This is a genomic window from Psychrobacter glacincola (assembly GCF_904846075.1).
GTDB classification, from domain to species: domain Bacteria; phylum Pseudomonadota; class Gammaproteobacteria; order Pseudomonadales; family Moraxellaceae; genus Psychrobacter; species Psychrobacter glacincola_C.
Map to the genome: position 1 here is coordinate 1 of NZ_CAJGZH010000003.1, position 57,671 is coordinate 57,671.

Genomic DNA, 57,671 nt, shown 5'->3' on the forward strand with positions numbered 1-57,671 from the left:
TCTTAAGTGGTAGATATTAGAGTATAGATATAGTGTTATAAACTGCTTATTTTTGAACAAAAGACACAGACAGAATTATCAAGTGACATATAAAACCATGCCTGTGTCGTTATGTGTCGATTTATTGTGCTAATCGTAATTGTTAAACAATTTAACCAGCCTGCATCTGTTAACCCTGAGCAAACATGTTAATATAATGGCACATTTTAACCACTTCTAAACGCTTCTTTGGTCACTCATCATTCTATTATGCAACAAATATATTGGTTGATGAATGGCGATAGAAATAATAAAACAAGAGAGATAAATTATGTCAGACCTTATTTTACATACTACCGATGCCGACTTTGACAAAGACGTATTGCAATCAGATGTGCCAGTATTGGTAGACTTTTGGGCAGCATGGTGTGGTCCTTGTAAAGCAATCGCCCCTATTTTAGAAGATCTAGCCACTGAGTACCAAGGCAAAGTTAAAATCGTCAAAGTTGATGTGGATAGCAACCCACAAGCGGCCAGCCGTTTTGGTATCCGTAATATCCCAACACTATTTGTCTTTAAAGATGGCGAAAAAGTTGACTCAGTGATGGGTCTACAGCCAAAAGCTGAATTGGCAAAAGTGTTAGACAAGCATCTCTAAGTCGAGAATTGCTCGTTTTGCATAAGCATTCTAAAGAGACAGCAACACCGTCGAAAAAGTCATTATCTAACTTAGATAGTGGCTTTTTTGCTTGTTTTTTATGCAAAAAACTCAATTAGACGACTTTTTTGGCAAAATTTATTGACAATGCTATTGTGAAGACCGTATAGTCTGCTGACAACAGAAAACTAACGGTTTTCCTAACTGTCTTATCGCTATTCTCCTCGTGTTTATCAACAAAAACACAATCGTCGTTATAAACACCATTGCTGAACGAAATGACTAAACACAATTACTGATATTGAGTTTTTGACGCAGACTCTTATGTAGACTTCTTTATCCTTATTTCTTATTACCTTGCATAAACGATTGCAATTCGTATATAAGCTGACACGTAATATCCAAACTACATAAATCCAGCTCTGTGCACGCACCCTCTATCACTATACTATCGTTGTTTTAATCACTGTCGTGACTTGTGCTGCTAATGGCATCTCTCATCTGATCAATTGCTAATGACCTATCTATGAATCTTACTGAATTAAAGAAAAAATCAATCGCTGAGCTATTGGCTATCGCCAAAGAAATGGGTCTTGATAATATGGCGCGTAGCCGTAAGCAAGACATTATCTTTGCTATCCTAAAAACCCATGCGCGGAACGGTGAAGCCATTTATGGTGACGGCGTACTTGAGGTTCTTCCGGATGGTTTTGGCTTTTTGCGCTCATCAGAAGGCTCATACTTAGCCGGTCCTGATGACATTTACGTCAGCCCTAGCCAAATTCGCCGCTTTAGTCTGAAGACGGGTGATAGTATCGCTGGCACGATTCGTCCACCAAAAGATTCTGAACGTTATTTTGCGTTATTGAAAGTTGGCGAAATCAACTTTGATACCCCAGATCGCTCACGTCATAAGCTTATCTTTGAAAACCTGACACCCCTATTCCCAACTGAGCATTTAAAACTCGAGCTTGGTAACGGCACCACTGAGGATCTGACGGGTCGTATCATCGACCTAATCGCGCCGATTGGTAAAGGTCAACGCTCTATCATCGTCGCACCGCCAAAAGCGGGTAAAACGATGCTGCTACAGACCATTGCGCAGTCGATCACTCGTAACAATCCTGAATGCTACTTAATTGTCCTATTGATTGATGAGCGTCCAGAAGAAGTCACCGAAATGGTACGTACGGTACGCGGTGAAGTGGTTGCCTCTACCTTTGATGAGCCGCCACAGCGTCATGTACAAGTCGCTGAAATGGTTATCGAAAAAGCCAAACGTTTGGTCGAGCACAAACAAGACGTGGTTATTTTACTGGATTCAATTACTCGTTTGGCGCGTGCTTATAACACGGTTATTCCGTCGTCAGGTAAAGTGTTAACCGGTGGTCTAGACGCCAATGCGTTAGAGCGCCCAAAACGCTTTTTCGGTGCTGCGCGTAATGTCGAAGAAGGTGGTAGTTTGACCATTATTGCCAGTGCCCTTATTGATACTGGTAGTAAGATGGACAGCGTTATCTTTGAAGAATTCAAAGGTACAGGTAACCAAGAGATTACGCTTGAGCGCGATCTGGCTGAAAAACGTGTCTTCCCTGCGATTAATATCAAAAAATCTGGTACACGCCGTGAAGAGCGTCTGCTTGATGAAGATAAACTGCGCAAAGTTTGGATATTGCGTAAGCTATTACAGCCGATGGATGGCGTACAAGCCACTGAGTTCTTACTGGACCGCTTAAAAGAAGCGAAAACCAATGATGAATTCTTTGAGCAGATGAAACGTAAATCACAGAACTAATGATAGATCCGTGCTGCTTTGCCAGACTCAATAGATAAGTAACTTAAGTAGAAAAGACCGCACTCGTGCGGTCTTTTTGTTTTTGTATTCATTTTTTATATATTCAGGCATGTCCTGAATTTAAGAACGACAATGAAAATGAGAGCAGACCTTAATACCTCACTATTAAACGCCAAAAGTACTATTTTTAAAAACAGTTAGCTTACTATCAATATAAATACAATAACCCTAAGCAAAACCCCTACCAACGATACAGTGGAGAAACATCCTTTACAGGCTATTTGCAAAGCTTAGCGCTTTTACTACGCCTAGAAATTATTATATGGGTTAGTATAGGAGCCAGTATAGATATACTCTGCTATCACGTGTTGATAGCAGTATAATTTTCGAGATATTTAACATCCTTGATGTAATCCTTACTAATGCAGACCTTTGTATGTCTTGCGGTAGCACAATAGATTATTCTAAGATACTTGCCCAAATATTTTAATACAGCTTACTATCTGTATTAAAATCAGTGGTAATAAAAATATCGTATTTTGATTTTGATAAACTAACTTGATAACCTAACAGGTGATACTATGAAATTTGCTAAAACTATCGCAATGACTGCTCTTACTAGCTCTGCCCTTATCATGGGTGGCTGTGCAACTAATGGATACAATAGTGGCTTGAGCAATACCGCTAAAGGTGCTGCTGCCGGCGCTGCTGCTGGTGCACTTATTAGAAGCGGCGGCGATAGCAAAGACATCGCTCGTGGCGCACTTGGTGGTGCTGCAGTAGGCGGTGCTGGTGCTTACATTCTTAACAACAGCAGATAATCACTAAATGATTATTTGGTGCTATCAAGACCGTTTTTAAGCATTTCAACTGTGTGTATTTTAAATCTATTGAATATGTCTAAAACGCTCTAAAATACAAAAAGCCTGCAATCGATATTGCAGGCTTTTTTATTTCTAACTCATGAGTTGAAAGTAAATCCGCTTATCATGATATCCAGTACACTTATAGCGCGCCGCTAAACGTATCACAAGACTGCACGTTGCCACTTTCCAAACCACGAGTGAACCACTGAACACGCTGCTGACTGGTGCCATGAGTGAAATTATCAGGTACGACTGCTCCACCGCTAGCACGCGCTAAACGATCATCACCAATTTGACCAGCGGCATTGATGGCCTCATCGATATCACCTGCCTCCAAAAACTGTACACGCTCTTGGTTGCGTTGTGCCCAAACCCCAGCAAAACAATCAGCTTGCAGTTCTTGTAGTACTGATAGCTTATTGGCTTGTGCACGAGTGACTTGACGGCTGGCTTCATTAACTTGCTGGCTGATGCCTAACAAAGTCTGTACGTGGTGTCCAACTTCATGCGCAATAACATAAGCTTGTGCAAAATCACCCGCTTTCCCTTGATTATCTTGGTCGCCAGAGCCTTGCTTATCACCCGTGATACCGAGATTTTGGCGCATTTCTACAAAGAAAGATTTGTCTAGATAGACAGTCTGATCGCCTGGGCAATAAAACGGGCCCGTCGCGGAGCTAGCACTGCCGCAGGCTGAGCTAACTTGACCATTGAAGAGAATCAATGATGGCTCCTGATAGGTGCTGCCTGCTTCTTTGAATATCTGATGCCAAACTTCTTCAGTATCAGCCAATACTACTTTGACAAACTGCGTATCTCGATCGTTACTTGTCGCAGGTTCGGTAGAGGCACTGCTATTGCCACCGCCTGCGACTACTTGACCCGTCTGTAAAGCGGTCATTGGATTTACCCCAAATACCAGCCATAAAATGCCAGCAATAATAATACCACCGATACCACCGCCTATCATTTTGCCACCACCACTGCTGGTGCGCACATTGGAACTGCCGCGTCTACCTTGCCATTTCATTGTTTCATTCCTCAAATATACGATATATATTGCTACTCGTATTGATGATTTTTTATATAGGGTAATTTTGACTCAATTCTTTATTTTTTGATCAAATCCGATTTCTGATACGTAAGTAGTGACAAAGTATTTTTGATAAACGCTACTTTACTAGGCTCTTGATATTGCACTAATCAAGACATGTAATGACTATTAAACCCCTAATAGATACAATAGATGCTTAAAAAGCATAGTAGAAATCAAGACATCGAAAAAGTCATCAAAATAGGTTGATGTCATTGATTATACGTCTATTAATTTGGCTCGTTGTATTAAAAATTATAACGAATAAGTGATGTAAAACACTATTTACAATTTTATTGTTACTTAATTGTACAGCCTATTTCTATTTATATAGAAATCCTATAGAATGCGTGAAAGCTGAGTAGCTGTAACTAAGACTAGTTGAATTCTGAGAAATCTCAGCTTTCAACCTTTTTTGCTGCTACTGATCATTTCATTTTCCCGGAGAAAACCTTATGAACTTAAAATTACTTGCTCTAGCTGGTATCATGACTGCAACTATGGGCCTTACTGCCTGTGACAGCAACAAAGAAAACGCTGCTGAAGATTTATCTGACGCACAAGAAGAAGTGCAAGATGCATCAGAAGAGCTAAACGAAGCTGCTGCTGAAGGCGAAGTAACTGCTGATGCTGACGCTGCTGTTGCTGAAGCTGAAGCTGACATCGCTGATGCTCAAGTTGCTACTGCTACTGACGAAATCGATGCTGAAGTACCTGTAGACGGTACTACTACTAGCGTTGACGTAGCTAGCGAAACTCCAGCTGTAGACGCAGCTGACGAAGTTGTAGTTATTGAAGAACCAGCTCAGTAATTTTATCGTTTATATGATAGAAATACTGTAGTAAAAAAAAAGAGAGCCTAAGCTCTCTTTTTTTGTGCGTGTCATTTACCATCGTTCATGGTTATTCATAGCTAAACATGATATTTAATGTCTCTGATCAAATGTAGATCAACCATCTCACATTAATAATAAAGCGCAACTTTAACAACCATCATGAAGTCATGATATATTTATCTGTTCAGTTTTATGCGATTGACAGTTACTGCTACTCGTCAAATAGGCGCTCATCAACTTGTTGACGGAATTTTTGCCCTGTTTTGAAAGTCACCACACGGCGTGCTGATACGGCGACTGGCTCCCCTGTCTTAGGGTTGCGACCTGGACGGCTATTTTTATCTTTAAGCTCGAAGTTGCCAAAGCCTGAAAGCTTGACCTCTTTGCCATCAATTAAACTCTCTGACAATTCATCAAAGAAATTCTCTACCAAACAGCGGCCTTCTTGGCGTGTTAGGTCAAGATGACTCATCAAATGCTCAATCATGTCAGATTTGGTTAAGGTGCTCACAGTACGACTCCTATGCTATGTCGTGATGTCGAATATCATGGTTTAGCGGTATGAGGGTTAATGCTAGCTATTATAAAGGTTTTCTAACCTCTTTTTAACAAAGACTGCTTTAAAATCCTTTATTAATAACCACTTAACTATTTTTATGAAAAAAATTTTATAAAATCATAATTCTTATAAATAGCAATGCCCTATAGCCTCTTTAAGAGTGAGGCTACAGAGCATGTCTATGATAAGAGTTATATGTTAGCTGTCACGCAACTTTGCAGCATGTTGCTCAGTTAGTGCTTGTACCACTTTGTCAGTCGCGGTTTTGATGGCGTCATCAGATAGCGTTTGTGCATTGTCTTGCCATATTAGCGCAAAAGCTAATGAGCGCTGACCAGCTGGCACTTTGTCGCCTTGATACACATCAAACAGCCACAGATCAGCCAATAGCTCACCAGCTACGGCGCGTATCGTCGACTCTAATGTCTGTAAGCTGATATCACTGTCTACTAAAATGGCAATATCACGGCGTACTTGTGGAAATTTGCTTGGGGTGGTAATGGTATGCTGCTCACGGGCAAGGGTCAGTAATGGCGCAAGTGATAATTGAGCAACCCACGTAGCTGGCAAATCTAACTGCTTAGCCGTGTTAGGATGCAATTGACCCAACCAACCGACATATTCATCATCAATATAGAGCTTGGCACTTTGACCTGGATGCAAGAAAGCAAGCTCACTGCGCTCATAGCGAATACGGGCGCTATCCATTTGTGCAGGTAATAACTGCTCAATATCATGCTTAAGATCATAAAAGTCTAACGCACGGTTTTGATACGCTTGCTCGTCCCAGACATCGCCAACTGCTACTAACGCAATACTTGGTGTCTGCACCAACTCACTAATACTTTGACCAACAAAGCTAAGCCCTGTTTCAAAGAAACGAACGCGTGGCTGCTGACGATTGAGATTGTACTGCACGCAAGGCAATAAGCTAGATAGTAAGGTACGGCGCATCACGGCTAAGTCACTAGAGATAGGATTGGCCAGTGCCAACACTTCTCCTAGGGCTTTATCATCGAGCAATGCTTCTATTTTGGCATCGCTAAAGCTAAAGCTGATCGCTTCCATATAGCCATTATCGACCAATGCCAGCTTCATCTCATGGGTTAAATCTGCGGTATCGTCATAATCCATGCTCACTTGCAAATGCGGCAACACGCTTGGAATATTGTCATAACCATAGATACGCGCAATTTCTTCAATGAGGTCTTCTTTAATACTCATGTCAAAGCGATACGATGGCGGCGTGCAAATCAGGCTATTGGCTTGCTGCGCTACCTCAAAGCCCAATTGGGTTAAGATACGAACCATGACTGCTGGCTCAATCTCAATACCGATGACATCACGAACTTTAGCAATTGGTAAAGTAATCGGTGCGCGAGCTGGTAAATGCTCACTGCTTTCTGCTTTTACTATTTGTCCGGCTTGCCCACCAGTAACGCTACTAATCAAATCAACAGCGCGTGCCAATGCTAGCTCTGGTAACTCAAAGTCTACCCCACGCTCAAAGCGTTGTGAGGCATCAGTATGCAGACCAAAACGGCGTGCACGTGCAGCAATAGCAAGCTGGTTAAAGAAAGCACTTTCTAAGACGATATTGGTGGTGCTATCAGTAACGCTACTGCGTTGACCGCCCATGATACCCGCGAGCGCAAGTGCGCCTTTATCATCAGCAGACTAATTCATCACCCGTTAGAGTAATGGTTTGCTCATTCAACAAAGTGATCGTTTCTTCAGGCTGTGCCAAACGCACCACGATATCGCCCTCGATAGTATCGGCATCAAAAGCATGTAGCGGCTGACCCAATTCCATCAATACATAGTTGGTCACATCAACCAAAAAGTTGTGCGAGCGTAGTCCTGACTGAACCAGCGCATCTTGCATCCACTTTGGGGTGTCGATGCTACGATCAATATTGCTGATTGATTGTAGTAAATAGCGCGGGCACGCTTCAATTGCACTGACCGTTACCGCTGGCGTAGCAGTATCAGCACCGTTATCAGTAACTACCACATTGGTAGGAATCTCAGGCAGCTGCATTGGCAAATCATTAATAACTGATATTTCGCGTGCAATACCGCGTACGCTAAAGCAATCACCGCGATTTGGCGTGATAGAGATGTCTAAGATTTGATTGTCTAAACCTAAATACTCACGGATATCCATGCCAATCGGTGCGTCTGCTGGCAATTCAAGCAGACCATCGATGCTATCGGTTAAATCAATTTCAGAGGCACCGCAAAGCATACCGTTAGAGTCGACACCACGTAGGTTGCCATTTTTAATTTTAAAGCCTTCTGCGTCGTTAGATGGTAAAACGGCACCAACGGTAGCAACAGGTGCTTTCATACCAACGGTGACATTGGGTGCGCCGCAAACGATTTGTAATGACTCAGCTGCACCAATATTTACCTGTGTGACGCGCAGTTTATCGGCATCTGGATGTTGCTCAACACTGATGACTTCACCGACGACCACACCACTGAAGGCACGGGCAACCGCATAGCGATCATCAATCTCAAGTCCTGCCATCGTGAGTTGTTCGGCCAATTGCTCACTAGTATTGTTGGGGTTTACCCATTGACGTAGCCACTGTTCGCTAATTTTCATAAATATCTCAGATCAGAATTTTATAATAAAGGTTTTGGAGTAAAGGTAGAGGTATTATTAAATAATAAAATCTAGCCAAACTGCTTTAAAAAGCGTACGTCATTTTGGAAAAACAGGCGCAAATCATCGATGCCGTAATATAACATCGCGAAGCGCTCAATCCCCATTCCGAAAGCAAAGCCAGTATATTTTTCGGCATCAATACCGCAGTTGGTCAGCACTTGCGGGTGTACCATACCGCAGCCCATGACCTCAAGCCATTTACCATTGTCATCGAGAATATCCACTTCAGCTGACGGCTCGGTGAAGGGGAAAAATGACGGACGGAAACGTACAGTCAGCTCTTTGGCAAAAAATGCTTCCAAGAACTCACTAATCAAGCCTTTTAGCTCTGCAAAAGTGCTCGACTCAGTGACCATTAAACCTTCTAGCTGATGGAACATCGGCGAATGCGTTTGATCCGAGTCATTGCGATAAACGCGACCTGGGCAAATAATACGAATAGGCGGTTCATTCTTTTCCATCGTGCGAATCTGCACAGGACTGGTATGCGTACGCAGTAGATAATGCGCATCAAAATAGAAGGTATCGTGCATCGCGCGTGCTGGATGATGCGACGGAATATTAAGCGCCTCAAAGTTATAATAGTCGCTTTCGACTTCAGGACCAGTAGCAACGTTAAAACCTGCTTGTATAAAATATTGCTGCATACGCTGGGTAATCATGGTCACTGGATGCAAATGACCTTTTTGACCACCGCGAGCAGGCAAGGTGATATCAATACTTTCGCTTGCAAGCTTAGCATTTAATGCAGCCACTTCTAGCTGCTGCTGCTGCTCTGTCAACGCATCTTGAATACGGCTACGGACTTGGTGTAACCAGCCGCCGTAGGTTTTTTTATCATCGCTGCTGAGTTTACCCATCTGCTTTGACCAGCCAGTTAATGGGCTCTTTTTACCGGTCAATTGCACACGCAAATCTTGCAACGCACGCAAATCGGTTACTTGTAGAACCAAGGCTTCAGCGGCACTGGCCAACTCATTTAGCTGAGCTTCATTAAGCTCGCTTAGCTCTGTGGACAAGGTCGGTAGCGCCGACAAATCGGTGGTAGCAGCAGGGGTAGTCATAAGATGCATTCTTCCTGATTTAAACGGACTATTAATAATAGTGATTGGTAATTGTAGGGATTTGACCAAATATTGCAAACCATTTACCCAGTCATTCAAAAATAATACCAGTGATATGAATGGCTTGAATATTTAGACAATAATAAAAGCTATCTCAACAAAGCATATTTAGCGTTGGTGCTAAAACAAGGCTGTGACATGAAGTATTAAGATAATGTGATATAAAAAAAGCCACCGACCAGCGGTAGCTTTTATTAATATCATACTATTAATCAATATTATCCCTGTCCATATAGATAACTACTTGTAAATTCTGACTAAACAAGCAGCAACCCTAAAGGAAGGTTAATATTTATGCTAATGCCGCTTTTGCTTTTTCAACCAACGCTGTGAAAGTCGCTGCATCATGCATAGCGATGTCAGCAAGTACGCGACGATCGACAGTGATGTTAGCCAATTTCATGCCATTGATAAAGCGGCTGTAGCTTAAGCCGTTTAAGCGTGCACCAGCATTGATACGTGCAATCCAAAGACGACGGAAGGTACGTTTTTTGTTGCGACGGTCACGATAAGCATATTGACCAGCTTTGGTCACTGCTTGTACCGCTACGCGGTAAACACGTGAACGGGCACCGTAGTAGCCTTTTGCGCGTTTTAGGATTTTTTTGTGACGACGATTCGCCTGTACACCACGTTTTACACGGGCCATAAATTACTCCAAGATTTCTTTAATCATTATTAAACGAATCACGATGTCATCGAATAGTAGACATCGCTATCAGATTGCAAAGTCAGATATTTTTAATCCAGTCGCCATAAATTAAACAGCGCTTAATTAAAGCTAAATGACGATAGCCTACTAGATGTATGGGCACATGCGACGAACTGCTGCTTCGTCAGACTTGTCCACCATCTTTAGACCGCGCAACTGGCGAATACGCTTAGCTGATTTCTTGGTCAAGATATGGCTTTTGTTTGCTTGCTTACGCTTGAAGCCGTTCGCTGTTTTTTTGAAGCGTTTAGCTGCACCGCTTCTGGTTTTCATCTTAACTTTCATGATGATTTGCCTCTTTGTCTTTGATAGAACCTGGTCGTCAAATAGTTAATAACGAATAGTGGCTGTAAAAACACCCACTAAACCTCTATTTGCCTCGAGGTGGGAGGCGGTATTTTAGCAGATAATGCACTGTTTTGCCAAGGAAACTTTTACGCCTCGCCTAGGGCGTGTCCTCAATCTGAACGAAAGCAAATAAATGGACTGAAAACGGTTAGATTTTGCCAAGCTAAGTCAAATAGCTGATTCATATCTCGATATTATTTGCGCTATTTTCCTTGTTTGACGGCAATTTATCTCATTCTTATCATCATTTTTAAAATGAGGACACGCCCTAGTAGGCATGACAGTGGATAATGGGTATGAGCCCATTTATAAAGATTTTAGTCAAAACACTCATAAAACTGCGGATTTACCGCCAAATAGATTGAATGTCAGCTTAAGCTGTGCTTAAGTAGAGACTGAACCTTAGTATAAGCTGAGCGTTAATAATACAAAGTTATTTATCACACTTATCGAGCGCCTATCGTACGATGATGACGCTACCAACCTACACCATGATTAGCAGCACTCATAGCCTGCAATCAATCTAGGAGATAACGTGTCAAAACAAGAATTAGACTTTGATAACGACATATTTGTCTTTGAAACAGTGATGCGTGTGCGTCATATTGAGCTTGATATGGCTCAGTACCTGACGCTCGAATCATTGACGGCATTGCTATGTGAGGCGCGGCAGAGATTTTTTTACTCTAAAGGTATTAAAGAGATCGATGCAGATTATCACGGTTTAATTATCGATGAGTTACAGCTAAGTATTGTCAGTCGCATACGGGCGCGTGAAGAGCTATTATTTGAAGTAGGCGTTGAGCCGTTATACGATAAGGGTGGCACTATAGTGATAAAAATTACCCGTATGCATACTGGAGAAACAGTAGCCAAGGCACGGCAGCATTTTGTCAATTATGACTTTCGCCTCAATAAATCGATTGCGCTTGATAAAATTATGAAAGAAGCGCTGTACCCACATCTCTACAGGATTTGATATTGAGGACATGCTCTAATGCTAACCGCTTTTTTATTCAGACCATAAATAGAATCCGTTACGATTCACTTATTCCCCTTTGATTTCTATATAAACAAGAAGACAGATATATTATGACTTTACCTGCTTGGCTGGCTGCCATAAAATTTAATGATGATGGTTTGATTCCTGCAATTGCTCAAGATCATAAGTCTGGGCGTATTTTGATGATGGCTTGGATGAATGCCGAAGCACTACAGTTAACTGCGCAAACGCAGACAGCGGTTTATTTTTCGCGCTCACGTGCCAAATTGTGGCATAAGGGCGAGTCATCGGGTCATACTCAGACCGTACATGACATTCGCTTGGACTGTGATGCAGACGTGATTGTACTTAGTGTCACTCAGGCTGGCGGTATCGCTTGCCATACTGGTCGCGAATCTTGCTTCTATCAGCGTTTAGATTTGTCCGGCCAAACGCCTGAATGGCAAACCGTCGATAAGGTATTAAAAGACCCTGCTGATATTTATCATTCAAGCGATACAGCAAAAGCCATTCCTGAAACTAAAGAGACGCAGGCTCACGATGTAATCCCTTCAGATGCCAAGCACAGTCACCATAACAACGACACTACCAATCGCTCTATTTTGCAGCAGCTTGACGGTGTATTGGCAGAGCGTAAACAAGCAGATGCTGATAGCTCGTACGTGGCAAGCTTATACGCAAAGGGTTTAAATAAAATTCTAGAGAAAGTTGGCGAAGAAAGTACTGAAAGTATCATTGCCGCCAAAGATTTTGCCAATTGCGACGAAAATAGCAATAAAGCGCAATATGATGACGCTCGTCACGAGCTCATCTATGAGGTGGCCGATGTCTGGTTTCATACCTTGGTTGGACTGGCGTGGTTCGATATTGAGTCAGATGCGGTATTAAACGAGCTAGGTCGTCGATTTGGTCTATCAGGTATCGATGAAAAGGCGGCGCGATAGTTTCTATAAGCTTGGCCATTGCCCTGTTTGATTATTGTTGATTTCACCTTTTTGTCACAAGTGCAGGTTATAATATAGCTCTGTTTTACTTCGCATTGTATGTCGAGGCTGTTTATTGAATATAACGATATTCGATACACCCAAAGTAGGCATACAAAGACTGAAAACCAAGACACAAGGATACCTTTATGGGTAGTTTTTCTATTACGCATTGGCTGATTTTATTGGTGGTAGTGGTGGTCGTATTTGGCACCTCAAAGCTTAGAAATGCTGGCAAAGATTTGGGCGGCGCAGTCAAAGGCTTCAAAGAAGCGGTCAAAGATGAAAATACTGAGCATGCTAAAAAGCATGTGGTGCTCGATCATGATGGCAATGCACACACTGAAGAGCGCCCAACAACAACAACCAAGGTTGATGACACGCATAATGTATAGCCTCTAGACAGTGACCTTTTAGACAGTGACATCGGAACATTATGTTTGATATCGGCTTTTCTGAACTACTCCTCTTTGGTGTTATCGCCCTAATCGTCTTGGGCCCAGAAAAACTGCCACAGGCAGCGCGTACCGCTGGGCAGTGGTATGCCAAAATTCGCCGTACGGTATCCACCCTGCAATCTGAAATCGAAGCTGAGCTTGATTTGGCAGAGACCCGCCAGCTTATGCAAAAAGAGCTGGCCAAAATTCGCCAGACTGAAGCAGATATGAGGCGTGAGATGGCGGAGATGCGCGGCAGTATGCAAGAGTTTGAATCCTCGCAAAACCAGCATTTAAAAGCATCGCGTGATCCAGGCGATGACAATACGCCTAGACAAAGTAGTCAAGCCAGTAGTGAGAATGATGATAATCGACCAGTGCAGCCAAAAGCGTTTGACTACGCCTATGACAGTAATAGACAGGCTGAGAAACCAGAAAGCTCTGAGCAGTCATCGGCACAAGGCGATAATGATAGTCTAAAAACTGACTGTAGTGATAACGCCAATCCAGTGCCTCAAACCATCACAACTAGACCGTGGGAAAATATGTGGTTTCGTCTTGGAGCTTATGATAAAGCGCGTCGTTTGCCGCAACCGCCCTACTTACCAAATTATAAAGCCGATATCTTACTAAACAGCCATATAGACAGTCCTTTACCTAAACAGGCTTCTGTTCATGAGCAGGAGAGTCATTAGTGGGCTTATTTAAACGTAAAAAAAGCCGTCAAGAAAAAGTCGCGGATTCAGATATCGAGACCTCAACAGCTACCATTGATGGTAATGTCGACAGCAATACTGAGGACTCTGGCGATATCCTAAGCTCACTTGGCGATATGCCGATTACCGAGCATTTGATTGAACTGCGTCATCATTTGATTAAGATATGTGTTGCCGTACTGGTCATATTCTTGGCCTTGGTCGGATTTTCACGCGAGCTCTATGATTTTTTGTCCAACCCATTGGTTGCCCAGTTGCCTGCCAACTCAACGATGATCGCGACGGATATCACCTCTAACTTTATGGCACCGATACGCCTGACTGTTTTTGTCGCTGCATTCTTTGCAATGCCCTACATTTTGTATCAAATCTGGTCGTTTGTCGCACCCGGTTTATATAAAAAAGAGAAAAAAATCGCTATTCCCGTTTTAATGTCCTCTATATTTTTATTTTATGCGGGTGTGGCTTTCTCTTATTTTATTGTCCTCAAAGGCGTTCTCAAATTCTTTATTATGTTCGCGCCGCAGAACGTCTTGCCGATGACCGACATCGACAGTTATTTAAGTTTTGCACTCAAACTCTTTATGGTCTTTGGTTTAACCTTTGAGATTCCAGTCGTCACCTTGCTATTGATATTGACTGGTGTCGTCTCCATTCAGAGCCTAGAAGATAAACGCCGTTATATTATTGTCGGCTGTTTCGCCGTTGCTGCGGTCGTGACACCGCCTGATGGGGTGTCGATGTTGATGCTCGCCATTCCGATGTGGTTGTTGTTTGAGCTAGGATTATTTTTAGCGAAAATTTTAATTAAAGAAGAGCACAGTCCTGCTTTAGCAAGCGATATAGGGTTAAATAAAGAATAACATCACTTATCAGATACTTATTTCAAAAACAGCCAACGCGCTAATCTGTTACTATAACCTGCTGATTTCCACCTTTATTTTCTATGAGTTTTTGTATTATTGTTATGTGCGCTTGCAAGCATTTTGCAAGCGCACATGATGAGTCAGCCATTGTCTATGCAGTGGCTTTTTTTACCCCCGTCATTTTTGATCCGTTTTACTCTTTTAGGTAATTTTTTATGTCCGCATCTATGCCAGCTTATATGAGCGATCCCACTGATGAGCAGCTGAGCGCGCTCAACATGGCGATGGATCACAAGTCATTTAAAGTAGTGGCTTATGCGGGTGCTGGTAAAACGACGACCTTAAAACTGATTGGTGAGCGTTTGCGTGGACGCGGCTTATATTTAGCCTTTAACAAAACCATTGCTAATGATGCACGCTCAAAGTTTCCAGCACATGTGGAATGTCGCACTTTTCACTCACTTGCTTATCGGCATGTCGCCCGTGATATCACTGCTAAGCTGTCGTTGCCGCGTTTTTCACCCAAACGTCTGGGTGATGATTTGGGTTTGCAGCCCGTCCAAGTACGTCGGCAAATGGATGGTATAAACAAATATATTACCCTTACGCCAGCCCGACTGTCGCGATTCGTCAGTGATGCCGTCAGCAATTTTTGTAGTACGCATGCCAGTTATCCTGCACCCAGACATATATTGTTTCCCAACTGGCTCGATGATTCTGACGCAGAGCAGTTGCGTGAGATGCTCTATCCAGCCGTCGAGCAGCGTTGGCTACAGTCGATTGATGCGCGCCATCCTGCTGGCATCGGACATGATATTTATCTTAAATTGTGGGCATTATCGAATCCAAGCATTCCAGCAGATTTTATTTTGTTTGATGAAGCGCAAGATGCCGATCCCTTGATGATGGGAATTTTGACCCAGCAGCCACGGCAAGTGATTTATGTGGGTGACGCTCATCAGCAGATTTATGAATGGCGCGGCGCAGTCAATGCGATGAAAAAACTACCCTTACCACAAACATTATTGACCCAGTCGTTTCGTTTTGGCGAACCGATTGCTGAGATTGCCAATACTTTGCTCAAAGCATTGCAAGAAGACGTCCCGTTAAAAGGCAATCCGAATAAACAATCTTCTACTGATAAGGGTATGGCACATAGTAAAAAAGATGCCATTCTTTGCCGCACCAATGCTGCTGCTATGTCGCAATTGCTAACAGGCTTAAAACTCGGTCACCGCGTAGCGTTGCAAGCAGATACCGATCGTATGCTTAAATTCTGTCAGGCAGCCGAAAATTTAAAGAATGGTAAATCGGCATATGGCGTGCCTGAACTGGCATATTTTTATAATTGGGGTGACGTCCAAGAATATTCTGAAACCAATGAAGGCAGTGATCTAAAAACACTGGTGAAACTCGTCGATGATCATGGCACCAATGTCCTGAGCCAAGCGGTCAATAGTCTCACCAGTATCGAAAATGCTGACTATGTTATCTCCACCGCCCATAAGGCGAAAGGGCTCGAATGGGGAAAGGTACAGTTGGACGATGACTTTTATTATGATGTGACGACCAATGCAGTCAAGATAAGCCCTGAAGAGTTGCGTTTGCTCTACGTCGCTTGCACACGTGCCCAGAGCAACTTGGACATCCATAATATTAAAGACTTGATATCAGGTTTGCAGACAGGCAAAAAAGTGATTTTTGGTAATACTTAATTTTTCTCAGTTAGTCACTCTCTGTATTTGCCACTCTAAACCTCTAGCATACCTGTCTCTATGGCAATCCTTTAATAGCACCCTTTTAGCAGTGAACAACAAGCATGAATACTAATCAGCAACTTCAAATACGTCAAAATACCATCCGTCAGTTATTCGCCAATCCCGTCCGCCTGCTCGCTCCAATGGAAGGCTTGACCGATCCATTAATGCGGCAAATCCTCACGCAAATTGCATCGGACTTGGGTCGCCCTTATGATTGGTCGGTTAGCGAATTTATCCGTGTGACTCAGCACGTATTGCCAGCGCATGTATTTTATAAATACGTCCCAGAATTGCGTCATGATGCTAAAACTGCCTCTGGCACGCCTATTCATGTCCAGTTGCTTGGTAGTGAAGCGCAATTAATGGCAGAAAATGCTGCCTATGCTGCCGATCTTGGTGCGCCGGCGATTGATATCAACTTTGGTTGCCCTGCCAAGACGGTCAATAGCCACCGTGGTGGTTCCGTATTGTTGGATGAACCCGAAACCATGTATCAGATTATCAGCGCGGTGCGGCAAGCGGTTCCCGTTCATATTCCAGTATCAGCCAAAATTCGTTTAGGTTACACCGATACCAGCCGCATGGATGATATTAAAGTTGCGATTAGCGACAGTGGTACTGATTGGCTGACCATTCATGCACGAACCAAAACCCAAGGCTATAAGCCACCAGCCTATTGGGACAAAATCCAGAGCTTTAACACGCTAGATATTCCAGTCATTGCCAACGGTGAAATATGGAATACAGAGCACGCGCAAAACTGTATGACTCAAGCTGGTACAGAGCATTTGATGTTGGGTCGCGGCGCGGTTACCCGTCCAGATTTGGTTGCTCGCGTGGATTGCGGCTCAGATGATGCCATGCTAAGTGCGGCAACGTTGTCGTGGGAAGCAATGGTCACCCATCAGATAAGATTTTTGGAAGGTCGGGCTAAAACTGAAGTTATCTTGGTTGGTCGTTACAAGCAGTGGTTAGCAATGCTCATCAAAGGCTATAGCGAAGCAAAAGTTTTATGGGACAGTATTAAAAGAGAAAAAAATAAAGCAGCTATCATTAGTGCACTGCAAGCCAGTGTGCGCCAATAATAGCTGCTTTTATCTTAAAGCCAATCTGTCTAACGAATAAGATTAAACACTCACTCTAATCGCTAAATAGAATAGCATCAAACAACAGGCAATCGATAACACCCAAAGTATGGAGCGAAACGTCGCCAAATTAGTAATATAAGCCACGCAAAAACCGATACGAATCAGCACGTACAACCAAGCCAGTATATTGATAATCGATTGTGGTACAAAGAACAGCATCGCCGTCAGTACTGCTGCCAAAAATATTGGCAACGTCTCATAGCTGTTTTGCTGGGCAGCGTTAGCACGTGCAGCCGCGCCCGTCGTACCTTGTAAAAAATCACGTGGATGGGCATTGTCAGCCAAATTAAAGCCGCCAATAGCTTTCGCTGTCAATGCCATGGCAAGCGGTAGTAAACTTGCTACGACCATCGCCCAAATGGCGGACGCTGCGGTATCAGAGACTAATTCCAGAAGTGCATTCATTAGTATACTTGCCCCTACCCTGCAATCACTTCGAAATCATGGGTGACGTTCACCCCACCTTGTACCAACATTCTACTGGCCGAGCAGTATTTTTCTGCGGACAGTTTTATGGCCTTCTCTACTTGGCTTTCTTTGACATCTTGACCTGTCACTACAAAATGCATGTGAATGTCAGTATAGACAGCTGGTACAGTTTCAGCACGCTGAGCAGTCAGCTCACAACGTACGTCTGTCACCTCTTGGCGCGATTTTTGTAAAATTGCTACCACATCATAGCTAGCACACCCACCAAGCCCCAATAGAATCAGCTCCATCGGACTTGCGCCTTTTTCTTTATCGGCATCGATCTGTACATTATGCCCTGATGGTGACACGCCCATAAATGCTTTTTTTTCTTGCCACGTTACACTTGCTTTTGACTCTGACATTTTACCTATTCCTTATTTTAATTAGCTCGTTGCCCGATTTTTATTTTCTGGCCATATGTTTTACTTGGCTAGTGTAGCATAAGCCAATGGCACATTTTATCGAGCCATTGTCATCCAAAATTATTATCATTATGAATAGCTCACCTATTTGTCTTTTGCTGCCTTATTTTTAATTAAACCTTTTTACTAAAATTTTCTTAGCAGTGAATTAACATTCATATAGCGCCTACTGTTTATTATTCAAACCTATCCTCTTATAGTTCGAACCTATCTTTGTAGTAAGATTCCCCAAAAAACATTACAAAAGTTTAATTATAACTGGTTGATTTTAAACAGTTAAGCTCGTGAAACATTTTATAGCAAAATACTGTTACACATTTTGCTTGTTTCTTGGTTTAATAACGGTAATGAATCTTATTTTGACCTAATCTCGACAACCATCACCTTATAATAATTATGATTGCTGTCACGGTTCTAGCTCAAAATAAGCTATTTTAAATAAATTAAAAAGGTTTAATCATGATAGATGCAGACGGCTTTCGCGCCAATGTCGGCATCATCTTGGCAAATACACAAGGGCAGGTTCTGTGGGCAAAACGTATTGGTCACAACGCTTGGCAGTTCCCACAAGGCGGTATCGACCGTGGGGAGACGCCGATGGATGCGATGTATCGCGAGCTCTGGGAAGAGGTCGGCCTGCATCCGCGTCATGTAGACTTATTGGCAGTGACGCAAGATTGGTTGCGCTATCGTCTGCCAAAACGCTATGTGCGGCATGGACAGCACCCTTTATGTATTGGGCAAAAACAGAAATGGTTTTTGCTACGCTTAGATGAGACGAACACTCAACATATCCGCTTTGATGAGGGCAAACCAGAATTTGATCATTGGCAATGGGTCAGTTACTGGTATCCACTTGGACAAGTGATTCACTTTAAACGCGGGGTATACCGCCGCGCTTTGCAAGAGCTAGTGCCTGAGCTACCTCTAAGGCAAGAGCTGATTATTCCTGAACAAGACAATCACTTGTTGATAGGATGAACTGACATTTTGATTAAAAGTAACACGTAATAGAAGAGCCTGTATCCTTTAGATGCAGGCTCTTCTATTATATAGCGATTATATCTTGCGGAATAATTATGGCTTGATAGCAATTTTTAGTACGCCGTCACGCTGATGCATGAACAAGTCATAGGCCTCTACAATATCATCCAAGGCATAGGTATGCGTCACCATCTCTGATAAATCTACTCGACCCGACTCGATGACATTCATCAATCGGCGCATACGCTCTTTACCTCCTGGGCAGAGAGCCGTTCTTATCGTATGATCGCCAAGACCAGAGGCGAAATGAGCCATTGGAATGACTAAATCTTCAGAATACACACCCAAACTTGAGAGTGTACCGCCTGGTTTTAATATTTTGAGACATTGCTCAAACGTAGACTGTAAACCTAACCCCTCGATACTGCTATCCACCCCGCGACCACCAGTGATTTTCATGATCTCATCAACCACGTCAATTTCTGTGAAGTTTAGAGTAATATCTGCTCCCAGTTTCTTTGCCATGGCCAAACGGTCATTATTGCCATCGACAGCGATAATCAGTGACGCGCCTTTAATCCTTGCCCCAGCAGTCGCGCATAAACCGATAGGGCCTTGTGCAAATATAGCAACCACATCACCAATCTGAATATTGGCGTTTTCTGCGCCTTTGAAGCCTGTCGACATAATGTCAGGGCACATCAGCACTTGCTCATCCGTCAGTCCATCTGGCACTGGACATAGATTGGCCTGCGCATCTGGCACTAGCACATACTCTGCTTGCGTACCGTCAATGTGATTACCAAAACGCCAGCCGCCTGTGGCTTTATAACCGTGACAAGAACATCTACCATCTGCATCAAGATAGCCACCGTCTTGTGAAGGGAAACCATCTTGACTGGCATAGGAGGTAAACGTTGGGCAAATGGCGCCAGCAACGACTCGCTGCCCTTCTTCATAGCCCATGACTGCGCTACCAAGCTTTTCAATGATACCTACTGGCTCGTGACCAATGGTTAAGCCTTTTGCAACGGCATACTCACCTTTAAAGATATGGATATCAGTACCACAAATGGTCGTGGTGGTAATTTTTATCAAGGCATCATTAGGGCCGACATCAGGGATTTTTTTATCTACAATTTCGATTTTACCTGGTTCAATAAATATCAGTGACTTCATCATGCTCATTTCACACTCCTTGTTTTATAATCATTTACTCAGCTGGTATGAACTTTAGTGACATCTATATTTATCTTACGCCATATAAATAGTAATTTAAAGTGAAATCCATTCTTTAATAAAGGGATTGGTGATTTTCTCTTGTTCGATATTAAAACTGTAGTATCAAACTTCTCATGAAAATTGTACGTGAGCCTTATTAAGAGTAGATAAAAAAGCTAATAGATTAAAAAGCTAATAGATGAAAAGCCTATAGGCTACTTATGACTATCATGCCGACATTCTTTATAATTATCATACTGACACTCTCGGCTTACTAATCTAGCAATCTCATCCACTGCTGAATCTGCCAACTGAGAATGACATTTCAGGGTTAAAATGCTTTGGGTACGTGTCGCATAAGTGGGCAAATTATTTTGCGTATGATTAAAAGCGACAGGCTCTATATAAATAGAAGACAGAATCTGCTCAATCTCGACAGCCACTCCAGTCTCTGGCAGCTTATCCACTGGGGCTTGCGTATTATCAGACAATACCGCAAAGGCAGCTTCTTGCCAGTACTCAGGTTCGCTATTCTGAGCGATTAGTGGCAATACTTCTTGCCGCAGCCTACCTCGCAGCTTTTCAGTTTTAAACCAGCTGTCCTCAGGCTGACCATTGGAGATGACATGCAGTCCTGCATATAGTGGCATAGGAGCATGACCACGATTATTGACAATAACGGCTTGTGTCATATCACCAATAATGAGATTGAACCCAGCATAGTTTTGCAAACTAATCTGCCGTGCAAACTCCATCGGGCTTATATCACTGGTTAAGAAATCCGTGACTAGCGCCCCGCGTGAGCACTCATCAGAGCTTGCCTGCACGCCATCGCGAAAATTCAATACCGCAGCCCAACGTCCGTTTTGCTGATAATACTCTTTAGGCGCTTGATAACTGTATTGATGACTACCTTGATGATTGGCTTGGTGGGGCTGTTGATGAATACCTAACCAAGTACCGCCACTTTGTACATCGCGTCCTGCAAAAACAGGCTTATCTTCCCATTGATGTAGCGGCTCTGTCGGACGCTGCAAAAACTCATCGCGATTGGACAATAACACCAAAGGCAGCTCATCAAACAGTTGCCAAGCGATGGCGACAATACACATAAGACTCCTAATTTTACTAAAAATATGCTTAACAAACAGCCAAGCTTGATTTCGGTTTAACTTAGTTCACTGACAGATTAGTTTAATGATAAGTTTTTGCTAGCAGGATAACTAATCTGAGAGGTCGACTGTATGACTTTTGATTGTTTACTTGGTAAATCGAACTCCCACGCAACCATGCCTTTATTGTCATTCCAGTCACGCTCAGTCACTGGCGGTGTATGAGTGACGGTTACTTTAAGACTATCATCGCGGCTAATCGGCTCACTGCCTAATACTTGTAAATGCATAGGTCGGTTGTGCTGATTGGTAAATTGATACGCTTGTGTTTTAGTCAAGGTTTGCGTGCGATTGAAAGCGCCTTTATCACCCTGCTTATCTTCATCAGCTATCTGCTTTACGATAGTATTAGGGTCCATACCAAAACCGATACCTTGCTCTTTGAGCGCTTGATAATTATAGCGCGCCTGCCCGACATAATTATCATCACGGTATAGCTGTAGCGAACCATCTACCCAAGCTGGTGTCAAGAACGGTGCGGATGCATACCAATAGCCAGCTGCCTCCACACTCGGCGTACTACGAATCCATAGCTTGCTACTGCCCGACTGCTCATCAATGACTGTCCGTACGCGCCTGCCATCGCTTGGAATACTAATACGCTGTGGCAAGCGATATTCGGTAATGCCGTTTTTATTCTGACTGCTAACGGTAAAGCTTGGCAGCGGCGCCATGTTAGGTGTCGAGGCACCGTCATAGCTGTCTCTTGCAGATACCACAACAGGCATGTTTTCCGCCATAGGTGGTACAGATATAGTCCGATTTTCTCTATCTTCTTCATATAAAGAAAAACGCTCTACACGAGGTAATTGGCTGGTGGTGGTTTGATTGGGATTGACAGAGCTTAGCATCAAAGGGACATTGAGCCAGTTTTCTCCTGTCTGCTGGGCAATAACCGCAGAGGCAATGATATTTAATTGCTTGGTTTCAGTATTCAGCCTTGCTTGATACGTTGGCTCCCAACCCGCGCCGCGTACTTGATAGTGCAGTTTCACACTGCTTGGTACTCGACTGGCAGTACGTACACTCACTTGAGTCACACTATTTTGAGTGGAAGTCGCGCTGCCTGCCATTAGTTGGTTGAGCGCATCTTGTGCACGGGCTTGGCGCTGCTGAATTTCTAGTATACGTTTATTGATACTGACCGCTTGTGTTTCCAGATCGCGCGCATTATTGGCAAGCGTGCCATCTGTACTGATTTGCGTGACCTTGGTTAAATTCTGCAAGTAAGCTTTAGCTAAGCGTGCCGCTTCTAACTCAGCATTGATAACTGCCAAATTATCTTGCTGTGTCTGCACTCTCGCCTCACCTTGATACTGACACTGCGCTGCTTGCTCATCGCTTAAAGTCTCGATACTGACTTCACCAATATTGATGCCATTTGCTGCTTGTACGCTCACACTGTCTTTATCGATATAAGGGGACAAACAAGAAAAAACCAGTGTCTGCTCACCGCTACCATTGATTGGTAACGCACGAGTCACGCTCGCTAAGCCCTGATAAATGGTCACTTGCTCAATACTACTATTCGCTGCCTGAGCAGGAGTCAAAGCTAAAGCCGCTAAGCTAAATAAACCCAGTGGCGTCAACTGTTTTTTACAAGGTAAAAACTTAGGTAGTATTGCTACTTTTGATAACTTAGCTTGCATAATCATTCCTTAAAAATACGGTTAATCCATTAATACGGTGCATTAGCGCAAGCGCGCAGTATCTAACGCTTCATTAAATATAATGAGGCAATATTTATGATGGCATTTATTTTCAGCAGCTTTTTTATATCTTAGCGGTTTTCTGGCTTTCTTTCTAGATGTTACCCGTAGCAGATAAGTTGTTACCATGAGATGAGCCTCACCGTAATTTGGTATGCCTCACTGGCTATTTTTGCTATTATGAGCAGCATTCTATTACCAAATTTATGATGCCCTTATGATGATACATCCTCAGTACGATCCTGTAGCGCTGTCTTTGGGTCCAGTAGAAGTGCACTGGTATGGCCTAATGTATTTGTTGGCATTTGCCGCCGCCTTTGGTCTGGCTTGGTATCGCAGCACCAAACGTGACAATTGGAACACTGACATGGTGTCCGACTTGGTATTTTTTGGCGCACTTGGCGTCATTTTGGGCGGTCGTGTCGGCTATGTATTGTTTTATCAATTCGGTGAATTTTTACAAAACCCCGCTTACCTTTTCAAAGTCTGGGAAGGCGGTATGTCTTTCCATGGCGGCATGATTGGTGTCTTACTGGGCATGTTATATTTTGCCCGTAAGTATAAAAAGACCCCGTTTCAGGTGCTGGACTTTATCGTTCCTTGTGTGCCAACGGGCTTATTATTTGGTCGTATTGGCAATTACATCAATGGCGAGCTATGGGGCCGCGTCTCTAACGGTGGCTACAACTGGCTTACCTACTTCCCGCAAGCGGCGGCTACTGATATGCAGCAATTGCAAACCAACCCTGAGCTGCAAGAGTTGATGCTTGAAGTAAATGGGCAGTATTTGCTACCTCGTCACCCATCACAGCTGTATGAGGCACTTGCCGAAGGGTTGTTATTATTCCTATTCCTATGGTGGTATTCATCAAAACCACGCCCACGTATGGCAGCATCGGCAGTATTTTTATTGGGCTATGGCATCAGCCGCTTCATCATTGAGTTTTTCCGCCAACCAGATGCTGACCAAGGATTTGTATTACTAGGTTGGATGACCAAAGGGCAGATACTCAGCGCTCCCATGATTATTATTGGTTTCATCATGCTGGTATACGCTTACAAACGCGGTATCTATGACTGGGGTAAGCAGTCGGCTTATTAAGCACTAATTCACATCAAGTAGCCTGTTAAAAAACAATACAACTATGCGTTTTAATAGCGTAGAAGAGCAATTTTATGACCATGAGCAACTCCACTACTAGTAACAACAAACAGCGTAAAAATGAGCAAGCCTATCTAGATTTGCTGCATCTTGTCCTCACTGAAGGCACTGAAAAAGGCGATCGTACTGGCACTGGTACGCTCAGCCACTTTGGTGCGCAGCTACGTTTTAATTTAGCTGATGGTTTCCCCTTATTAACCACCAAAAAAGTCCACTTTAAATCTATCGTCTATGAGCTATTTTGGTTTTTAAGTGGTAGTACGCATGTTGATTATCTACAAGCCAATGGCGTACGCATTTGGAATGAGTGGTCAACGGCTGAACAGACAGCGCGCTTTAACCGCCCTGCTGGTGATTTAGGCCCTGTCTATGGTCATCAGTGGCGCAATTATGGCGCAAGCCAGCGTGAAAATGGGAGCTACAATAACGATGGTGTTGATCAAATCACCCAAGTCATTGAGCAAATAAAAACCAATCCCAATTCAAGACGTTTGATTGTGTCTGGTTGGAATCCCAGTGAAGCAGATCAAGTTGCGCTGCCGCCTTGTCATACGCTATTTCAGTTCTTTGTGTCGGATAATAAACTGTCATGCCAGCTCTATCAGCGTTCAGCAGATTTATTTTTAGGTGTGCCATTCAATATTGCCAGTTATGCCTTGCTGACCCATATGGTCGCGCAAGTATGCGGATTAGAAGTGGGCGAATTTATCTGGACGGGTGGCGATTGCCATATTTATCAAAACCACCGCGAGCAAGTTGAGCTGCAACTGACGCGTGAGCTTTATAAGCTACCAACGCTGACGCTTAATCCTGATGTGAAAGATATCTTTGCTTTCAAATACGAAGACATTAGCGTTGATGGTTACGAGTCGCATCCTGCGATTAGGGCAAAGGTTGCAGTCTAGCCTTTATCTGATTGAAAGTTTTAGATAAATGCAGCAAATGCAAGTAGCATGTTAAAGACAATAAAAAGGATACATTATGAGTTATGCCCACACCGAAGTTGCCCAAATCGCAGCTATCAGTAGCAACCGCTGTATCGGCAAAGATAATGAGCTGCCGTGGCATATCTCAGCAGATTTGCAGCATTTTAAAAGCATGACGACCAAACAAAATGATGGTGCGATTCAAGGTATCGTCATTATGGGTCGTAAGACGTTTGAATCAATGGGCAGCAAGCCTTTACCAAAACGCGTGAGCTTCATCATCAGCACCCAGCTAGATTATGCCGAACAAAAAGGTTTGGTCGGCAAAAGCAATGCTTATGTGGTGCATAATTTAGATGATGCATTAACGCAAGCAGCAAGTCTGGCACATGGTGCGCATCTTGATACGATTTGGGTGATTGGCGGCGAGCGCGTGTTTAGCGATGCGTTGATGTATACCGATCGCATTGAGCTGACCCACGTCGATACTGAGATTACGGATGGCGATGCCTTTTATCCTGAATTGCCAAATGAGTTCGAAGTGGCAGAAGAATCTGAGAAAATGCACGATGAAAAAAGTGACTTAGACTTTAAATTTGTGACTTATAGAAGAAAAAGCGCTGAATAGTAGTAAATTTTCAAACAAAATATAAGAAGAGGCTGTCCTAGATAATTCTAAGACAGCCTCTTCTTTATTTTCAAACTTTATTATCAGAAACCTACATTTGGCGAACATTGCCTAAATTATTCATGCAGCACTTTATAAACCGTTTTCGCGAGTATTGGACCAATACCTTGCACGCCTGCCAATTCTTGCTGCGATGCACCGAGCAATTGTTGCAATCCGCCAAAATGATTGAGCAAATCACGACGGCGCTTTTCACCCAGCCCCGGAATCACCTCTAATACTGACGATGAACGGCGCTTATCGCGCTTCTTACGGTGCGCCGTAATCGCAAAGCGATGTGCCTCATCGCGAATATGCATCAGTAAATGCAGCGCCTTGCTATCCATGGGCAAATCAAGCGGCTCATGATCGATAAAATGCAGCACCTCAAGCCCAGCCTTACGTCCTTCACCTTTTGCCACGCTAATCAGCAAAGTATCACCAAGAATACCTAACTCGGTCAGCACTTCTTTAGCGATGCCAAGCTGCCCTTTACCACCATCAATCAGCAACAAATCAGGCAATGGCTGCTTCTTATAACGCCGTGTCAGCACTTGTTTCATTGCGGCATAATCATCACCACCGACAATGTCATGAATCGCATATTGGCGATAATCACGGCGACGCGAGCCACCTTGGTCAAAGACTACGCAGCTACCAATGGTCGCCTCGCCCATCGTATGGGAGATATCAAAACACTCTATGCGATCAATGGTTCGATCAGTGACGTCCGCTAAGACATCTTTTAGCGCCCCGAAGCGCGCATTCAGCTCTAAATAATCACCAAGTTTGGTTTTTAGCGCGTTATTGGTATTGAGTTTGGCTAAATCTAACCATTCGGCACGGTGCTCACGGACACTGGTTTTGATCACGACTTTACTACCAAAATGGCTCGCTAGCGCTTCACTGACCGCCACCTGATCCGGTAACTCATGACTCAGCATTATTTCGGGTGGCAAGTCATCCGTTACCTGAAAATAAAATGAGGTAATAAATGCTGATAAATTATCAGCAAGAGACTCGCTACTATCAACGTCAGGGAAGTAATTCTTACCGCCCAACACACGACCGCCACGTACGGTCAAGACGTTGATACAAGTCATGCCTGCTTGACTGGCAATAGCAATCACATCCGCCTCGCCTTGCACAGTATAAACAGCTTGCTTAGCTTGTACTTCACGCAGCATAGACAGCTGATCGCGATAAAACACTGCCTTTTCAAAATCTAATTCTTCAGCAGAAGCTTCCATTCTTTCAATCAAAGCGCTATGAATATCGCTAGAGTCGCCTTTTAGGAAACGAATGGTATTATTGACGTCTTCTGCATATTCTTCGGCCGATACCAAGCCCACACAGGGCGCACGGCAACGCTTAATCTGATACTCAAGACAAGGACGCTTACGTTGCTTAAAAAAGGTATTGGTACATTGGCGCATTTGAAACATTTTCTGCATCAGCACCAGTGTCTCTTTGGCGGCATGAGCAGAGGGGAAAGGACCGAAAAAGCGCCCTTTCTGGTGATTGCCTTTACCACGCCCATACGCCAGACGCGGATAAGGTTTATCTGCTGAGATAAACACATAGAGGTAAGATTTATCATCACGCAACAGCACATTATAAGGTGGACGATATTCTTTAATCAAGTTTTGCTCGAGCAATAACGCTTCGGTCTCACTACGGGTAATAATGGTTTCAATATTATGTATCCGTGCCACTAGCGCCCGTGTTTTTGGATGGTCAATGGTTTTAGCAAAGTAGCTATTCACACGACTCTTGAGTGATTTAGCTTTGCCAACATATAAGATATCACCGTTTTTTCCCAGCATCTTATACACGCCTGGCAAATTTGGTAGGCGCTGGATTAAATGCTTAAGACGGGCTTTCTTGTCATCGACAGGACTCGATTCTGAGACATTGACCATAGAATTTTTTGCTCTTAAAAGTCTTGTAATACTGCTAGTTATGGGGCGGGAGTCATTGTTTTACAAGCCAATTATTATCATAGCATCACCCATAAAAAAGCCAGCACCGAGGCTGACTTTTTATAGGTAAGCAAGATGCCATTAATGGCGGAAGTTAGCCATCAATGCCGGAATACCCGGTAGCATACCGACAATAGCCATCACACCTGTCAATACCACAAACATAATACCCGGTATGATCCAGCGGCTCATTTTAGTTAAATTAGCACTGCGTTCTTTCGAGCCAATCAAGCCTAAGTTATCAAGCAACAACGTGAGTGACCAACCAAAGGCAGGATTTACAAGCGCTGAAGCAAACACCACAATCGCAGCAGACTGAGTGGTTTTACCTTCACGAGTCATTTCCATACCAGCTTCAAGCAGTGGAATAAACACACCAACGATTAAGGCCACACACATCACTGGCTGCCAAATAGCCAAATCCATTGGATAGCCCCAAACCCCTGCGATAATACAAAACAATGCCGTCAATAAGGCACCAGCAGGAATCGGACGTTTGGCAATCGCTGCTGGGACAATATACGTGCCCCACGATGAAGCAAAGTTAGCACCGCCCAATACAGAGCCGACGACCTGACGAAACGAAGCGCTGGTCATTGTGTCATCGATATCCATGAGTACCTTTTCAGTACGTTTAGGATAGCTGATTTTTTGAAAGACCTGATGGCCTAAAAAATCTGGTGACCACATCGCAACCGCCAAAATAGCAAACGGCAGTACGACAATGAAGCTTTCAACCGTAGGTAATCCTAACATCCAACCCGTGTTTTCTCCCCACCAATACATTGGATTCATATTTGGTAAGCCTGGTGCAGTTTTGAACTCAAATGGTGCACCCAATGCAAATGCAAGTCCGCCACCTAAGACACAGCTTAGCGGAACCGCAAGCCAGCGTTTTTGCCAATGCTCAAGTAATGCATATAACAGGATAGTAGCCAAAATAATAAAAAAGGCAATATGCGACATGCCAATACCTTCTGCCCAAGCGAAGAGGTTTTTGACCTGTGAGGTGGTACCGATAAACCCTAAGTAAATCAAGAGACCACCGCACACGCCTTTACTGGTCAAGTTTGCCAGCAGACTGCCCCCTTTACTGATTGCCAATAGCAAGCCGAAGGCACCGATGAGCAGACCAAATGCCATCGGGTGACCACCAGCGGCTACCACAATAGGAATAAGCGGAATAAGGGGGCCGTGAGTACCTGCAAGGTTGGCTGTCGGGAGTAGAAACCCTGAAAATAAGATGATAAAGAATGAAACGATTAATAGCTCATAACGAACGTTTTCTAAAACAAACGCATCGCCCAAACCAAGTGGACCTGCAAATGTTGCAGCAATCGCACCCACCATAACCACTTTACCAATCGTTGCCGCCATTGCAGGAATAGTATCTTCATACTCAAAGCGATAATCACGAAACGGCAAATTGGGACGCCAACGTTTTGGCTGCATGATTTGTAATTCATGATTTAGATAAGCGTCACGACTGTCAAAGCTTGCGCTTGGTTTGTGTAAATCAAGGTAGCTACCTGATGGCTCGCTGTCGTAATTAGATGGATTTGATGACTGCTGATTAGACCCTGAAGAAGGGATCTGAGTGTTACTCATCACATTTCCTTATGTCGACTGAGGCTTTATTTAACTGATAATTTAATAGTGAAATTTAATGTGACTAAAGCGTCCATTAAAAATTGCAAGCCATTGTATGACATAAGAACTCGAAATGCGAACTTAGAACCACTCAAAAAGTCCATACACTATTACAATATATAAATTAAAGTTTCCACTTAATACAAAATTGAACTTAATAGAAAACCATGAGGAAAAAACACACTTAATATAGGCTTTAAATTAGAATAAACGACCTTTTTCTTAATAATTATCTGTATCTAGATATTTGTTATCACATAACTAAATATTAAGATAGCTATAATAAATAGTTTATTATAACTTTTAAGTAACTATAGAAAATCCATGTCAGTTACGCTTTAAGCCTAGCGGTTTTGATATTTTTTACTTATGATAAATGCCCTTTCGTGACTGCTCTTTGATAGAAGTACACTAAAAAATTTGATTCAAACGGTATCACTAAAAAATATAAAAGAAGCAATAGGACGAATTTATGAGTTTGCTACCTACCAATTTTGAGACGCTAAAACGCAGAGCCAAACAAAGTATCATGCCGTTATTGACACCCCACCTACTGAAGCTGCGTATCAACACTTATGCACCATACGTAGGCGCTGGTATCAGAATCGATCACCTCAATCTCGATCAAGGTTTGTGTGTGATAAGTATGGGGCTGAATACGCTGAACAAAAACATCGTGGGCACTCAGTTTGGCGGTAGCCTGTATTCGATGGTGGACCCATTCTATATGATAATGCTGATGCACCAACTGGGCAGCAGTTACGTGGTCTGGGACAAAAGCTCACATATTGAGTTTATTGCCCCTGGTAATAGCAAAGTCACTGCGCGCCTAAAAATTCCTAGCAATGAAATCACCACGATTCAGGAATTAGCAAAAGACGGCGAGCCAGTATTTCGGGAATACCAAGCAGATATCGTCGATGATCAACAAAAAATTATCGCTACCGTCACTAAGACGCTCTATATACGCTTGCGTAAGTACAGCAAATCTAAAGACCAAAATAGCCGTATCGAAAATATCGATGGTTAGAACTTTCAAGGCAATTTTTAAAACGTTTCTCTAGATTTGTGATTTAAAGCATATTAATTAAAGCGCATTAATTAAAACAACAGAAACAAAAACCCCAATCTGGCATACGCACAGATTGGGGTTTTGTCTTTTTTGGTACTACCCGCTTATTTATATGATAAACCTATGAATAAGGGCTTGTATCTGGCTTTTCGCTATTGCCGAATCGCATAATAGACGGTTCAGCAATAAAGCGATATTAAGCACAATGCTTAAAAGCAGATACTGGATATAATCTAAGCGTTAGCTTTTGGCTTAACAGCTTTAGGTGCACGCGGAGCAAGCTTCTCGCGGATACGTGCTGATTTACCAGAGCGCTCACGTAAGTAGTATAGTTTCGCACGGCGAACAGCGCCACGGCGTTTCACTTCGATGCTATCGATAATTGGTGAATGCAATTGGAATGCACGCTCAACGCCAACACCGCTTGAGATTTTACGTACGGTAAACGCTGAGTTTAAACCGCGGTTACGTTTAGCAATTACAACGCCTTCAAAAGCCTGTAAACGCTCACGCTCACCTTCACGTACTTTTACTTGAACCACAACGGTATCGCCGGGTGCAAAGCTTGGGCGCTCAATCAATTGAGCATTTTCGATGACCTGAACCAATGGATGCTTGTTGCTCATGAGAGTTATCTCCTCACATTAGATAATAGAGGCTTGACGCATATCACCTGTTTGTAATAATGGATCGTATCTTTTTAATGAGACACAACGTAAGTGGGTTATGACAAACGGCCATTATGCTATGACTCGTTTTGTTGTTGCTCAAAATTCTGTTGCTCAACTGTTTATCTTTTTAGCCGCTATCAACGCTGTTTTTTATCTGCTTTCGCCAATGCTTTTAGCCACTTTGCTTGCTCTACCGTTGGCGTAAACGCTTGCCATAAGTCTGGACGACGCGCTTGCGTACGTTCGACTTGCTGACTAAAGCGCCACTTCGCGATATTGGCATGGTGACCTGAAAGTAACACTTCAGGCACTGCCATACCCGCAAACTCATGCGGCTTAGTATAATGTGGACAATCAAGCAAGCCATCGACGAACGAGTCTTGCTCAGCTGACTTATCATCACCCATAATATCAGGCAGACGACGTATCACACTATCCATTAGCACCATTGCTGGTAGCTCACCACCAGTAAGTACGTAATCACCAAGCGATATTTCCATGTCGACATATTGCGACAGTAGGCGCTCATCAATGCCTTCGTAACGACCACATAATATAATCATGCCGTCATACTCAGTCATATCGACCACACTACTCTCACTCAGCGTCTGTCCTTGTGGCGACATATAAATCACCGGACAGTGCGCTTTGTCGACACGGCAGCCGTGTTGAATCGCTCGTAGGCGCGCATCCTCAATCGCTTGGGATAATGGCTCAGCCATCATCACCATGCCAGGACCGCCACCATACGGACGTTCATCAATACGGCGATAATTATCACTGGTAAAATCACGCGGATTAATGCATTCAATCGTCACTTGTTTCTGAGTGACTGCTCGACCCGTGATTCCAAACTCACGAATCGTGGCAAACATCTCAGGGAAAATACTAATAACGGCAAAATACATTAGGTATCTACTTGCGCAGTGGCTAATATTGGCTAAATAAATCGGTGTTATTACTGATAAAGCTTAACCGCAAAGTTAAAACTATTATCAATAATCACTCGGCCATGCCACCAGCACTGTTTTTTCAGTCAGACTGACCTGTACTACAGTTTGCTTGTGCCATGGAATCAGGCGCTCATCGGCATCTAAGCTGTCTGAGTTTGCCGCAACCCGCATAATAGCGTGAGCGCCAGTCTCAAACATCTCAGTAATGTCGCCTAGATACTCATCCTGCTCATTTACAACGCGCAGGCTGACCAAGTCCGACCAGTAATATTCATCTTCAGCGGGTTCTGGCAAGATGTCTTGCTCGACCCAAAGAGTTACCCCGTTCATAGTCTCAGCAACATTGCGATCAGGAATCTGCTCAAACTGAGCTACAATTCCTGTGCCTTGCTCACGCCAAGCCTTAACGGTTAAAGGTTTCATGCCAGTAGCGGTTTTCATCCACCAAGGTTTAATGTCAAATATCGCCGTACGATCATCTGTCTCACTAAATACCCAAAGCCAACCTTTGATGCCATAAGGCTTTTTGAGCTGACCAATTTTCATAAGGGCACTAGCGTTTGGAGCAGAAGACATAACGGCTAACCTAACAATGATGAACACAGCGAAGATAAATAAAAAGCAATTAAAAACGATAAACGCAGTTAAAAGCGATAAACAATTAATGGCGTACCTAGTTAGACCAGTTACGCTATGTTTTTTACTAAAGTCTATCGAGACTGCTTATAGACGAGCTATCAGCGTCTCAGTGACCACAAAACTTAAGCAGTTGCTTCAGTTTGCGCGACAGACTTATTGAAAGCTTTTGCTAATGAAGCAACGCGATCTGAAGGTTGTGCACCTTTTGCGATCCACGCATTGTACGCTTCCATATTTAGGCGTACTGCTTCTTCAGACTCTTTAGCGAGTGGGTTAAAAAAGCCGATGTTTTCAATGTAGCGACCGTCACGCGCGCGGCGTTGATCAGCAACAACTACTTGATAAAATGGGCGTTTCTTGGCACCGCCCCGTGCTAAACGAATAACAACCATGTGAATTCTCTCTTTCGCAGGTATACCAAAAAGGGCATAATTATATCACAGTCTTGTTTTATTGAAAACATAAACTGCGCTTATTTAATTATTTATTAACAATAGCTTAAATGCCCATCGATGTAAAATACAATTGATCATAACCACTGATTTTTAACTGAAGATACTACCTCTACATCATGTCCAAGTGGCTCGTTGCTGTATTATTCGGTGCTATATTACTCAGTACTATATTAGTGCAAATTTGAGTATTCAATTGTTGCCTACTGTTTTAAAGCCAGTCGTGTCATTCATTGATTATGCTACTCTATGACATAGTCAGCGAGTGAATGATGCTATCGCCTACCGAATTGCTCAATTTCTCAAGAATCGCAACCATTATGCTACTCATAAGTATGACACGTTGTTTTTGAACGACATAAAAAGCACCATTTTTACACTAAACTCAATAAAGCATCTTTTAATATGTTGGATCCATATGACCACACCAAAATCGCAACCACGTCGCAAAGGGCGGTTTACGCGCTCTTACTCCAACACTTGGCTGACAACCTTAATGGTCTCTTTCATTGTTCTGATCAGTGTCAGCTTGTCGATTCTGTTTTTTTGGCGCAGTCTATATTTACCCGAGCTTAAAAACCATGCGCGTTACTTGACGAGCGAGCTGCAGTTGATGAATAGTGTCAACAAAGACTGGAAAAATCGTCCTGAAGTACGCCAATGGATTTATCAACACTCGCATGTCGTGGTAGTGAATAACCCTAATGATTTTCCAGCAGTGTCTGATAAGGCCTTTGTCGGCGTCTTTACTGATGTCTTACAACGCGAAATAGGTGCGCAATTGGGTCGACCTGTCGAGGTTTATTTTAAATTCAAACCGACACCGCAGCTTTGGGTGCAAGACAGCCGTGATGACAGCTTTTGGATTCGTGAACCCGTGGTTTATTACTCGCAATATAGTCCAGCACTGTTGGTGCTGTTTCTTATTGGATTACCTATTTTATCGCTGCTGACCATTATTCTACTGGCGCGGCAATTAAATCGTCCGCTACGATATTTACAGCGTGCTGCGACCAACTATATTCGCCTCGGTCATGCCACTACGTTGCCAACACAAAAAGGGCCTACGGAGATACGTCAGGTCAACATGGCATTCAATCGTCTATTCACGACGTTAAGTCAAGCACAAAAAGAGCGTACAATTATGCTTGCTGGTATCTCGCATGATCTGCGAACGCCCTTAACTCGTATGCGTTTGACTGCTGAGATGCTACCTGATGACTTTTTTCGAGAGGGATTAATTTATGATATTGAAGACATGGATGCCATTTTAGAGCAGTTTATCTCATTTATGAAAGATGGCTCCGATGAGCCAGTCAGCCTAACCAATTTGGATACCATCTTTAATGAGATCATGGTGCAATTTGCACCAATGGAGTTCATCTATCAATCAGAGTGTCACAAAGTGGTTCCTGTGCGCCCCATGTCTATCAAACGCCTTGTGATCAATCTGGTCAATAATGCCAAGCGTTATGGCAAACCGCCCATTTACCTGTCAGCGACTGTTGTGCCAACTTTTATAGAAACCATTGAAGAGGAAGATAGCGATGTCGTCAGTGAAAATGTCGTCAATAGAGAGGCGCAAGAACAATTGCTGATATGTGTGCGTGACTGTGGTGATGGCGTTGCAGAAGATCAGTTAGAACGTATTATGCAGCCTTTTGAACGCGGAGAGACAGCACGTACCACACAAGGCAGTGGTTTAGGTCTAGCGATTGTCGATCGTATTGCCAGATTGCATCATGGGACGGTAGAAGCCATTAATCATCCCGACGGAGGTTTACAAGTGTGTGTGCGTATTCCTCTGCTTTCCAAGGTTGCTGGAGATACAACCATGGCAAACGATACAGAAAAAATGCCTGTCTTTAATGACAAGACTTGGAACAAAGAAGACTGATAGCCGCTGAACTGTTCATCACTAAAGCTAATAGATGCTCAAAACGATTCGCTGCGACTATTTAGTTGTATAGGTATAGCATCTAGTCTTTGTTTCCAATGATAGGTGGAATATATTTGGCGCTATTCGTAAACGCTAATGGCTGAGTAATATTTTCTTGCGCTGCTGTTAACGTTTGCGTCGTCGATGGCTGCTGCAAGAATAAATAGTAGCCCAACGTTATTGCATTTAGTACCACCAAACCACCAAATAAATATGGCATCCTTTGCCCTCCTCTGATTTAAAGCTATATTCAAACCGCTAATAATAAAAATTAACCGACAATTCTACCTAAGGTGTGTATTCATTCTAAACATGAAATTGAGAACACTGCTTAGAAATTGAGCAAGTTTATTTGTCACACACTGCTTAATTGATGCTGCTATTTTTATACTAAAAAATAACGAAAATCCTGTGCAGTGGCATTATTTATCTTCAAAACCACGCTCGCTTTTTTCTTGCGTCAGTTCATCAGCAGCCAAAATTTGTGTCAGTGGTTTGATAGGCCACGTCATGACAAATCGTGCACCGCCAAGCTCTCGGCTCTCATCGACTTTCATACTACCATTAAACCAAAAGGCAATGCGCGATACGATAGACAAGCCTAAGCCATAGCCGCCTGAGGCGCGTGTGCGACTGTCATCTAAACGTGAAAATGGAATAAAGACCTTTTCGCGATCTGCTTCTGGAATACCATGACCATCATCCTCAACACTAACAAAAGCATTGCCCTTTCTGACGCCAGCACTAATGATAATCGTGGTTTCTGCATAACGTAAGGCATTGCCCGCAAGATTTTGAATCACACGGTGTAAATAACGCCTATCTGCGACAGCGGTTACTTTAGCATTCGGTAGCTTGGTTACTATTTTGATAGGCTTACCCAAGGCATTGGTTTCACGCTCAATCTGCTCCAATAACTCTCTAAGATTGACTGGTTCTAAATCCAGCTTTGGTGAGCCTTCTTCGAGCTTAGCATAAGTCAAAATCTCATCAATCAAGCCATTAAGCGCTTCGATATCTTCATCAATAAAATCACGCTGCATAAAACGTGAGTCTTCATCATCCGTATCAGCCAACATATCAACGGCAAAACGAATACGAGCCACCGGTGTACGCAGCTCATGTGATACCGCTCGCGTTAATTCTCGCTGCGACTCAATAAGGCGCTTGATATGCGAGGTCATGGCATTAAAAGTCGCGGCTAAACGGGCAATTTCATCCTGCCCAATTACTTGAACTTGACTTTCAAGATTACCTTTACTCACCTCATTGACGCCAACCTGAATCAACTGCAATTTACGCTCAAGTGGAAAAATCAACGCATACACGCCTAAGCTGATCAAAAACATGCTGATAAGAATCATACTAATAATCAGATTAAGTGGGAACCAATTGAATAATGGCACCGGACCAATCAATATCGCCATGTCATTGATTTCAGAAGGCACCACTACTCTAATAGCCGAATTACTTTTACTGCTATTGGTATCTTGTAAGGAAATAACCACTTCATCTCGGCGTAATCGTGCAAGCTGATCGGTATCCAAATCCAGTGTATTGACGGCTTTAAACTCTAAAGGAAAGGAAAACTTTTTTTCCAGTTCAGCCAAACGGGCACGCTTGTCAGATAACGTCACATAGTAAGACAAATCATCCAATAAAAACACAGCGATTGCCCGTACTTGCTGCTCAGTCACTTGCGATATTCTGGCGGTCAAAACACTTTGATTGTCTGGTAGACGATAATACACATCGGCATAGACAGGTTGCTCGGTATAACGAACGACCGTATTGCCATTTTCAAAACGCCGCAGTTCACTGGCATTAAAGTCCACTTCATCAATAGGCAAAACTTTGAATTCTGAGCCAAATAAACTACTGGCATCAGACAACCAATATTCACGCTGCTCTTCACTTTCCTGATGAGCAATACCTTCACTCACCAGATGAAAAGCCCCTGTTGCCATGTTTTCACGGTAGGATTGGACGCGCTCTTTGTTGATGGTATCCATCAACAGTTGAGCAAACAATGCCACACACAAACAGACTATGAGTAGCCCAGCATAAATACGAACAAAGATACTGTGTTTTAAAGAATAGACTAATGACATACGTGCCGTAACCAACTTAATGAATAAAAACTGCCGACATCATTCAGCAAACAAGCGCTGCGTGATAAATGATATCTAACACTGTTGAATAAAAAACCATTCTGGCTGCTGTATTTTAATTTATAACTGAGCATCACCTAAAATCCATTTGCCTCATGTATATTTAGGCAGCACCCACAATAATTGCTTAATTAAACCACATAACGCTGTATTTAAGTTTAAAAATTAAAATTTAGCCACAAAAAAACCAGCCTAGTTGCTGGTTTCTTTAGTCACGCTAATGAGCAATAAGCCGTTGCCGGAGCAAAATTGACTTAGTTGCCTTCTTTAACGAACAAATACCCTTTACTACGAACGGTTTTGATACGTTTTGGATTTTCTGGATCATCACCGATTTTTGGACGAATGCGTGAGATACGAACGTCAATTGAGCGATCTTGACCGTCATATTCAATACCACGTAGACGCTCAAAGATATCTTCACGCGAAAGAATTCGACCCGCATTAGAAGCAAGCAACCATAATAAGTCATATTCAGCACTGGTGAAATCAACCAACTCATCACCTAAATTCACTGAACGACCGCCATTGTCAATGACCAGTTCACCAAATTCTAGGCGCTGTGGTACATCTTCTGATGGGGCATTTTCTGAGCGACGTAATAACGCACGAATACGTGCTAACAAGACACGTGGCTGAGCAGGTTTAGCGACATAATCATCCGCACCCATCTCAAGACCCAGTACCTGATCCATATCTTCAGTACGCGCAGTCAGCATCAAAATAGGATTCTGATAATGCGGGCGTACTTCACGACATACCGTCAGTCCATCGCTACCAGGAAGCATGACATCAAGTACGACCAAATCTGGTTGTTCACTGACGATGCGACGAATAGCACGATTACCATCGGTTTCGATAGCGACTTCTAAACCATTTTTGACCAAGTAATCTTGAGTCAACATGGCCAGACGCTCATCATCCTCAACAATCAAAATTCGGGGGGTGTTGTCTTCTTCATTCGTTGTCATTGTTATATCCTCTAATACATCTCATTTAAAAGCAGTAAAAGTAAGAGCGGTAAAATTAATAGCACCATTAAGTGGCACAATTGATGTTGGTATAGCTGTTACAAACTTGGTAGCACAGTATACTATTAAACATACAGCTTCCTATACTATAGCTTATAGTCGTTAACAAAACCTATAAACTACACCCATTAAAACTTTAGTTTACGTCCAAAAATTATGAGCTTTATACAAATAATAGCAAGTGAAATGTTTTTTTACGACCCTTTCCTCACCTGAATTTCTATAAGTAGCCAATCTTAATGTAGCGCACAGCGATAGAATACTTGATTGATACCGATACTTGTATTCCTGTTACGTCTAATATAGCGACATATCACCTTTGCTGCCAGTGACTTTTTCATCTACTATTCCCATACTGCCTATTATTATTCGATACATAGTTCATGTATGCATAGTTAGTTAACACTCATATTTAAAAAACTGGCTGTCGAGATCGAAATTGCATCATAAATCGTGTATTTATCCTCGATCAACAAGCATAGAATATTAAATAATAAACATAAAAAAACAGCCCATGATGGACTGTTTTTTTATATCTGTGGTAAGAGTCAAAAGGAAACTCTAAAATTTTCCACAAAAAATTAAGCGCGGTTTTTGTACTTACGGATAGTCTGTAGCTGTGCGACAGACTCTGCTAATGATGCTAAAGCTGCATTAGTTTGTACAGTATCCGATTGATTAACCAGCATTTGCTCAGCCTTTTTACGTGCTTCGACAATTTTGCTTTCATCAAGGTTATGTGCACGCATCGCTGTATCAGCCAATACGGTAACCATCTTCGGCTGTACTTCTAAAACACCGCCTGATACATAAATCACTTCTTCTTCACCGTTTGGTGTTTGCACTCGCATCGCACCCGGTTTTAACAAAGTAATAAGCGGTGTGTGACCTGGCAATACACCAATCTCGCCTTCGGTACCAGTAGCTATTAACATGCTAATTTCGCCTGAATACAACTCTTCACGAGCACTTACGACGCGACATTGTAACGTTGCCATACTTAACTCCTTACGATCAAAACACAATCAAAACTGCGAGGCGTTACTAACTGGCAAATAGACTTCTTATGGTCTATCTGCCCTTTAGCAAATGCTAACACAACTTACGCTGCAGTAGATTTCATTTTTTCTGCTTTAGCAACAACTTCGTCGATGCCACCAGCCATATAGAACGCTTGCTCTGGTAGGTCATCGTATTCACCCGCGATGATTGCTTTAAAGCTAGCAATGGTATCGCGTAGTGGTACATATTTACCAGGTGCGCCAGTAAAGACTTCAGCAACGTGGAATGGCTGTGACAAGAAGCGCTGAATCTTACGCGAACGATAAACGACTAGTTTATCTTCTTCTGATAACTCATCCATACCCAAGATAGCGATGATGTCTTTTAGCTCACGATAGCGCTGTAAAATTTCTTGCACGCCACGAGCAACGTTGTAATGCTCTTCGCCAATGACTAATGGATCTAGCTGACGCGAGGTTGAATCTAGCGGATCAACCGCAGGATAGATACCTTGTGAAGCAATATCACGACTCAATACAACCGTGGCATCCAAATGCGCAAACGTCGTTGCTGGTGATGGATCCGTCAAATCATCCGCAGGGACATATACTGCTTGAACTGAGGTGATAGAGCCAGACTGAGTTGAGGTAATACGCTCTTGTAGCATACCCATCTCTTCAGCAAGTGTTGGCTGATAACCAACCGCAGATGGCATACGACCAAGTAGTGCTGATACTTCAGTACCGGCTAGTGTATAACGGTAGATGTTATCAACAAACAGCAATACGTCACGACCTTTGCCAGTGGCAGGATCTTTCGTATCACGGAAGTATTCAGCCATGGTCAAACCAGACAACGCAACACGCAAGCGGTTACCCGGTGGCTCATTCATCTGGCCGTATACCATGGCAACTTTAGATTTACTAAAGTCTTCAGTGTTTACAACGCCAGCTTCTTGCATTTCGTGATAGAAATCGTTACCTTCACGAGTACGCTCACCAACACCAGCAAATACTGACAAACCTTCATGTTTTAGAGCGATGTTGTTGATCAGCTCCATCATGTTAACGGTTTTACCAACACCAGCACCACCAAACAGACCAACTTTACCACCTTTAGCAAACGGGCAAAGTAGATCGATAACTTTAATACCAGTTTCTAACAGCTCAGTGCTGTTTGACTGATCCGCGTAGCTTGGCGCTTCACGGTGGATAGACCATTTTTCGTCAGCTTCTACAGGACCTTCTTCATCGATAGGACGACCAAGAACATCCATGATACGGCCAAGCGTACCAATACCAACAGGCACAGCAATAGGCGCACCAGTGTTAGTGACTGTTAAGTTACGCTTTAGGCCTTCAGTTGAACCCATTGCGATAGTACGGACGATGCCATCACCTAGTTGTTGCTGTACTTCTAGGGTGGTTTCAGTACCATCTACTTGCAAGGCATCATAAATCTGAGGAACTTCACTACGGTTGAACTCAACGTCAAGAACCGCGCCAATAATCTGTACAATACGACCGCTACTCATTGCGTTCTCCTTGAACTTCTGTATATAGTGGGTTTCATAAGGGGTTTCAATTATGAAACAGCAGCAGCACCGCCAACGATTTCCGAGATTTCTCGGGTAATCGCCGCTTGACGCAGCTTGTTATAAACCAACTGTAAATCGTTAATTAGGTCACCAGCATTATCTGTCGCTGCTTTCATTGCAACCATACGTGAGGACTGCTCAGAGGCAATGTTTTCCATTACCGCTTGATAAACAATCGACTCAATGTAACGGCCAAGCAGCTCATCAATCAATGTTTTGATATCAGGCTCGTAGATATAATCCCAGCTCAGTTCTGTTTGAATGCCGCTCTCTTCTTCACCAAACGCGCTGTCTGGTAAAGGTACCAACTGATTGACAGTCGGCTTTTGGGTCATCGCATTAACAAACTTATTATAAACCACATAGATGCGGTCTATTTTACCGTTAGTATAATCGTCAAGCATCGCTTGAACTGGTGCGTTTATCTGCTCAAACGTTGGCTTATCACCATAATCGGTTACTGCCGAGGTCACTTTACCACCAAAGTTTTTGAAAAAACTCACACCTTTAGCGCCAATGACTGCAAACTCAGTTTGTACAGATTGATCTTGATACTGCTGGATACTCTTAGATAAAGCTTTGAATAAGTTAATATTCAAACCACCCGCCAGACCGCGATCAGAGGTAATGACAATATAGCCAACCTTATTAACTGGACGCGAGACCATATACGGATGTTTATAGTCTGATGAGGCATGCACCAAATGTGAAATAACCCGGCGCATACTATCAGCATACGGGCGACCCACTTCCATGCGCTCTTGGGCACGGCGCATTTTACTTGCCGCAACCATTTGCATAGCACGAGTAATTTTTTGGGTGCTTTTAATACTGGTGACTTTGGCACGTATCTCTTTTAAGCTTGCCATAATGATTCCAATATAAGAGGGTTAAAAAGCATTGGCGCATGCGACAATTATTTAGTATATAACATCGATCTAACAAATTAATGTTATATATTTTGTGCATGACGCGATCTAATACCGTCAATGGTTAGAACAGTGGCGCTACTGTCTTAATAAAAAAATACAAGACAATGCGCCACTTTATCAGCCATAACCAATTCGGCTTAACCCGTTAAATTAATAACTGTGATTTTGTTTAAAGGTCTCTAAAGATGACTTCAAACGACCTGCGATATCATCATTATAATTCGCAGTATCATCAATCTCACGCATCAATTCACTTTGCTCATCATGCATATAGCGTAAGTAAGCTTCTTCAAAAGAACCGATTTTTTCGACAGGAACGTCCGCTAAAAAGCCTTCATTCGATGCATAGATAACTGCAGCTTGCTCAGAGATTGACATTGGCTGATACTGCTTCTGCTTCATCAATTCAGTCACACGCTCACCATGATCAAGCTGTTCGCGAGTCGCGTCATCAAGATCTGATGCAAACTGAGCAAAGGCAGCCAATTCACGATACTGAGCTAGTGCAGTACGGATACCACCAGATAGCTTCTTGATGATCTTAGTCTGAGCTGCCCCGCCCACACGAGATACCGAGATACCAGCGTTAACTGCTGGACGGATACCTGAGTTGAATAGGCTTGATTCTAAGAAAATCTGACCATCGGTGATTGAAATCACGTTAGTCGGTACGAATGCAGATACGTCACCAGCTTGGGTTTCAATAATTGGCAGTGCGGTTAAAGAACCGGTTTTACCAACTACTTCACCATTAGTGAACTTTTCTACGTAAGCCGCGTTTACGCGTGATGCACGCTCAAGTAAACGTGAATGTAAATAGAATACATCACCAGGATACGCTTCACGACCTGGCGGACGACGTAGCAATAGTGAAATTTGACGATAAGCAACGGCTTGTTTTGATAAGTCATCAAATACAATCAGTGCATCTTCACCGCGGTCACGGAAGTATTCGCCCATCGTACAACCTGAATACGGTGCGATATACTGTAGTGCTGCTGGTTCTGACGCTGAAGCGACGACGACAGTCGTATATTCAAGGGCACCAGTTTGCTCAAGCTTGCGTACGACGTTTGCAATGGTAGAACGTTTCTGACCGATTGCGACGTATACACACTTGATACCAGATGATTTCTGCGCGATGATCGCATCGATAGCCATCGCGGTTTTACCCGTCTGACGGTCACCAATGATAAGCTCACGCTGACCACGACCAATTGGAATCATAGTATCAACGGCTTTGTAACCCGTCATTACTGGTTGATCTACTGACTGACGATCAATAACGCCTGGGGCGATTTTTTCGACTTTGTCAGTCATTTTGGCATCGATAGGACCTTTGCCATCAATAGGATTTCCCAAGGCGTCAACAACACGACCTAGCAGCTCAGGACCTACTGGTACTTCAAGAATACGACCAGTACAATAGGCTTTTTGACCTTCTTGCAGCTTTAGGTAATCACCAAGTACTACCGCGCCGACAGAATCACGCTCTAAGTTAAGCGCCATTCCATAGATTTCGCCTTCAAACTCAATCATTTCGCCGTACATGGCATCTTCAAGACCATGAATCTGCACGATACCGTCAGATACTTTGACAATCGTGCCTTCATTCTTTGCAGTTGCACCCGCATCAAGGTCTTGAATACGCTGCTTAATCAGGTTACTGATTTCCGCTGGATTCAATTGTTGCATTGCCTTGTTTCCTTTAATTTATGATAACCCGCCCACTGACTTAAATGCTCTTACTTTCACGCAAATCATAGATGACTGCGCTGGTAAATGGCATTAGGCCGTTAGCTGTGTTTTTAACTGTTGTAACTTGCCGCGCATCGAATCATCAATGATTTTGTCACCGACTTTGATGGTAGCGCCTGCCAATAGACTTGGATCGACCGACTCATGAATCACCACACTAGCATTTAACGATGCAGCAAGGCGCGTTTGAAGCATTTCACGCTGAGCCTCAGTCAATGGATAGGCAGAGGTCACGTAAGCATCAAGCTGCTTTAAGCTTATTGCCTTGTGGCGGCGATAATGCTCATAAACTTCAGGAAGCAGCGCCAGACGCTCTTGCTGCGCCAACTGCTTAATAAAATTATTGAGCGCTGGTGACACTTTAGGATAGCTAATACTATTACCATAACGAGAGCCTTTGCTCTCGCCTAGTAGCTGTTTAAAAGCAGAGTCGCTATCACCAGCCACTTGTGAGTCATAAAGATCAACCAAAGCAGCTGACTTATGCTCAGCCGTAACGGCTGGATTTTCTAGCCATGTACGGAACGCTTTGTCATTGACAATTGCACTGGCGACAAACAAGAAATTTTCCCACTCGTTTACAGCCCCGTTTTCGTTGGCATAGTCAAACGCGGCTTTAGCGTAGGGTCGTGCTAAGGTTGATAAGTCAGCCATTATATCCTCACAGTTACAGCTTTGCCGCCAGTTGGTCTAACATACTGGCATGTTTTTGCACATCGACTTTGTCTTGCAAAATCTTTTCTGCACCAAGTACAGCCAGTTCAGCAACTTGGGCACGTAATGATTCACGCGCTTGATTGATTTCTTGGTCGATAGACGCTTGCGCTTGTTGGCGAATGCGCTCGCCTTCCACTTGGGCCTGCATTTTTGCATCTTCGACAAGCTGGTTGGCACTCTTGTTCGCTTGCTCGATTAAAGCAGCAGCTTTGGTCTTTGCAAGATCAAGCTCCTGCTGGACGTCTTGCTCAGCGGTCGCCAGATCTGCTTTTGCTTTTTCTGCGGCATTCAGGCCTTCAGCAATTTTACGCTGACGCTCATTGATGGCACCAATAAGTGGTGGCCACACGAATTTCATGCAGAACATCACAAAGATTGCAAAAGCAATGGCTTGACCGATGAGGGTAGAATTGATATTCACGTGATCACCTCTTTGTTAATGAAAAATCAGTTTCATTGATCATATTTGATAGCCAAACTTTGGCTATGGTTAACATACAAACTTTGACTACCAAACATTTACAACTGAGCTTTCTGATTAACCTGCTAGAGGGTTAGCGAACAACAATAGCATAGCAATACCAACACCGATCATCGGAATAGCATCAAGAAGACCTGCTACGATGAACATACGAGTTTGCAGCTGTGAACCAAGTTCTGGCTGACGCGCAACGCCTTCTAGAAATTTACCACCTAGAATAGCAAAACCAATACCTGTACCTAGCGCACCTAAACCGATAAGTAGTGCTACTGCGATAACTGTGTAACCACCTAATACTGGATCCATGGATGTATCCTCATTTACCTATTGAATGTCTAATTAATGTTCAGTTGATGATGCAAGTGACATATAAACTATCGTCAGCATCATAAATACGAACGCTTGAAGTGTAATAATTAAGATGTGGAAAATAGCCCACGGTACTGATAACGCCCATTGAATCCAAAACGGCATTAGAGCAATCAGTATGAAAATCAACTCACCAGCATACATGTTACCGAATAGACGCAGACCTAAAGAGATAGGTTTCGCTATCAAAGTAACAAACTCTAAGATAAAGTTGATGGGTATTAAAATAATTTGTACGATAGGGTTTTTGGCACTAAACGGATGCAGTGTTAGCTCGCCTACAAAGCCGCCCAAACCTTTTTCCTTGATACTATAGAACAGAATCAATATAAAGACAGAAAAAGACATGCCAAGCGTAATATTAGGATCCGTCGTTGGAACGATCTTAAAGAACACATGATGTGGATCATGTCCCATCATTGCGCCGATTTGGCCAGCAATCATAGGAATAAAATCGACGGGTAGTAAATCCATCAAGTTCATTAAGAATATCCATACAAAGATAGTCAACGCCAAAGGCGCAATCAGCTTTGAGGTACCACTATACGAATCACGAACGTTGTTATCAACGAACTCAACGATCATCTCAACCGCAGCCTGAGTTTTACCCGGCACGCCTGAAGTGACTTTTCTAGCGACCATCCAGAAGATGGCGCAGAAAACAATGCCTAGACCAATTGACCAAAGCATAGAATCAAGGTGGATGGCTTTAAAGCCCATTGCACTAGCTTCTTCAGCAGTATAGGCAACTTTCCAGCCTTCGCCCGGCAGATAGCCGTACGTCCAGTTCGTTAAGTGGTGAGAGATATAGTCTGTTGTTGTTTGCTCGCCTGCCATAATGTCAGCTTCTTATTAATCAACGATTTAATCAACTACCAAAAATATGGTTGTCATCTGATGAGATTGTAGTATGTCTATCTGCCTTGCAACAAAGCAGGCAAATGAACCATGCTAAAGCGCTCATGTAATCAATAACATCCAACCCATAGTTCTATTACTAGTGCGCAATTTGATAACTTAAGATAAATTTTAGCTATCAAAAAAGGGCTTATGATGATTCAGTAATAGCCCTTGTATATGTACGCGAAATTATTATATCTGTGTTTACTTACTGCCGCGTTTCCACGATCGACGCTTAATACAGCGTTCATAAGCAAAATATTTAGCTGCCTATATTAATGCAGCGTTGTATTCGTGTAAAGTCAATTATGACTTTTTATGCACTGTATGAATAAGTTAGCTACTATTAACGTTTACTAACATAGCTTTGCGTGATTAATTAAATTGTAAGAATTTAATTAGAGGCAATACTGATAGCTAATAATTGGCTATCGACTCCATTATCACACGCTATACTCATTTAAACGCCCATATCACAGTCTTTATAATCATTGGCGCTGTCTTTAGACAGTTTTGTATGTTTTGACTTTCTTATGAAATCAGTCATAGAGAAGCTGGACGGCAGGGTGACTTGCCTAGCACTATTAAGCACTCAACTATTGATATAGTCATCGTCTATTAATGCTAGCGTATATGCCACAACATCCAACTGTGACTAATTTGCATTACCATAAAACCGATAAACAGCGCAGGCGCAGATAGGGGTTGTACGGTAATAAAAATTAGTGCGAAACCAAACACAGTCAATAGCCATTTGGCCATTTGACCTCGATATAGCTGGCTAACAATATGTTGGCGCGCGCGATATCCAGTGTACCAAAAGATAAAAAAAGCAAATACAGCTTGGGTAGCAAAGCTGAGTAGCGCACCAATAGCGGCGCTTTTTGCAACAGTAAGCTCACTATGTAGCCAACTGGTATCTAAAGCCCAAGCAATAATAATAAGGATAAATAGTATCCAAGCTTGGCGTTTGATATAGATGCCAATTTTATCTTTTTGTGTGCGTTTGGCAGGCTTGGTCATCGGTAATGCAATCCTATAGCCTTACAGCATTGGGATAAGGTGGCAATATAACATCGTCGCGACACTTTTATCCGTGAACGGCTCACTCTACAGGTGTTACCTTTTAACCAAAATAAAACGCCACTTATTATAAGGGGCATACCACCGTTAAGCAAGAAAAATATACCTTTTATCAGTGTCCTAGCTGAATCACTCATAGACATCATAGTTACTGACCAATGGATAACACCCAAAATATGACTACATAATGGCTGCTAAAGCGTTGCAAGCCACTATGGTTAATCAGTTATCCTACGATATACATTGATAGATTTGCTGTGCCATCGTCTGCCAACCACTCACAAAGTCTTTACTATTGCTCATATCTTCAGGTTGCACAGTGGTTTTTACAGGCTGTAACTTAGCGAGTAAACCTTTGGCTGGTTGACTTGGGCTAACCAGACACATTTGCTTGGCTGGACGCTTCTCATTTAGCCAGCGTATTTGGCTTGCTCGTGGTGCCAAATGGTGGTCAGTGCTTAAACTGCCAACAAGCTTTAGGTTTGTGCTGGATTCGATGTATTGATAAGCATCATGATAGGCCCAATAAGGCTGGGTTTGCTGCTTGCCTTTAGCTTGTTTTACGAAAGATGCCACTCCCCTATCCATTCGCTGAGCAAATTTTTGTGCATTGGCGTGATAAAGTGCTTTATATTGCGGATTGGCATGGCTATGAATCACGGCAAGGGCACGAGTCATGGCTTTGGCATTTTCAGGATCTAACCATATATGTGGATCCAAGGTGCCAGCAATAGGCTTGCCTTGGACGTCACGTAGCGGATGACGATTAAAGGCATCAAATTCAAATAAGGCAATCGCATTGGGTGCGGTATTAAGGCTTGCCGCCAAGTTATTTTCTAAGGGCTCACCAAACCACACGACAAATTTACTGTCCTGAATGGCTTTAATATCGCCTGGGCTGATACTGCCATGATGACCTACCTCCCCTGCCTGCAATAACTGCTTGGCGGGCGGTGAACCTTCAGTCACTGCTTGACTCAATAAAAACAATGGATAATTACTCACGCTGACTGTTGCCGCTTGTGCACTCACAGTAAAGACGCCTGATGCAACTATGCCCGTAATGAACCATCGCTGTAGTATAATGGTTGAGCTTAAAAAATATTTGAGAACTGAGTTCATAATAGATTCTTTAATGTATGAAAGATAAAATATAAGTGGAAACATTTAGACGTTATCGCCGTTGTATCTGAGTGATCATTAAGGTATCAATAAATAAGCCAAGATCACTTATCTGCTCTTATTTTTAGTATGTTATACTATAACATTATAAATTACTATAATAACAGTGCCATTTTATTTCGTAGGAGCTTGCACCATGTCCACCAGTTTATCAGTCTGCGAACATTTACATGATGTGCAGGACTTTACACCGCATGACGTGATCGAGCGCCTAATGGCAGCAAAAGAACAATGTCGCCTGAACGGTGCACGCTTTACCCCATTGCGCCAGCAAATATATCAATTGGTATTGGCAGCCAATAAGCCTATCGGTGCATATGATTTGATCACGCAATTGCAGCAAATGCGCTTATCAGAGCCTAATAACAATGATGACAGCAGCGAAGCGTTTAACTCGCAACAGCACCCAATGAAAGCGGCATCTAAAGAAATTAGCTCTAAAAAACAAGCGCCAAAAAATGTCGCGCCACCCACTGTTTATCGTAGTCTTGAGTTTTTATTGAGTGAAGGCTTGATACATCAATTGACCTCTATCAATGCTTATGTGCCCTGCTGTCACCCACGCGCCCAGCATACCGCAGCATTTTTAATCTGTGGTCAATGTCAGCGTGTACAAGAATGTAGCAGTGTGCCCGTACAGGAAATGATGAGTTTTGCTGAGCAAGACGTTGGCTTTATCGTGGAACGCAGTGTGATTGAGCTGAGTGGTCGTTGCCAAGCGTGCCAGTAACACACCCTAACCACTGAAGCCTAAGTCATTGTCCTCCGTTTTTTATTTGTATTACTCATTCACTTATTGGTTGCCATACTATGAGCCTGTCTACCTCACCGTCTAATCAACCGAACTTTTCCACTGTTGATGGTAATACCATTAACACTGCGAGTAAACTGCTGAGCCTAAGCGATGTCAGCTACGACATTGGGCATCAACGCTTACTCTCACATATTGATATTGACATTGCGGTTAATGAAACAGTCAGTCTTATTGGACCCAATGGCGCTGGTAAGTCAACGTTGGTTAAACTTATTTTGGGATTGATTGAGCCAACCAAAGGGCATATTAACTCTCATCAAAAGTTACAGCTTGGCTATGTGCCGCAGCGCTTTGCTGTACCGCCGATATTGCCATTACGAGTCTGCGATTTATTCGCACAAGCGGATAAAAGGCGCTTAACGTCTGAGCAGCGTCAATTTATTTTTGATAACTTGTCATTGACGCACTTACTATCGCGACAAATGCTGCACCTGTCGGGTGGTGAGACACAAAGGGTCTTGCTCGCGCGAGCACTGTTAGACAAACCCAACTTATTGATTTTAGATGAGCCGATGCAAGGACTGGACCCTGATACTGAGGTTTGGCTCTATCAGTTTATTGATGAGCTGCCGGAGTTTTTGCGTTGTGCCATGCTGGTGGTATCGCATGATCTGCATTGGGTCATGAAAGGCAGTCGACGCGTGATTTGTCTTAATAAGCATATTTGCTGTGAGGGACAACCAAGCGAGCTTGCCATTAGTAGTGAATTTCAAAAACTATTTGGGCATCATTATGAGCAGCCTTATGTACATCAACCGCATGCCTGTGAGCATCACGCCCCAAGCGAACTATAATCATTAAGGCGCGTTGAACATTCACAAATATAAAATATATTGAAGCTTGATACATCAAACACATATCGAGCGTTGAGCTTTATAAAAACTTTTACGGATATTTATTATGACTGCTTGGTTAGCCATCATTGCCCCCGCTTGGATCGCTGGCAGTATTTTAGCGCTACTATCAGCGCCTTTAGGTTGCTTAGTCTTGTGGCGACGTATGGCCTTTTTTGCTGATGCTTTAGCACATGGTACCTTGCTTGGCGTGGCTTTAGCAGTATGGTGGCAATTACCTATGGGTATTGGCATTGCCTTGGTCAGCGTCATGGTGGTGCTAGGGCTGGTATTAATCGATGATGAGCGCCTGCCTGTCGATGCGGTTTTGGCGGTCGTGGCGGTGTCATTGTTATGCTTAGGCTTATTGGCTTTGACCCAGTTGACTGACCAACAAGCAAACGTACTGGGGTTTTTGTTTGGTAATTTGCTAGAGCTTGATTGGGAAGACTTGCCCTTACTTGCCGGTAGCGTGCTGGTAGGGCTCGGTCTACTCATGTATATATGGCCTGCACAAATTAAGCTTGCCACTCATGAAGCATTGGCGCGTATTCAAGGTGTTAATCCGACACGCCAGCGGCTGTTCTTTATGGGCGTATTGGCGGGATTTTGTGCGATTGCCCTGCAAGCGGTTGGTAGTTTACTAATCAGCGGTCTATTGGTATTACCAGCATTAACGGCACGTTTGTGGTCATCATCGCCAAAACAAATGGTCGTTATATCGCTACTGATCGCACAGCTTGGCGTGACACTAGGCGTTTGGGGAAGCATCTGGCTAGATATTCAGACAGGACTTGCTATCGTATTAATATTAGCCATTTTATTTTTTATCGCGCTGATTTTCTCAAAGCTCAGCATTGCAAAAATTTGGTCAGCGCGCCGCTAGACACATTATGGTTCACATAAAGTCGCTGGTTTTTTTATCCTCTTATCCAACTTTATTTCATCAATATGATAGAGCTTTCATTTACTTTATGTTATAAACTTGCCCTAATACCATCGACATACTAGCGGCGTCAAGCCAAAAAACATATTGGTCAGACCAAAATTTATTAGTCTACTCGATGCAGGACATCTATTTATCTATCATTCGTTTTAACAGCATCACTTATTTCGATTCGATGAGGGACTGACCTAATGCTAAGCTATCCTGTTAATAACATTAGCACACCAGATGAACAGGTAAACATACTACAAATCACAGATTTGCATTTATCCACGCCTGTTTCTTCTAGTGTTGATGGCGATACTAATAATAGCGAAGCCTCTGTCTGTCAGCAGTGCTTTGAAACAGTACTACAGCAAGCATTGAGTAGCGACATTCGCTGCGATTTGATTATCGTGACTGGCGACTTAGTCAATGAAGTGAAACCCGCTATTTACGATCATATTTTTGAGGTATTGCAAGCGACCCATATTCCTTTTGCTTGTATTGCGGGCAATCATGATGTGACGGATGAGATAGGCAGTGACTTACCATTCTTTGAGCGCGAACTGATTGCTCAACCTGCCGACCCGCGCTTGCTAAGCCGGCATGTCATTGAGACTGATCGTTGGCAGCTGTTGTTATTAGACTCATCCATCACGGGCAAAGTCGCGGGCGAGATAACGCCTACCGATATTGACTGGTTATGCGAGAGACTCGATGCTTGTGATAAGCCTGCGCTGATTGCTCTACATCACCATGTCATTCCCGTAGACTCTGACTGGATTGACACGCATATGGCAGAGAATAGTGAGGCCTTTTGGCAGCATCTGTTAGGATTTGACCATCTCAAGGTCATTATCAGTGGTCACACGCACCAAGAGCAGGTCCGCCATCGTCAAGGAGTCACGGTCTATAGTACGCCATCTACTTGCTACCAGTTCAAGCCTTATGAGAATGATTTTTCCTATGATAAAAGCGTCGCGCCCGGTTACCGTTGGTTGCAATTAGCCAACAATGGAAAGGTTGCAAGCTGGGTAGAAAGACTGGATACTTGACGCCCAGATTTATTGGCGCCCATACTGATGTGAGCCTTTATATTTCAAGCTATTGACTGATATTTCTGAGTTCAGAATACAATGACTGGCATGGTAAAAGCGACATGATGATGAAAAATGACTTCATTATTGTCAGAAACAATGATACAACGTATAAAACGAAATGAGGACTGCCTAGTATCTGGTATTAGGTAGAATTATAATAGCTAGGATGGCTAAATCGATCACAGCTAAGTCTTCACAGTCAGTGATTTGTCGCATTATTAAGACAACGCTATTTAAATAAAAATATGCATAACCATATACCTGACCATTGATAGATTGCTTTGAGCATATCAAGATAACTGTACTATTAGATCCGCTGTGTTACTTGTGTTACCAAGTGGTAAAACGTTTTATAAAGGGACAAATTATAGCGTTTATGACATTGATAGCGTCTTGTCTTTTGATACGTCGTTTTATTGAATTAATTTGAAAAAAGTAGGATACCCATATGAGCACCCTGACCACGAATCCAAGTGAAGCTAAGTTTACTCCTTATGTGCCTGCCAAAGACGAAGAGTACATGTCTGATGCGCAGTTAGAGCACTTTAAGGCTATATTATTGGATTGGAAGAGCCAACTGATTGGCGAAGCGGATCGCACCAAGACTTATATCCAAGACGAGTCCAGTGCTATGCCAGATATCAATGATCGTGCCACCCAAGAAGAAGAGTTTGCCCTCGCATTGCGTACGCGTGACCGTGAACGTAAGCTCATTCGCAAAATTGATAAATCTATGTCAGAAATTGAAAATGATGATTATGGTTTTTGTGAAACTTGTGGCGTAGAGATTGGTCTGCGTCGTCTCGAAGCGCGCCCAACGGCTACCCAGTGTATCGATTGTAAGACCCTGTCTGAGATTAAAGAACGCCAAAATCAAGGCGCTTAAACGAATTACGATTCATCTCAATAGTAGAATGTAAGCATAAGCGACCATAACATGGTCGCTTATTGCGTTTTAGCTGGTTGGTTTTTAGTCAATGGATCATGGCTGATACAGAGCTTTAAGCTTGCTTATATTGATTTGCTAACAAAACAGACTCATTTCACAAATATCTTTTTACGGATATATTTATTATTCTATCTTCTACCTTTTTTACCGATAATTTCCTACTTTGAAAACTAACCTTATTCCTATGCCCACTCCAATCATACCAGTACAGCCGATTGGTCGTTTTGCTCCCTCACCGACTGGTGAACTGCATCTTGGCTCATTGACGACTGCGCTTGCCAGCTTTTGCCATATAAAATCCATTGGTGGTAAATGGCTACTGCGTATTGAAGACACTGATACCGAACGCTGTGATCAGCAATTTACTGAGCAAATCTTGATTGATTTGGAAGCGCTTGGATTGTACTGGGACGGTGATATCATTTATCAATCTGAGCGTATTGATATTTATAATGATTATCTACACTCAGCCCTGCATCCGCTCACTTATGGTTGTCAGTGCTCGCGTAAAGACTTGGAGCAATACTGGGCGCAAGAAGAGCTGAGCCCATCTTATGATGCTAACCCATTGCAACCAAATAGGAAGCGCTATCCACGCTGCTGCGTCAGCGCTGACCTTGATAGAGAGCAACATAAGCTACGCATACAGCTACCGAATTATAAGATTGGTTTTAACGACGGTATTCAAGGATTGCAGTGGGATAATCCTCAGCAGACATTGGGTGATATGGTGGTACGTCGCCAAGATGGTATGATCAATTATATTTTGGCTGCCAGCCTTGATGATGGACTGCAACAAGTGACACATATTATGCGCGGTCTAGATATCCTACCCATGACGACAGCGCAAATCAGCATCATGGATGCCGCACGCTTACCTGCCATCGATCACTGGTATCACTTGCCACTGATATGTCATGCTGATGGACAAAAACTCTCCAAGCAAAACCTAGCACAACCCATTGATACACGAGATCCAAGTAAACTCATCGCCGATGCTTTACAACTATTACAGCAACCAGCCGTCGATAGAGACACACCTACTCGTATGTTAAAGCAAGCCATTGCTCAATGGAACAGTACGCCGCTACAAGGCAAACAACAGTTAAATATGCCCAATGGATAAAAGCCAGCTAGCAAAAAGCGCCACTATTTAGCGACGCTTCTTTGGATAATGCCAGTCATGATGCATCGAGCCTATCACTAATGCTCAACCTATCAATAATAACGGCATTGGCTTTTTTCGATTTCAGGGCTTTCTTTATAAATTTTTAGCAATAACGCAACCATCACCAAACTAATCAACATCGAAGAGCCGCCATAACTGAAGAATGGCATGGTCAATCCTTTGGTTGGAATCGCCCCCATATTCATCGCCGCATTGATAATTGTCTGCGCTATGAACACCACGCCGATACCAAAGGCGGTATAACTCATACGCATCTGCCGACGTTTGAGCGCGTTATAACTGATACGCATCGCGCTACCGATAATCAGCGCTTCGAGCACCAATACCATGGTAACCCCAACAAAGCCTAACTCTTCCCCTGTAATGGCTAATAGAAAATCAGTATGTGCCTCAGGCAAATGCGACAGTTTTTGTACGCTCTCACCATAACCAACGCCTGTAAATTGTCCACGGCCAAAGGCAATCAAACTACGTGCCAGCTGATAATCCGTGTCTTGCACATCATCAAACGGATCCATAAATGACATCACACGTACCAATCGGTACTGCGCTGTCGTCACCATCAATACCGCACCACCGATGGCAGCCGCGCCCAGTGCTAAAAAGTGCTTGTAAGGCGCACCAGCGATATAAAAAATCGCAAAGATAGTACCTAAAATAACGACAAAAGAACCAAAATCTGGCTGTGACAATAGCAGCATGGTGATGAGTGCCACCACCAACATAATCCGCAAAAAACCGTCTAAGCCGTTACGAACTTCAAAAGAGCGACGCACCACAAAATCAGAGACAAAGACAATCATCACTAACTTGGCCAACTCTGCCACCTGAAAATTAAATACCCCTAGGTTCAGCCAACGCTTGGAGCCGTTAATAGGCGTACTAAAGAGGGTTGCCACTAGCAGCATGCCAGTGATACCCAATAGGATAAATTGGGTTTCAGTCTTATATAATGTTCGCAGAGACACGCTGTAATAAGAAACTGTAGCGACTGTCAAACCGATCATCATATACAGCAGCTGGTTTTTGAAAAAGTGCAGCTCTGTCATGCCGCGACTGAGCGCAAAAGGAATAGAAGCGGAAGCCACCATCAATAAACTGAGCACCAACATACAGCCAACACTCGATAGGAGAATGGCGCGTGCTGACGGCATAGAAAGAATACCATCTGAGCCAGATACTTGCTTCGATTGGGACGAGGAACGAAAAAGAGAAGAGAGCGCCATAATTTTATATACACTAACGAACGAAAAAACACGGCGTCTATTAAACGCCACCGTTTAAAAAATAGAAAATAGACAGTACCAGACAGATTACTAAGCAAATAAGCTGACCATTCATGTTGCTGGCTGGCTATGATTGACAGTAGCAGCAATCTATAAGCAAAACAATCATTTATACAGAAAATGCGCGCACATCGTAAAAGTCAATTCAGGGCAATCCTATTGCATTGCCCTTATTCTTTATTAAATACATGAGCTCTTTATTAAATGCTGATATTCGCTAAGCACTTATCATGCAAATGCTTAAATCATCAAACCTTTTAATCGGCAGTCATCATATCTGACGACTCAGTTGCTAATTGACCAACCAACTGACTGAAATGCTCACCGCGAGCTGCGTAGCCACTATATTGATCAAAGCTGGCACAAGCAGGTGACAATAGCACCGCTTGCACTTGCGATAGGCTGCTTGTCGTGACTTGTTGAATGGTTGTAAAGGCATTTTCTAAAGTTTGGCATTGATGTAACGCCACATCGGCGCTTATCTTAGCTGCTCGCAGATGCTGTTCGATCAGCGGCGCATCTTCACCAATGAATAGTACTTGGCTAACATACTGATTGATAAACGGCGTCAATTCACCAAACTGTTGAGCCTTACCTTGTCCACCCAAAATCAATAGTAGCTTGCCATCTTTTGGCGCATAGACTGCGCCCAGCCCTTCGATAGCTGCCATCGTTGAGCCGATATTGGTGCCTTTTGAATCATTGAAATAATCAATGTCTGCAGCATTTGCCACATACTGGCAACGATGCTCAAGTCCAGTAAACTGCTGTAAGGTATTCAACATACTGCCCAATGGCAAACCAGCAAGTTCGCCTAATGCCAAGGCTGCCTGTGCATTGAGCAGATTATGACGACCTTTAATCAACAGTTTATCTGCCGACAGTAGTTTTTCTGTACCGTGGGCAAGATAAATCTGGCCTTCAGGAGTAGTAATAAGACCATATTGACCTTTATCAGGAGCATGTATACCGGTACTCACTCTTGGCAAATTATCAGCCACTAGCGGACGCGTCAAGGCGTCTTCGCGATTGATAACCACGGACTTAGCACCCTGAAAGATACGATGCTTGGCTTGATGGTAGCCCAGCATATCGCCGTGGCGATCTAAATGGTCAGGCGACATATTCAGAACTGTTGCCACTTGCGCGCCCAAATTGGTCACTGTTTCTAACTGAAAGCTCGACAGCTCAAGTACCGCCAGTTCCATATCAGGATTATCAAGCAAGGTCAGCGCTGGCACGCCAATATTACCGCCGACACCGACATTGACACCAGCATCCGCGGCCATTTGCCCGACCAAGGTGGTCACGGTGCTCTTAGCATTAGAGCCAGTAATCGCCACTATCGGTACGGTACAAGCCTCACAAAATAGCTGAATGTCACTAACCACGGGAATATTCGCTTGGCGGGCAGCGGCGACAGCTTCGGTAGCAAGTGAGATACCGGGACTTATAATAATACGTGTCGCTTGCTGCAAGAGCTCTGCGTCAATCTCACCAAATTGGCGAATACTAATCTCAGCGGGCAATTGATTTGCTAAGCTAGGTGTCACCTGAGCATCAGTAACAGCAACCTGATAGCCTTGATTGGCCAAATAGCGCGCAACTGATAATCCAGATTGTCCCAAACCGACCACGACTTGTAGACCACTGCCTTTGTGAAGTAAGGCATCTGTTGCAGGGTTGGTGGTCATATTTAT

At 43.2% G+C, this 57,671-nt stretch carries 54 protein-coding genes and 1 pseudogene; 23 read left to right on the forward strand and 32 right to left on the reverse strand.

What is annotated here, in order from left to right; all coding sequences use genetic code 11:
• Positions 1-310: 310 nt before the first annotated feature.
• The 3 genes from trxA to JMW85_RS11060 all read left to right on the forward strand — a co-directional run bounded on the left by trxA (position 311) and on the right by JMW85_RS11060 (position 3,253).
• On the forward strand, positions 311-637 hold the full coding sequence (gene trxA, locus JMW85_RS11050) for a thioredoxin (protein WP_060491956.1): 327 nt from the start codon (positions 311-313) through the stop codon (positions 635-637).
• A 526-nt stretch (positions 638-1,163) separates the two neighbouring features.
• The gene (gene rho / locus JMW85_RS11055; RefSeq protein ID WP_055125334.1) at positions 1,164-2,432 is read left to right on the forward strand and encodes a transcription termination factor Rho; all 1,269 of its coding nucleotides are present in this window, start codon (positions 1,164-1,166) and stop codon (positions 2,430-2,432) included.
• A gap of 581 nt (positions 2,433-3,013) precedes the next feature.
• Complete coding sequence (locus JMW85_RS11060) at positions 3,014-3,253, forward strand: hypothetical protein (RefSeq protein WP_055125335.1); 240 nt, start codon at positions 3,014-3,016, stop codon at positions 3,251-3,253.
• A gap of 184 nt (positions 3,254-3,437) precedes the next feature.
• Here JMW85_RS11060 and ypfJ read toward each other — a convergent pair whose 3' ends face one another.
• A complete protein-coding gene (ypfJ, locus tag JMW85_RS11065; RefSeq protein WP_045445932.1) occupies positions 3,438-4,328 on the reverse strand; it encodes a KPN_02809 family neutral zinc metallopeptidase in 891 nt (296 codons plus the stop codon).
• Between the two features lie 518 nt (positions 4,329-4,846).
• Here ypfJ and JMW85_RS11070 point away from each other — a divergent pair.
• The gene (locus JMW85_RS11070) at positions 4,847-5,203 is read left to right on the forward strand and encodes a hypothetical protein (protein ID WP_045452446.1); all 357 of its coding nucleotides are present in this window, start codon (positions 4,847-4,849) and stop codon (positions 5,201-5,203) included.
• A 235-nt stretch (positions 5,204-5,438) separates the two neighbouring features.
• Here the strand turns inward: JMW85_RS11070 and JMW85_RS11075 are convergent, their stop codons facing one another.
• From JMW85_RS11075 to rpmI, 5 genes and pseudogenes are all read right to left on the reverse strand, one after another.
• Positions 5,439-5,738, reverse strand: coding sequence for an integration host factor subunit alpha (locus JMW85_RS11075; protein ID WP_045445928.1), 300 nt, complete (start codon positions 5,736-5,738; stop codon positions 5,439-5,441).
• 246 nt (positions 5,739-5,984) lie between these two features.
• Positions 5,985-8,397, reverse strand: a pseudogene (gene pheT, locus JMW85_RS11080) (phenylalanine--tRNA ligase subunit beta).
• Positions 8,398-8,468: 71 nt separating this feature from the next.
• Positions 8,469-9,524: a phenylalanine--tRNA ligase subunit alpha gene (pheS, locus tag JMW85_RS11085; protein WP_201581834.1), complete on the reverse strand. Its 1,056-nt coding sequence runs from the start codon at positions 9,522-9,524 to the stop codon at positions 8,469-8,471.
• Positions 9,525-9,876: 352 nt separating this feature from the next.
• A complete protein-coding gene (rplT, locus tag JMW85_RS11090) occupies positions 9,877-10,233 on the reverse strand; it encodes a 50S ribosomal protein L20 (protein ID WP_025651520.1) in 357 nt (118 codons plus the stop codon).
• A 150-nt stretch (positions 10,234-10,383) separates the two neighbouring features.
• The gene (rpmI, locus tag JMW85_RS11095; protein ID WP_010197866.1) at positions 10,384-10,581 is read right to left on the reverse strand and encodes a 50S ribosomal protein L35; all 198 of its coding nucleotides are present in this window, start codon (positions 10,579-10,581) and stop codon (positions 10,384-10,386) included.
• 598 nt (positions 10,582-11,179) lie between these two features.
• Between rpmI and JMW85_RS11100 the strand changes: the two genes are divergently transcribed.
• The 7 genes from JMW85_RS11100 to JMW85_RS11130 all read left to right on the forward strand — a co-directional run bounded on the left by JMW85_RS11100 (position 11,180) and on the right by JMW85_RS11130 (position 17,494).
• Positions 11,180-11,623 carry an acyl-CoA thioesterase gene (locus JMW85_RS11100; RefSeq protein WP_201581835.1) on the forward strand — a complete coding sequence of 148 codons (444 nt, stop codon included), beginning with the start codon at positions 11,180-11,182 and terminating at the stop codon, positions 11,621-11,623.
• Between the two features lie 113 nt (positions 11,624-11,736).
• Positions 11,737-12,591, forward strand: a complete 855-nt coding sequence (hisIE, locus tag JMW85_RS11105) for a bifunctional phosphoribosyl-AMP cyclohydrolase/phosphoribosyl-ATP diphosphatase HisIE (protein ID WP_201581836.1) — start codon at positions 11,737-11,739, stop codon at positions 12,589-12,591.
• Between the two features lie 188 nt (positions 12,592-12,779).
• Positions 12,780-13,025: a Sec-independent protein translocase subunit TatA gene (gene tatA, locus JMW85_RS11110; protein ID WP_201581837.1), complete on the forward strand. Its 246-nt coding sequence runs from the start codon at positions 12,780-12,782 to the stop codon at positions 13,023-13,025.
• Between the two features lie 41 nt (positions 13,026-13,066).
• Entirely contained in the window at positions 13,067-13,762 is a 696-nt protein-coding gene (gene tatB / locus JMW85_RS11115) for a Sec-independent protein translocase protein TatB (protein ID WP_201581838.1), read from the forward strand.
• The gene (gene tatC / locus JMW85_RS11120; RefSeq protein ID WP_201581839.1) at positions 13,762-14,646 is read left to right on the forward strand and encodes a twin-arginine translocase subunit TatC; all 885 of its coding nucleotides are present in this window, start codon (positions 13,762-13,764) and stop codon (positions 14,644-14,646) included. The genes tatB and tatC overlap by 1 nt, the downstream gene beginning before the upstream one ends.
• Positions 14,647-14,864: 218 nt before the next feature.
• Positions 14,865-16,364: a UvrD-helicase domain-containing protein gene (locus JMW85_RS11125; RefSeq protein ID WP_201581840.1), complete on the forward strand. Its 1,500-nt coding sequence runs from the start codon at positions 14,865-14,867 to the stop codon at positions 16,362-16,364.
• 104 nt (positions 16,365-16,468) lie between these two features.
• On the forward strand, positions 16,469-17,494 hold the full coding sequence (locus JMW85_RS11130) for a tRNA dihydrouridine synthase (RefSeq protein WP_201581841.1): 1,026 nt from the start codon (positions 16,469-16,471) through the stop codon (positions 17,492-17,494).
• A gap of 42 nt (positions 17,495-17,536) precedes the next feature.
• On the opposite strand, the gene JMW85_RS11135 is transcribed toward JMW85_RS11130, so the two are convergent.
• A complete protein-coding gene (locus tag JMW85_RS11135) occupies positions 17,537-17,962 on the reverse strand; it encodes an MAPEG family protein (RefSeq protein WP_201581842.1) in 426 nt (141 codons plus the stop codon).
• Between the two features lie 14 nt (positions 17,963-17,976).
• Positions 17,977-18,390: an OsmC family protein gene (locus JMW85_RS11140; protein WP_198332640.1), complete on the reverse strand. Its 414-nt coding sequence runs from the start codon at positions 18,388-18,390 to the stop codon at positions 17,977-17,979.
• Between the two features lie 519 nt (positions 18,391-18,909).
• On the opposite strand from JMW85_RS11140, the gene JMW85_RS11145 reads away from it, so the two are divergent.
• Positions 18,910-19,431: an RNA pyrophosphohydrolase gene (locus JMW85_RS11145; RefSeq protein ID WP_045452438.1), complete on the forward strand. Its 522-nt coding sequence runs from the start codon at positions 18,910-18,912 to the stop codon at positions 19,429-19,431.
• Between the two features lie 96 nt (positions 19,432-19,527).
• Here JMW85_RS11145 and JMW85_RS11150 read toward each other — a convergent pair whose 3' ends face one another.
• From JMW85_RS11150 to JMW85_RS11160, 3 genes are all read right to left on the reverse strand, one after another.
• The gene (locus JMW85_RS11150; RefSeq protein ID WP_201581843.1) at positions 19,528-20,622 is read right to left on the reverse strand and encodes an NAD(P)-dependent alcohol dehydrogenase; all 1,095 of its coding nucleotides are present in this window, start codon (positions 20,620-20,622) and stop codon (positions 19,528-19,530) included.
• A 248-nt stretch (positions 20,623-20,870) separates the two neighbouring features.
• Positions 20,871-21,767, reverse strand: coding sequence for an NRDE family protein (locus JMW85_RS11155; RefSeq protein ID WP_201581844.1), 897 nt, complete (start codon positions 21,765-21,767; stop codon positions 20,871-20,873).
• A 77-nt stretch (positions 21,768-21,844) separates the two neighbouring features.
• A complete protein-coding gene (locus JMW85_RS11160) occupies positions 21,845-23,476 on the reverse strand; it encodes a DUF4139 domain-containing protein (protein ID WP_227681842.1) in 1,632 nt (543 codons plus the stop codon).
• 277 nt (positions 23,477-23,753) lie between these two features.
• Between JMW85_RS11160 and lgt the strand changes: the two genes are divergently transcribed.
• The 3 genes from lgt to JMW85_RS11175 all read left to right on the forward strand — a co-directional run bounded on the left by lgt (position 23,754) and on the right by JMW85_RS11175 (position 26,252).
• Entirely contained in the window at positions 23,754-24,638 is an 885-nt protein-coding gene (gene lgt, locus JMW85_RS11165; protein ID WP_087813630.1) for a prolipoprotein diacylglyceryl transferase, read from the forward strand.
• 80 nt (positions 24,639-24,718) lie between these two features.
• The gene (locus JMW85_RS11170) at positions 24,719-25,603 is read left to right on the forward strand and encodes a thymidylate synthase (protein ID WP_227681898.1); all 885 of its coding nucleotides are present in this window, start codon (positions 24,719-24,721) and stop codon (positions 25,601-25,603) included.
• A 76-nt stretch (positions 25,604-25,679) separates the two neighbouring features.
• Positions 25,680-26,252 (forward strand): dihydrofolate reductase, encoded by a 573-nt coding sequence (locus tag JMW85_RS11175; RefSeq protein WP_201581847.1) that lies wholly within the window; start codon positions 25,680-25,682, stop codon positions 26,250-26,252.
• Between the two features lie 116 nt (positions 26,253-26,368).
• Here JMW85_RS11175 and uvrC read toward each other — a convergent pair whose 3' ends face one another.
• Both uvrC and JMW85_RS11185 read right to left on the reverse strand, forming a co-directional pair.
• Positions 26,369-28,213, reverse strand: a complete 1,845-nt coding sequence (gene uvrC / locus JMW85_RS11180; RefSeq protein WP_201581848.1) for an excinuclease ABC subunit UvrC — start codon at positions 28,211-28,213, stop codon at positions 26,369-26,371.
• A gap of 141 nt (positions 28,214-28,354) precedes the next feature.
• Positions 28,355-29,881, reverse strand: a complete 1,527-nt coding sequence (locus JMW85_RS11185) for a DUF3360 family protein (protein WP_045452432.1) — start codon at positions 29,879-29,881, stop codon at positions 28,355-28,357.
• A gap of 514 nt (positions 29,882-30,395) precedes the next feature.
• On the opposite strand from JMW85_RS11185, the gene JMW85_RS11190 reads away from it, so the two are divergent.
• On the forward strand, positions 30,396-30,953 hold the full coding sequence (locus tag JMW85_RS11190) for a DUF4442 domain-containing protein (RefSeq protein ID WP_201581849.1): 558 nt from the start codon (positions 30,396-30,398) through the stop codon (positions 30,951-30,953).
• A gap of 275 nt (positions 30,954-31,228) precedes the next feature.
• Here the strand turns inward: JMW85_RS11190 and rplS are convergent, their stop codons facing one another.
• The 4 genes from rplS to rpsP all read right to left on the reverse strand — a co-directional run bounded on the left by rplS (position 31,229) and on the right by rpsP (position 33,650).
• Positions 31,229-31,621, reverse strand: coding sequence for a 50S ribosomal protein L19 (rplS, locus tag JMW85_RS11195; RefSeq protein WP_045445905.1), 393 nt, complete (start codon positions 31,619-31,621; stop codon positions 31,229-31,231).
• A 182-nt stretch (positions 31,622-31,803) separates the two neighbouring features.
• On the reverse strand, positions 31,804-32,574 hold the full coding sequence (gene trmD, locus JMW85_RS11200) for a tRNA (guanosine(37)-N1)-methyltransferase TrmD (protein WP_193008853.1): 771 nt from the start codon (positions 32,572-32,574) through the stop codon (positions 31,804-31,806).
• A gap of 87 nt (positions 32,575-32,661) precedes the next feature.
• On the reverse strand, positions 32,662-33,195 hold the full coding sequence (rimM, locus tag JMW85_RS11205; protein ID WP_045445903.1) for a ribosome maturation factor RimM: 534 nt from the start codon (positions 33,193-33,195) through the stop codon (positions 32,662-32,664).
• Positions 33,196-33,380: 185 nt separating this feature from the next.
• Positions 33,381-33,650: a 30S ribosomal protein S16 gene (rpsP, locus tag JMW85_RS11210; RefSeq protein WP_045445900.1), complete on the reverse strand. Its 270-nt coding sequence runs from the start codon at positions 33,648-33,650 to the stop codon at positions 33,381-33,383.
• Positions 33,651-34,128: 478 nt separating this feature from the next.
• Here rpsP and JMW85_RS11215 point away from each other — a divergent pair, with 478 nt between their 5' ends.
• Positions 34,129-35,607 (forward strand): ATP-binding protein, encoded by a 1,479-nt coding sequence (locus tag JMW85_RS11215; RefSeq protein WP_201581850.1) that lies wholly within the window; start codon positions 34,129-34,131, stop codon positions 35,605-35,607.
• 82 nt (positions 35,608-35,689) lie between these two features.
• Here JMW85_RS11215 and JMW85_RS11220 read toward each other — a convergent pair whose 3' ends face one another.
• From JMW85_RS11220 to JMW85_RS11280, 13 genes are all read right to left on the reverse strand, one after another.
• Positions 35,690-35,869 (reverse strand): hypothetical protein, encoded by a 180-nt coding sequence (locus JMW85_RS11220; protein ID WP_045445897.1) that lies wholly within the window; start codon positions 35,867-35,869, stop codon positions 35,690-35,692.
• A gap of 202 nt (positions 35,870-36,071) precedes the next feature.
• The gene (locus tag JMW85_RS11225; protein ID WP_201581851.1) at positions 36,072-37,760 is read right to left on the reverse strand and encodes an ATP-binding protein; all 1,689 of its coding nucleotides are present in this window, start codon (positions 37,758-37,760) and stop codon (positions 36,072-36,074) included.
• Between the two features lie 314 nt (positions 37,761-38,074).
• Positions 38,075-38,791, reverse strand: a complete 717-nt coding sequence (locus tag JMW85_RS11230; protein WP_045445894.1) for a response regulator — start codon at positions 38,789-38,791, stop codon at positions 38,075-38,077.
• Positions 38,792-39,432: 641 nt separating this feature from the next.
• On the reverse strand, positions 39,433-39,849 hold the full coding sequence (locus tag JMW85_RS11235; RefSeq protein WP_021812807.1) for a F0F1 ATP synthase subunit epsilon: 417 nt from the start codon (positions 39,847-39,849) through the stop codon (positions 39,433-39,435).
• Between the two features lie 104 nt (positions 39,850-39,953).
• Complete coding sequence (gene atpD, locus JMW85_RS11240; RefSeq protein ID WP_045452427.1) at positions 39,954-41,387, reverse strand: F0F1 ATP synthase subunit beta; 1,434 nt, start codon at positions 41,385-41,387, stop codon at positions 39,954-39,956.
• 50 nt (positions 41,388-41,437) lie between these two features.
• A complete protein-coding gene (gene atpG, locus JMW85_RS11245; RefSeq protein ID WP_045445883.1) occupies positions 41,438-42,319 on the reverse strand; it encodes a F0F1 ATP synthase subunit gamma in 882 nt (293 codons plus the stop codon).
• Positions 42,320-42,532: 213 nt separating this feature from the next.
• Positions 42,533-44,077: a F0F1 ATP synthase subunit alpha gene (atpA, locus tag JMW85_RS11250; RefSeq protein WP_045445880.1), complete on the reverse strand. Its 1,545-nt coding sequence runs from the start codon at positions 44,075-44,077 to the stop codon at positions 42,533-42,535.
• Positions 44,078-44,170: 93 nt separating this feature from the next.
• Positions 44,171-44,794, reverse strand: coding sequence for a F0F1 ATP synthase subunit delta (locus JMW85_RS11255; protein ID WP_201581852.1), 624 nt, complete (start codon positions 44,792-44,794; stop codon positions 44,171-44,173).
• 13 nt (positions 44,795-44,807) lie between these two features.
• On the reverse strand, positions 44,808-45,278 hold the full coding sequence (locus JMW85_RS11260) for a F0F1 ATP synthase subunit B (protein WP_045452424.1): 471 nt from the start codon (positions 45,276-45,278) through the stop codon (positions 44,808-44,810).
• Positions 45,279-45,395: 117 nt separating this feature from the next.
• Positions 45,396-45,644: a F0F1 ATP synthase subunit C gene (atpE, locus tag JMW85_RS11265; protein ID WP_010197960.1), complete on the reverse strand. Its 249-nt coding sequence runs from the start codon at positions 45,642-45,644 to the stop codon at positions 45,396-45,398.
• Between the two features lie 33 nt (positions 45,645-45,677).
• On the reverse strand, positions 45,678-46,544 hold the full coding sequence (gene atpB / locus JMW85_RS11270) for a F0F1 ATP synthase subunit A (RefSeq protein ID WP_055125357.1): 867 nt from the start codon (positions 46,542-46,544) through the stop codon (positions 45,678-45,680).
• Positions 46,545-47,231: 687 nt separating this feature from the next.
• Complete coding sequence (locus JMW85_RS11275) at positions 47,232-47,630, reverse strand: ATP synthase subunit I (protein ID WP_045452420.1); 399 nt, start codon at positions 47,628-47,630, stop codon at positions 47,232-47,234.
• 291 nt (positions 47,631-47,921) lie between these two features.
• Positions 47,922-48,812 carry a metal ABC transporter solute-binding protein, Zn/Mn family gene (locus tag JMW85_RS11280; RefSeq protein WP_227681844.1) on the reverse strand — a complete coding sequence of 297 codons (891 nt, stop codon included), beginning with the start codon at positions 48,810-48,812 and terminating at the stop codon, positions 47,922-47,924.
• Between the two features lie 196 nt (positions 48,813-49,008).
• On the opposite strand from JMW85_RS11280, the gene JMW85_RS11285 reads away from it, so the two are divergent.
• The 6 genes from JMW85_RS11285 (at position 49,009) to gluQRS (ending at position 54,622) form a co-directional block, all read left to right on the forward strand.
• Complete coding sequence (locus JMW85_RS11285; protein WP_201581854.1) at positions 49,009-49,602, forward strand: Fur family transcriptional regulator; 594 nt, start codon at positions 49,009-49,011, stop codon at positions 49,600-49,602.
• 80 nt (positions 49,603-49,682) lie between these two features.
• Positions 49,683-50,480, forward strand: coding sequence for a metal ABC transporter ATP-binding protein (locus tag JMW85_RS11290; RefSeq protein ID WP_201581855.1), 798 nt, complete (start codon positions 49,683-49,685; stop codon positions 50,478-50,480).
• A 106-nt stretch (positions 50,481-50,586) separates the two neighbouring features.
• The gene (locus JMW85_RS11295) at positions 50,587-51,405 is read left to right on the forward strand and encodes a metal ABC transporter permease (RefSeq protein WP_201581856.1); all 819 of its coding nucleotides are present in this window, start codon (positions 50,587-50,589) and stop codon (positions 51,403-51,405) included.
• A 251-nt stretch (positions 51,406-51,656) separates the two neighbouring features.
• Entirely contained in the window at positions 51,657-52,502 is an 846-nt protein-coding gene (locus tag JMW85_RS11300; RefSeq protein WP_201581857.1) for a metallophosphoesterase, read from the forward strand.
• A gap of 493 nt (positions 52,503-52,995) precedes the next feature.
• Positions 52,996-53,433, forward strand: a complete 438-nt coding sequence (gene dksA / locus JMW85_RS11305) for an RNA polymerase-binding protein DksA (RefSeq protein WP_045445865.1) — start codon at positions 52,996-52,998, stop codon at positions 53,431-53,433.
• Between the two features lie 247 nt (positions 53,434-53,680).
• Positions 53,681-54,622 (forward strand): tRNA glutamyl-Q(34) synthetase GluQRS, encoded by a 942-nt coding sequence (gene gluQRS, locus JMW85_RS11310; RefSeq protein ID WP_198330022.1) that lies wholly within the window; start codon positions 53,681-53,683, stop codon positions 54,620-54,622.
• A 92-nt stretch (positions 54,623-54,714) separates the two neighbouring features.
• On the opposite strand, the gene ftsW is transcribed toward gluQRS, so the two are convergent.
• Both ftsW and murD read right to left on the reverse strand, forming a co-directional pair.
• A complete protein-coding gene (gene ftsW, locus JMW85_RS11315) occupies positions 54,715-55,911 on the reverse strand; it encodes a putative lipid II flippase FtsW (protein WP_227676688.1) in 1,197 nt (398 codons plus the stop codon).
• A 317-nt stretch (positions 55,912-56,228) separates the two neighbouring features.
• A complete protein-coding gene (murD, locus tag JMW85_RS11320) occupies positions 56,229-57,665 on the reverse strand; it encodes a UDP-N-acetylmuramoyl-L-alanine--D-glutamate ligase (protein WP_201581858.1) in 1,437 nt (478 codons plus the stop codon).
• Between the last annotated feature and the right edge of the window lie 6 nt (positions 57,666-57,671).

What these genes read in the sequence shown, in the direction of transcription:
- trxA (WP_060491956.1), top strand. Translation starts at nt 311, where the DNA reads ATGTCAGACCTTATTTTACATACTACCGATGCCGACTTTGACAAAGAC.
- rho (WP_055125334.1), top strand. Translation starts at nt 1,164, where the DNA reads ATGAATCTTACTGAATTAAAGAAAAAATCAATCGCTGAGCTATTGGCT.
- JMW85_RS11060 (WP_055125335.1), top strand. Translation starts at nt 3,014, where the DNA reads ATGAAATTTGCTAAAACTATCGCAATGACTGCTCTTACTAGCTCTGCC.
- ypfJ (WP_045445932.1), bottom strand. Translation starts at nt 4,328, where the DNA reads ATGAAATGGCAAGGTAGACGCGGCAGTTCCAATGTGCGCACCAGCAGT.
- JMW85_RS11070 (WP_045452446.1), top strand. Translation starts at nt 4,847, where the DNA reads ATGAACTTAAAATTACTTGCTCTAGCTGGTATCATGACTGCAACTATG.
- pheS (WP_201581834.1), bottom strand. Translation starts at nt 9,524, where the DNA reads ATGACTACCCCTGCTGCTACCACCGATTTGTCGGCGCTACCGACCTTG.
- rplT (WP_025651520.1), bottom strand. Translation starts at nt 10,233, where the DNA reads ATGGCCCGTGTAAAACGTGGTGTACAGGCGAATCGTCGTCACAAAAAA.
- rpmI (WP_010197866.1), bottom strand. Translation starts at nt 10,581, where the DNA reads ATGAAAGTTAAGATGAAAACCAGAAGCGGTGCAGCTAAACGCTTCAAA.
- hisIE (WP_201581836.1), top strand. Translation starts at nt 11,737, where the DNA reads ATGACTTTACCTGCTTGGCTGGCTGCCATAAAATTTAATGATGATGGT.
- tatA (WP_201581837.1), top strand. Translation starts at nt 12,780, where the DNA reads ATGGGTAGTTTTTCTATTACGCATTGGCTGATTTTATTGGTGGTAGTG.
- tatB (WP_201581838.1), top strand. Translation starts at nt 13,067, where the DNA reads ATGTTTGATATCGGCTTTTCTGAACTACTCCTCTTTGGTGTTATCGCC.
- JMW85_RS11125 (WP_201581840.1), top strand. Translation starts at nt 14,865, where the DNA reads ATGTCCGCATCTATGCCAGCTTATATGAGCGATCCCACTGATGAGCAG.
- JMW85_RS11130 (WP_201581841.1), top strand. Translation starts at nt 16,469, where the DNA reads ATGAATACTAATCAGCAACTTCAAATACGTCAAAATACCATCCGTCAG.
- JMW85_RS11135 (WP_201581842.1), bottom strand. Translation starts at nt 17,962, where the DNA reads ATGAATGCACTTCTGGAATTAGTCTCTGATACCGCAGCGTCCGCCATT.
- JMW85_RS11140 (WP_198332640.1), bottom strand. Translation starts at nt 18,390, where the DNA reads ATGTCAGAGTCAAAAGCAAGTGTAACGTGGCAAGAAAAAAAAGCATTT.
- JMW85_RS11145 (WP_045452438.1), top strand. Translation starts at nt 18,910, where the DNA reads ATGATAGATGCAGACGGCTTTCGCGCCAATGTCGGCATCATCTTGGCA.
- JMW85_RS11150 (WP_201581843.1), bottom strand. Translation starts at nt 20,622, where the DNA reads ATGAGCATGATGAAGTCACTGATATTTATTGAACCAGGTAAAATCGAA.
- JMW85_RS11155 (WP_201581844.1), bottom strand. Translation starts at nt 21,767, where the DNA reads ATGTGTATTGTCGCCATCGCTTGGCAACTGTTTGATGAGCTGCCTTTG.
- JMW85_RS11160 (WP_227681842.1), bottom strand. Translation starts at nt 23,476, where the DNA reads ATGCAAGCTAAGTTATCAAAAGTAGCAATACTACCTAAGTTTTTACCT.
- lgt (WP_087813630.1), top strand. Translation starts at nt 23,754, where the DNA reads ATGATGATACATCCTCAGTACGATCCTGTAGCGCTGTCTTTGGGTCCA.
- JMW85_RS11170 (WP_227681898.1), top strand. Translation starts at nt 24,719, where the DNA reads ATGAGCAACTCCACTACTAGTAACAACAAACAGCGTAAAAATGAGCAA.
- JMW85_RS11175 (WP_201581847.1), top strand. Translation starts at nt 25,680, where the DNA reads ATGAGTTATGCCCACACCGAAGTTGCCCAAATCGCAGCTATCAGTAGC.
- uvrC (WP_201581848.1), bottom strand. Translation starts at nt 28,213, where the DNA reads ATGGTCAATGTCTCAGAATCGAGTCCTGTCGATGACAAGAAAGCCCGT.
- JMW85_RS11185 (WP_045452432.1), bottom strand. Translation starts at nt 29,881, where the DNA reads ATGAGTAACACTCAGATCCCTTCTTCAGGGTCTAATCAGCAGTCATCA.
- JMW85_RS11190 (WP_201581849.1), top strand. Translation starts at nt 30,396, where the DNA reads ATGAGTTTGCTACCTACCAATTTTGAGACGCTAAAACGCAGAGCCAAA.
- rplS (WP_045445905.1), bottom strand. Translation starts at nt 31,621, where the DNA reads ATGAGCAACAAGCATCCATTGGTTCAGGTCATCGAAAATGCTCAATTG.
- trmD (WP_193008853.1), bottom strand. Translation starts at nt 32,574, where the DNA reads ATGTATTTTGCCGTTATTAGTATTTTCCCTGAGATGTTTGCCACGATT.
- rimM (WP_045445903.1), bottom strand. Translation starts at nt 33,195, where the DNA reads ATGTCTTCTGCTCCAAACGCTAGTGCCCTTATGAAAATTGGTCAGCTC.
- rpsP (WP_045445900.1), bottom strand. Translation starts at nt 33,650, where the DNA reads ATGGTTGTTATTCGTTTAGCACGGGGCGGTGCCAAGAAACGCCCATTT.
- JMW85_RS11215 (WP_201581850.1), top strand. Translation starts at nt 34,129, where the DNA reads ATGACCACACCAAAATCGCAACCACGTCGCAAAGGGCGGTTTACGCGC.
- JMW85_RS11220 (WP_045445897.1), bottom strand. Translation starts at nt 35,869, where the DNA reads ATGCCATATTTATTTGGTGGTTTGGTGGTACTAAATGCAATAACGTTG.
- JMW85_RS11225 (WP_201581851.1), bottom strand. Translation starts at nt 37,760, where the DNA reads ATGTCATTAGTCTATTCTTTAAAACACAGTATCTTTGTTCGTATTTAT.
- JMW85_RS11230 (WP_045445894.1), bottom strand. Translation starts at nt 38,791, where the DNA reads ATGACAACGAATGAAGAAGACAACACCCCCCGAATTTTGATTGTTGAG.
- JMW85_RS11235 (WP_021812807.1), bottom strand. Translation starts at nt 39,849, where the DNA reads ATGGCAACGTTACAATGTCGCGTCGTAAGTGCTCGTGAAGAGTTGTAT.
- atpD (WP_045452427.1), bottom strand. Translation starts at nt 41,387, where the DNA reads ATGAGTAGCGGTCGTATTGTACAGATTATTGGCGCGGTTCTTGACGTT.
- atpG (WP_045445883.1), bottom strand. Translation starts at nt 42,319, where the DNA reads ATGGCAAGCTTAAAAGAGATACGTGCCAAAGTCACCAGTATTAAAAGC.
- atpA (WP_045445880.1), bottom strand. Translation starts at nt 44,077, where the DNA reads ATGCAACAATTGAATCCAGCGGAAATCAGTAACCTGATTAAGCAGCGT.
- JMW85_RS11255 (WP_201581852.1), bottom strand. Translation starts at nt 44,794, where the DNA reads ATGGCTGACTTATCAACCTTAGCACGACCCTACGCTAAAGCCGCGTTT.
- atpE (WP_010197960.1), bottom strand. Translation starts at nt 45,644, where the DNA reads ATGGATCCAGTATTAGGTGGTTACACAGTTATCGCAGTAGCACTACTT.
- atpB (WP_055125357.1), bottom strand. Translation starts at nt 46,544, where the DNA reads ATGGCAGGCGAGCAAACAACAACAGACTATATCTCTCACCACTTAACG.
- JMW85_RS11275 (WP_045452420.1), bottom strand. Translation starts at nt 47,630, where the DNA reads ATGACCAAGCCTGCCAAACGCACACAAAAAGATAAAATTGGCATCTAT.
- JMW85_RS11280 (WP_227681844.1), bottom strand. Translation starts at nt 48,812, where the DNA reads ATGAACTCAGTTCTCAAATATTTTTTAAGCTCAACCATTATACTACAG.
- JMW85_RS11285 (WP_201581854.1), top strand. Translation starts at nt 49,009, where the DNA reads ATGTCCACCAGTTTATCAGTCTGCGAACATTTACATGATGTGCAGGAC.
- JMW85_RS11290 (WP_201581855.1), top strand. Translation starts at nt 49,683, where the DNA reads ATGAGCCTGTCTACCTCACCGTCTAATCAACCGAACTTTTCCACTGTT.
- JMW85_RS11295 (WP_201581856.1), top strand. Translation starts at nt 50,587, where the DNA reads ATGACTGCTTGGTTAGCCATCATTGCCCCCGCTTGGATCGCTGGCAGT.
- JMW85_RS11300 (WP_201581857.1), top strand. Translation starts at nt 51,657, where the DNA reads ATGCTAAGCTATCCTGTTAATAACATTAGCACACCAGATGAACAGGTA.
- dksA (WP_045445865.1), top strand. Translation starts at nt 52,996, where the DNA reads ATGAGCACCCTGACCACGAATCCAAGTGAAGCTAAGTTTACTCCTTAT.
- gluQRS (WP_198330022.1), top strand. Translation starts at nt 53,681, where the DNA reads ATGCCCACTCCAATCATACCAGTACAGCCGATTGGTCGTTTTGCTCCC.
- ftsW (WP_227676688.1), bottom strand. Translation starts at nt 55,911, where the DNA reads ATGGCGCTCTCTTCTCTTTTTCGTTCCTCGTCCCAATCGAAGCAAGTA.
- murD (WP_201581858.1), bottom strand. Translation starts at nt 57,665, where the DNA reads ATGACCACCAACCCTGCAACAGATGCCTTACTTCACAAAGGCAGTGGT.